Source organism: Tropicibacter sp. Alg240-R139 (genome assembly GCF_900537075.1).
Taxonomy (GTDB): Bacteria; Pseudomonadota; Alphaproteobacteria; order Rhodobacterales; family Rhodobacteraceae; genus Falsiruegeria.
In genome coordinates this window covers 115,344-170,586 of sequence record NZ_UNRA01000002.1, presented here as the reverse complement: position 1 = coordinate 170,586, position 55,243 = coordinate 115,344, and the positions used below count along the sequence as shown (strand labels likewise).

The window sequence follows — 55,243 nt, the reverse complement described above, 5'->3', positions numbered from 1 at the left end:
CCACTCAGAATGACAGTGTCTCCATCGGGGCCCAGTGGCTTAAGGCGGTCCAGTTGTCGGGATCAAAGGCAAACCAATTCCCACCGCCCGATTGATCCAATGTGCGGTCAATGGGTTTGCCCGCCAGATCGCAATAGAGCAACGTGCCCACCCCACCATGGCCACAAAAGATGATCTGGTCGTCCAAGTGGCTGTTTACGGCGCGCCGCACCTCATCCGCGATGCGGGATTGGGCGTCAATGGCACGTTCCCAGCCGCGAATGGACTGATGCGGATTGACGAAAAAGGCGTCTGCCGTGGCTTCGAACTCGGGTCCGGGCAGGTAGCCGGTGGCCGCGCGGTCGTTTTCGTGCATGCCAGGGCGGACGGTGATCGGCGTTCCGAACCGTGCAGCCAAAGGCCAAGCGGTTTCGAGCGCCTTACGTTCGGCGCTGGAAATGACTTGCACAGGGGTTTGACGCAGCTTGGCTGCAAGGGATGCAACCCGCTCTGCGCCAGATGGGGACAAGCACCAGTCTGGAACAGGACTAGTCGGATCTATATTGACCTCCGGGTGGGTGAGGTAGATCGCAAACCGGCCAGCGTGAGTCATTGTGGCATCAGCGCCCAATAGTCGAGATCCAGAAGGACGTCCGGCTTGTACTTGCCAGCCTCGTCTTTCAGCTCAAACGGTTCTCCGCCCTTGGTCGCGACCAGACGCAGGCGGATGGCACCGACGCCGGGTGCGGGCGTGTCGGCTTTATCCAACACCTCGGTCCAGGCTTTCACGGTGGTGCCAGCAAAGCACGGGTTGGCGTGCGCGCCGCCGTTGAGGCCGACGATCATCTGTGCGTTGGCCAGACCGTTGAACGACAGCGCCCGCGCCATCGAAATCACGTGACCGCCATAGATTAGCCGCCCGTCGGGACGGAAGGTCAGGTCGAAGTGTACTTTGGCGGTGTTCTGCCACAGGCGCGTGGCGATCATGTGCTCGGCTTCTTCGATTGTGACACCGTCGACATGGTCGATGGTCTCGCCGACCTCGTAATCGCCCCAACGGTAGGGGTCACCGGCCAGGTCGAAGTTGTAGGTGCTGAAATCCAGCCCCTCGGGGATCACCAGTTGATCAGCGGGGACGACCTTGGTCAGGTCCGGCACAACGGTTTCTGGTGCGGGTGCGTCCAGGTTGTTTTTACGCACCATCACCCAGCGGACGTATTCCATCACGACCTCGTCGCGCTGGTTCAGGCCACAAGTGCGGACATAGACAACCCCGGTTTTGCCGTTGGAGTTCTGCTTGAGGCCGATCACCTCGGATTCCGAGCGCAGCGTGTCACCGGGATAGACCGGCAGCAGCCAGCGGCCTTCGGCGTAGCCGAGGTTGGCAACCGCGTTCAGGGAAACATCCGGCACGGTTTTGCCAAACACCACGTGGAACGCGGCCAGGTCGTCGATGGGGCTGGCAGGCAGACCGCTGGCTTGCGCAAAAGCATCCGAGGAATAGAGCGCGTGGCGCGCCGGATAGAGCGCGTGATACAGAGCACGTTCCCCGCCCGAAACGGTGCGCGGCACCGCGTGGGTCAGGACCTGACCGACGGAATAGTCTTCGAAAAAGCGGCCGGGGTTGGTTTTTGCCATCATTGCTGTCCTAGTTTCATCTCGGGCGCATAGTCGGCCTCGACCTCTTTGGTGACGGCCTGACCGCAGCGCATGACGTTGTTTGCTTGATCAAAGGCGTAGGTGGGATCGCCATACAGCTCCCACCCTTTTGCCAGCGCCTCGCTGACCTTGTGGCAGAAAGCGGATGTGTCTTCCTCGGTCAGGAGACGATAGAGTTTGGTCACGGTGTCAGCTCCTTAGCCGGGGAATGGGGACGGGCCAACAAGCCCGTGGATATAGCCGATGATGGCCAGCAACACGATCGAGGCGACAAAGAACATGGCGTCTTTGGCCAGCGTTCCGGGTTCGCCCGGCGTCCAGTCGGGTTCGGATTTGTTGATCACGATCACCTCGACAACGGCCCATGCGAGCAACCCGCCAAAGAGCACGATGGAGGCCAGATCGCCGTTGACCAGCAGGTGTGCAAGCGCCCAGGCCTTGAACCCTGCCAGCATCGGATGGCGGACCTTGTTGAGCAGCAGTCCCTTTTGGCCTGCGGGGCTCATCATCCAGATCGCGATCAGCACGAGCAGGTTATTGATGTGCACCATGAAGCTGGGCGGGCCCCAGACGTAGATGAAGTCGGTGGCGCGATAGCCGATCACCATCAGCACGATGGAGGCGACCAATACGAGCGAGACAATCCCGCGTCCCGCGTTGCCCATGGCAGCGCGGCGTTCGGGCATGACCCGTTTCAACAGATGCGGTGCCCACCACAGGGCCACACCCAAAATCAACAACCCAAAACCCATTGCTTGCTCTCCCGGCTAGCTCGCGCCCTGTCAGGATGCCAAGGCTGCGATTGCTTCTGCTTTTGCCAGAATTTCACGGGCGGTTGCAACGTGCAGGTTTTCCACAATCTTGCCGTCGACCACGGCGACGCCCTGACCTGCGGCTTCGGTTTCTTCAAAAGCGGTGATCTGACGGCGGGCCAGGTCGATCTCGGCCTCGGACGGGGCGAAGGCCTCGTTTGTCACGTCGACCTGCGCCGGGTGGATCAGGGTTTTGCCGTCAAAACCCATGTCGCGGCCCTGTTCGCATTCAGTCCGCAGGCCTTCGTCGTCTTTGAACGCGTTGTAGACACCGTCGACGATGATCAGACCCTCGGCCTTGGCGGCCAGCAGGCACAGACCCAGCGAAGTTTGCAGCGGCAGGCGGTCGGGGCGGAAACGGGTTTGCAGCTCTTTCGCCAGGTCGTTGGTTCCCATGACAAAGCCCTGCATCTGCGGGTGGGCCGCGATTGAGGGCGCGTTCAGCATCCCGCGTGGGGTTTCCATCATCGCCCAGATCGGCAGATCACCGGTGACAGCGGCCAGCGCGTCCAGATCATCGGTCGAGCCGACCTTGGGCAGCAGCACCACATCGGCGTCCATCTCGGCCACGGCGGCGGCATCGTCACGACCCCAAGGGGTGTCGAACCCGTTGATACGCACGATCTTGACCCGGTCACCATAGCCACCCGCAGCCAAGGCCGCTTTCAGCGTTTCGCGCGCGTTTTCCTTTTCGTCGACTGACACGGCGTCCTCGAGGTCGAAGATGATCGCGTCCACAGGCAGGGTTTTGGCCTTTTCCAAAGCGCGCTCTTTCGAGCCGGGAATGTAGAGAACCGAGCGGTAGGGGCGTTGACGTGCGTCCATGGCGGGAAACCTCGTGCGAAAGAAAGTTGCGCGGACAGGGGCATTTTTAGGCGGAAAGTTCAAGGGGGAATCGCCGCAATGCAGCATAATCACGCAATGTTGGCTCTGAACGCCTTGGGCGAACGGTTCGTTAACCTGTTTTCAGCACAGTTGTCGCAGGATTTCCTGCATTGGATCGGAGACGAAACGCCACAAGATCAGAACACCTGACGACAAGAGCGCCCCCTCCGACACTCGTCTTTTCAAGCCGCCTCACCGTGGCATCGACGGGAGAAGGTCGACTTCGCAGCAAAGGGGAAATGTCATGATGAAGACAATGTTCAAACTCACGATGGGATTGGGTGTTATGGTTCTGGCCGCCCAGTCGGTCAACGCGCAGACCCAGGCAGCAGGGCAAAATTGCGCACCGCGCCCGGCGGTTCTGGAACGGCTGGCCGAGAAATACGGCGAAACCCGGCAGAGCATCGGTTTGGCCGCGCAAGGGTCGGTGGTCGAGGTGTTTGCCTCGCACGAGACCGGCAGTTGGACGATCACGGTGACCATGCCAAGTGGGCTGACGTGCCTGGTGGCATCCGGGCAATCGTTCGAAACACTGGCCGAGGCCCTACCCGCCAAAGGTAACGACGCCTGAAGCCTGTCGAGCAGGATCAGGCCATGGGCCGTTTGCTCTCTCTTTCCCTCGGAGAGCAAGCGGCCTTTTTGTATTGCGGTCAAATCAACGCGTCCCAGATGAGCTTGCAGCCTGTGACCGTCAGCAGGACGTAAGTGACACCAAAGAACAACCGCTCCGAAACCAAGTGGTGCGCCTTAACCCCCAGCCACGCCCCTAACAATGCAAAAGGGGCCAACATCAGGTTGGCCAGCATGGTTTGCATTGTGAAGAGGCCAAGCCAGGCGTAGGGGATGACCTTGGCGATATTGATGACCCAGAAAAGCAACACTGTTGTGGCCTGAAACTGGGTCTTGGTCAGGTGTTGCGACAGCAGGTAGACGGCGGCGGGCGGCCCGCCTGCATGGCTAACAAAGCTCGTGAAGCCCGCCACGATTCCAGCCAGAGCCCCGATAGAAGCGGGCAACCGGTGTGACACTTGAGGGCGATGCACCATTTGCCAAGCAACGAAGGCCAGCGATATCCCCCCGATTAGCAGGCGCAAAATGTCGTCATTTGTGATCTGGAACAGCCAGATTCCCAGAAGTACACCCGGTATACCCCCGATGATCAGCACGCGGGCGTCCGGCCAGCTCCATCGGCGCCAATAGGGGCGCAAGGTCGCCACGTCGATCAGCATCAGAAGGGGCAGCATCAAGGCCAGCGCCTGAGTGGGTGTGAGGATCAGCGCCAGAATCGAAGAGGACGCAAAGGCCACGCCCGAACCAAAGCCGCCCTTGGAAATGCCCGCAAACACCGTTGCCGGGATCGCCACGGCAAAAAACAGAAAATTGAATTCCAGCACGCTCGCGACCCCAATCCCCCTTATTCCGTTGCACGTTAGCGCACCCAAACCGGGTGCGACACCCTGTATGCGATAGCATGCCGCGTCGCAGAACCCTTGCGCGGTGACGCATTAGCGACTAGCAAACGCGCGATTTTCATTCGGATCGGAGAACTTTCCAATGGCCAGACCCAAAATCGCACTTATTGGTGCAGGGAACATCGGCGGCACACTTGCGCATCTCGCAGCAGTCAAGGAATTGGGCGACGTTGTCCTGTTCGACATCGCAGACGGCCTGCCCCAGGGCAAGGCACTGGATATCGCCGAATCCGGCCCGTCCGAAGGCTTTGACGCCGCAATGTCGGGCACCAGCGATTACGCTGACATCGCAGGCGCCGACGTCTGCATCGTGACCGCTGGTGTTGCGCGCAAACCGGGCATGAGCCGCGACGACCTGCTGGGCATCAACCTGAAGGTCATGAAATCGGTCGGCGAAGGCATCGCAGCCCACGCACCCGACGCATTCGTCATCTGCATCACCAACCCGCTGGACGCGATGGTCTGGGCTCTGCGTGAATTTTCGGGCCTGCCCCACCACAAAGTCTGCGGCATGGCCGGCGTTCTGGATTCGGCACGTTTCGCACACTTCCTGTCGGAAGAGTTTGGCGTTTCGATGCGCGACGTCACCGCATTTGTTCTGGGCGGCCATGGCGACACCATGGTGCCATCGGTGCGCTATTCGACCGTTGCCGGTATCCCCCTGCCCGACCTAGTCGACATGGGCTGGACCACGCAGGAAAAACTGGACGCCATCGTACAGCGCACCCGTGATGGCGGCGCCGAGATCGTTGGCCTGCTGAAAACCGGTTCGGCGTTCTACGCGCCTGCGACATCGGCGATCGAAATGGCCGAGGCCTTTCTGAAAGACCAGAAACGCGTTCTGCCCTGCGCCGCCTATTGCGACGGCGAGCTGGGCGTCAAAGGCATGTATGTTGGTGTTCCGACCGTGATCGGTGCCGGTGGCGTCGAGCGTGTTGTCGACATCAAGCTGAACAAGGAAGAGCAAGCTGGGTTCGACAACTCAGTCAACGCCGTCAAAGGCCTGATCGAGGCGTGCAAAGGTATCGACAGCTCGCTGGCCTAATTGGCCCAGACCTGCAGAATTTGAAAGGCCGGGTGATGATCACCCGGCCTTTTTCATGTTTGCGTCAGGCTTTCAGGCTCTGCGTTGCCGGGGTCCGCCTTTTCGACGGATTTGGCCGACCTGCGGCTTAGGCGATACCAGCGTTTGCGCTGATCTGGCAGATCTTCCTGCCAACGCCCCAGTCGGACATCGAAACCTGACACCGACATGTCGATGCGGTTGCTCAACCCCAGTCGGTCAACCGCGCCTAAGGGGTCGATCTGCCCCCGGCAGATCAGGCCCAGCATATCCAGGCGTTCGATGTCATCGGAATGGAGCGTCTTGAGCGTCTGATGCAGGTCGAACAAGGCATCAAACTCTCCCTCTTTTTCGATCACGTAATTCAGTTGCTCGCCACGCGGAGTGCCAAATGAACTTTTTTTCCCGATCCGATCCTTTTGGTTGAAATACAGGCGGCGTAGCTTCATCACCCAATGCAACCCCGTCACACCATCGTAGTGGAAGACATTGACGCTGGCCGCTGCGATGGCGTTTGCACGCCGTTCCATGTCGCGCGACGGACGCGGAGAATGGATACCAGGGACCAGCCCAACGCCGGTGCGCATGATGGATTTGCCAGAACTGTGCGCTGGCAGCCCGCGGCGCAGGTAGGGTGTGACCTCATCCGCAAAGATCAAATCCTGATCAATCCAACCGCGCGGCAAGGGGCATCGCATGATCCCATCGAAAAGGCGCTTTTGCGGCATGGTGCTTTCAAAAACACGCTCGACATTGGGCACCGCGATAAAATCCACTCCTTCAGGCACCGCGCCCAAATATCGAGCCAGTTCGGTGTCGCTTTGTAAAAACTCGTCGGCGTCCACATGCGCCAGCCAGTCGACCTCGGCCCGGAGATAGGCGTTTGTGGCGTTGATGATCTGGCGTTTTTCCGTGGCCCCTGGTTGGGGACCGTTGACCGCGCCTTGCCAATAGGCCTCATCGCAGTCGATGATTTCACAGCCGCGCACATCGGCCAGCACTTCGTGCAATTCCGGGTCGGGTTGATCTAGGAACAGATAGACACGATGTGCGCCCATCTCGAGGTGGTGCGCGACAAAGGCCACTATCAGGGGCGTCGGCTCGGCACAGGTACAAACCACACCCCAACTTGCCTTGTCCATTGGGGGGGATTTGAAAAACACCCGAAAACTCCGCGCATGTGACAGAAGAACCTTGATGGAAGGTTAACTTTGACGCGAACTGGGATCAAGCGAGCCGCAAGGGATGATCTGGCGGTCGGGCTGCGCTGTGACCATATCGGCACTGTCGAAACCCGTCATTAACCGGTCGCATTCGAGCCTGCGCATGGATTGGGACTGCGATTCGCCACCTTGTGATCACACGTCAGATCAGTGTGATCACAAATAGTAAAAATCTTCATCAAATTCCCGTGCCATGTCAAAAAACCCTTTAACATAAGGGGGTACACACCCCTATATCATAGCAATCGTAGTCAGACGGGACAGTTTCAAATGAACATCCACGAATACCAGGCCAAGGCCCTTCTTCGCACGTACGGGGCCCCTGTATCGGACGGCCGCGTTGTGTTGAAGGCCGAAGACGCCAAAACCGCAGCCGGTGAACTGGACGGACCGCTTTGGGTCGTCAAAGCACAGATCCACGCAGGTGGACGCGGCAAGGGCTCTTTCAAAGAGGCCGACGCTGGTGAAAAAGGCGGCGTGCGCCTGACCAAATCGGTCGAAGAAGCGGCTGAGGAAGCCAAGAAGATGCTGGGCCGCACATTGGTCACGCATCAGACCGGTCCGGTCGGCAAGCAGGTCAACCGCATCTACATCGAAGCCGGTTCCGGCATCGAGACAGAGCTGTACTTAGCGCTGCTGGTGGATCGCCAGACCTCGCGCATTTCGTTTGTCTGCTCGACCGAGGGCGGCATGGACATCGAAGAAGTTGCAGCCTCGACCCCGGAAAAGATCCTGAGCTTCAGCGTTGATCCCGCGACCGGCTATCAGGCCTATCACGGCCGCCGCATCGCATTTTCGCTGGGTCTGACCGGTGCACAGGTCAAGCAGTGCGTCAAACTGATGGGCCAGCTTTATACCGCCTTCGTCGAGAAGGACATGGAGATGCTGGAGATCAACCCGCTGATCGTTTCCGATAGCGGCGATCTGAAAGTGCTGGATGCCAAGGTCAGCTTTGACGGCAACGCCATGTACCGCCACGCGGACATCGCCGAGCTGCGCGACGTGACCGAAGAAGACAGCAAAGAGCTGGAAGCGTCGAAATACGACCTGAACTACATCGCGCTGGACGGCGAGATCGGTTGCATGGTGAACGGTGCCGGTCTGGCGATGGCCACCATGGACATCATCAAGCTGTATGGGGCCGAGCCTGCCAACTTCCTCGACGTAGGTGGCGGTGCGACCAAAGAGAAAGTGACCGAAGCGTTCAAAATCATCACCTCGGACCCGCAGGTCAAAGGCATCCTGGTGAACATCTTTGGCGGCATCATGCGTTGTGATGTGATTGCCGAGGGCGTTGTCGCCGCGGTGAAAGAGGTCGGCCTGAAGGTTCCGCTGGTTGTGCGCCTTGAAGGCACCAACGTGGAAGCCGGCAAAGAGATCATCAACACCTCTGGTCTGGACGTGATCGCAGCCGACAACCTGTCGGATGGTGCCGAGAAGATCGTTAAGGCGGTTAAGGGTTAATGAAAACTCTTTGCGGAGCCATCCTAGAACTGAGTGGCGGTAATGTTAGAAACCACCATTTCTACCTCCATGGAATGCCTTGGCTTCCGAACGAGGTTATAGGAGGCTCCAATTCAGCGGAAGTCGCAGCCGAAAGCCTGAACGTAACATTCAGCAATGGCCGCTCAATCGACACTGACATCGCGGGAGACAAAATGATTCTTCGCGATAGATCCGCTGTTCGTGAGTTTTTTGAGGAAATCAACGCGAAAGAAGGAACGAGGATCACTATCGAACAAACTGGTCCTCGTTCAATCTACGTCGCATCTAAATAGGAGAACGCCAAATGGCAGTCCTCATCGACGAAAACACCAAAGTCATCTGTCAGGGCCTGACCGGCTCGCAGGGGACATTCCACTCTGAACAGGCCATCGCCTACGGCACCAAGATGGTTGGCGGCGTGACACCCGGCAAAGGCGGCTCTGAGCACCTTGGCCTGCCCGTCTTCAACTCGGTCCACGAAGCCAAGCACGTGACCGAAGCGAACGCCTCGGTCATCTATGTGCCGCCCCCCTTCGCGGCAGATTCGATCCTGGAAGCGATTGATGCCGAGATGGAGCTGATCGTCTGCATCACCGAAGGCATCCCGGTTCTGGACATGATGAAGGTGCAGCGCGCCCTCGAAGGGTCCGCAAGCCGCCTGATCGGCCCGAACTGCCCCGGTGTCATCACGCCCGACGCCTGCAAGATCGGCATCATGCCCGGCCACATCCACCAGCGCGGCTCGGTCGGCGTTGTGTCGCGTTCGGGCACCCTGACGTATGAGGCTGTGAAACAGACCAGCGACATCGGTCTGGGTCAGTCCACGGCTGTTGGCATCGGCGGCGACCCGATCAAGGGCACCGAGCATATCGACGTGCTGGACATGTTCCTGGACGATGACGAAACCCAATCGATCATCATGATCGGTGAAATCGGTGGCTCGGCAGAAGAAGAAGCCGCCGAATTCCTGGCGGGCGAGCGCAAAAAAGGCCGTTGGAAACCGACCGCTGGTTTCATCGCGGGCCGCACAGCGCCTCCGGGCCGACGCATGGGCCACGCCGGCGCGATTGTTGCCGGTGGCAAAGGTGGTGCCGAGGACAAGATCGAAGCCATGAAATCGGCTGGTATCGTCGTGGCAGACAGCCCCGCCGGTCTGGGCGAGGCCGTGCTGAAGGCCATCGGCTAAAGAAAACTGAGTAAAGCAGCCATGCAAGCCAGTCGCCAAAGTGTACTTCGTTTTTCCGGGCGGGCTTCCCGCTCGGAATATTGGCTTTACGCGGCGCCCATCCTTGGGCTTTTGGTTTGCGCGCTGCTTTATGACCTTCAGGTACTTGGGCCAGTAACTTATCAAAACATCACCACAACCACGAACTTGGTTACCGGTGAAGAAACGACACAGATTTCGAATGTGACGTCCTATGGCCCACGAACAGCAAGTTTGATCGTGGCTGTGTTTGCCGTGTTTCCCTTCAGCTTCATGCTGACACGCCGCGTGCACGATATTGGCTATCCGGGTTGGTATGCATGGCTGGCGATATTTCTTGCCTTTTTTTGTGGCCTCATTCTGTCTGGTTTGGTTGCCCTGATCGCAACAGTTTCCCTGAGCCTAGCTTTAGTACTCGGGTTCTTAACCGGTCTACCGCAGTCTATTCTGTCGATACTGGCCTTTGTCGTGATCATTCTTTGGGGCACCACGCCTTCGGAACCCGGGGACAACGAATATGGACCAGAACCCAAGGGGACCTTGACTTGACCTTCAACCAAGCCTTTAAAACCTGTTTCGCCATGGTGCTGGCCTTTTTGGGTCGGGCTCCTCGTACTGTGGCATGCAGCGGGGCCATCTCGCTTGGACTGATTTCGGGCGGTTCTCATGCCGTAGCGAAATCTCCGCTCGATGACACGTTGTCCATCTGCGTCGACAAAGCCGCTGATTTTGACGCCATACAAGGCAAGCTTCAAACTGCGGGCTGGGTAATTCTTGACCCGGCATCTGCTTCGGACCAAGACGTCGAGAAACTGGCTTGGGCTTATGCCCTCCAATACTTGAGTGGCAATCCTTTAGACGCGGTGTTGGTCGCAACGCTTGAGCGACAAAAAGCGACTGTACGTGGTGCACTCAAGAAACGGGATATTGCAAGTTTTCGCAGCCGCATCCTGAAACGTCCTGTTGGGGCGACTTCGGACTATCTTGTGTTGAACTGGCAGCACCCGAACCACAGCACAGCCACCCTGTTGTGTAATGTCGTGCTGGCAGGGCATGAAGGTGAACATGCAAAGCTTGCTGACACGTTGGCCGCGGTGAAGCAATCGCCAGAATACGCAGACCTGACGGTGGCCCGTTTTCCGAACCTGAAATTGAGCCAGCGCAACGTTCAACTCTTTGTCTTTGACTGGGACGATCTCGAAAAGAGAACCGGCTCCCGCCCGCCCTACGCAGTGTTTTCGACCTACTTGGAAACAGAGGTGAGCCAATGACCTTCAACACCGCCGTCAAAACCTGTTTCGTCAAATTCCTGACATTCTCGGGTCGGGCGTCGCGGCCTGAGTATTGGTTCTTTTTCCTCTTCATCGTGATCTGGAACGTGATCGCCGGTGTCATCGACTGGCAGATGTTCACGCAAGTGATCGAAACCGAAGTGGATGGCGTCAAGACCATCACCGCCACCTCCAGCCAACCGGTGCAGAGCCTGGTTGGTCTTATCGTCTTCCTGCCCCACCTCGCCGTCGCCTGGCGGCGGATGCATGATACCGGTCGCAGCGGGATTTATGCCCTGCTCCCGATCCTGCTGATCGTGGGGGCCTTTGCCGTGCTGTTCTTTGGCATCGGCATCGCGTCTAGTTTTGCGGCGGGCGGCTCTCTTGATCTTCTCTTTACCCGCGCCACGCTATTGGTGCTGGTTCCGACGATGCTTGTGCTCATCGTCTCACCGCTGCTGGTTCTGTGGTGGCTCACCCGCCCCAGCCAGCCCGGCACAAACCAATACGGTCCCAACCCAACAGAGGTACAATCATGACCGAACATACACCCAATGACGTGTTCCACGCCTCAAGCTTTATGCAGGGGCACAATGCCGAGTATCTGGAGCAACTGTATGCTCAATACGCCAATGACCCCAACGCGGTGGATGCCGCCTGGGCCGAGTTCTTTCGTCAGATGGGTGACGCGGACCTGGACGTAAAGGCCGAGGCCACGGGCCCGTCCTGGGCGCGCGCAGATTGGCCGCCGATGCCGGACGGCGAGATCATGGGTGCCCTGACCGGGGAATGGCCCGCAGGTGAGACGCAGGCGGCGGGCAAGAAGATCAAAGACAAGGCTGCAAGCGCGGGCGTCGAGGTGAGCGACGACCAGATCAAGCGCGCGGTGCTGGATTCGATCCGGGCGCTGATGATCATCCGGGCCTACCGGATCCGGGGCCATCTGGTGGCTGATCTGGACCCGCTTGGCATGCGCGCGGGCACCCTGCACCCCGAGCTGGATCCAAAAACATACGGCTTTACCGACGCCGACATGGATCGCCCGATCTTTATCGACAACGTGCTGGGGCTGCAGGTCGCCTCGATGCGCCAGATCGTCGAGATCGTGAAACGGACCTATTGTGGCACATTCGCGCTGCAGTACATGCATATTTCCAACCCCGAAGAGGCCGCTTGGCTGAAAGAGCGGATCGAAGGGTTCGGCAAAGAGATCTCGTTCACGCGCGAGGGGCGCAAGGCGATCCTGAACAAGATGGTCGAGGCTGAAGGGTTCGAAAAGTTCCTGCACGTCAAATACATGGGCACCAAACGTTTTGGTCTGGACGGCGGCGAAAGCCTGATCCCGGCGATGGAACAGATCATCAAACGCGGCGGTGCCTTGGGTCTGCAGGACATCGTGATCGGCATGCCGCACCGTGGGCGTCTGAACATTCTGGCCAATGTGATGGCCAAGCCTTATCGCGCCATCTTCAACGAATTCCAGGGCGGCAGCTTTAAGCCAGAAGATGTCGACGGCTCGGGTGATGTGAAATATCACCTTGGCGCCTCGTCGGATCGCGAGTTTGACGGCAACTCTGTCCACCTGTCGCTGACGGCCAACCCCAGCCACCTTGAGGCGGTGAACCCGGTGGTTCTGGGCAAGGTCCGCGCCAAGCAGGATCAGTTGAACGACACCGACCGCACCAAGGTCATGGCCATTCTGCTGCACGGCGATGCGGCCTTTGCTGGTCAGGGCGTTGTGGCCGAAGGGTTCGGCCTGTCGGGCCTGCGCGGTCACAAGACCGGCGGCACCATGCACATCGTGGTGAACAACCAGATCGGGTTCACGACCGCGCCGCACTTCTCGCGCTCGTCCCCCTACCCCACTGATATCGCTCTGATGGTCGAAGCACCGATTTTCCACGTGAACGGCGACGACCCCGAAGCGGTGGTACACGCGGCCCGAGTTGCAACCGAATTCCGTCAGAAGTTCCACAAGGACGTGGTTCTTGATATCTTCTGCTACCGCCGGTTTGGTCACAACGAGGGCGACGAGCCCATGTTCACCAATCCGATCATGTACAAGAAGATCAAAACCCACAAAACCACCCTGTCGCTATACACCGCGCGGCTGGTCAAAGACGGGCTGATCCCCGAGGGCGAGATCGAAGACATGAAGGCGGCCTTTCAGGCGCATCTGAACGACGAGTTCGAGGCCGGGAAAGACTATAAGCCCAACAAGGCCGATTGGCTGGATGGGCGCTGGTCGCATCTTGACAAGAACAAGGATGAATACGTTCGGGGTGAGACGTCGATCACGCCGGAAACTCTGGCCGAGGTCGGCGCATCGCTGGCCAGCGTCCCCGATGGGTTCCCGATGCACAAGACCGTGGGCCGTTTGCTGGATGCCAAGAAAAAGATGTTCGACAGCGGGACTGGCTTTGACTGGGCAACGGGCGAGGCTTTGGCCTTTGGCTCGCTTCTGACCGAGGGCTACCCGGTGCGCCTGTCGGGGCAGGACGCCACGCGCGGCACCTTCTCGCAGCGCCATTCTGGCATCGTGAACCAGGAAACCGAAGAGCGGTATTTCCCGCTCAACAACATCCGCGCCGGCCAATCGCAATACGATGTGATCGACTCGATGCTGTCGGAATACGCGGTTCTTGGTTTCGAATATGGCTTTTCGTTGGCCGAACCCAACGCGTTGACCCTGTGGGAGGCGCAGTTTGGTGACTTTGCCAACGGCGCGCAGATTATGTTCGACCAGTTCATCAGCTCGGGCGAAAGCAAATGGCTGCGGATGTCTGGTCTGGTCACGTTGCTGCCGCACGGATTTGAGGGGCAAGGCCCCGAACACTCGTCCGCCCGCTTGGAACGCTTCCTGCAGATGTGTGGTCAGGACAATTGGATCGTGGCGAACTGTACGACGCCTGCGAACTATTTCCACATCCTGCGCCGTCAGTTGCACCGCACCTTCCGCAAGCCGCTGATCCTGGTGACGCCCAAGTCGCTGCTGCGCCATAAGCTGGCGATCAGCACCGCCGAGGATTTCACCACCGGTTCAAGCTTTCACCGGGTGCTGTGGGACGACGCGCAAAAGGGCAACTCGGACACCCAGTTGGTGGCGGATGACAAGATCAAGCGAGTCGTTATGTGCTCGGGCAAGGTTTACTATGACCTGTTGGAGGAACGTGATGCGCGTGGCATCGACGACGTCTATATCCTGCGAATCGAGCAGTACTATCCGTTCCCGGCGCACTCGCTGATCAACGAGCTGGACCGCTTCAAGGACGCCGAGGTGATCTGGTGTCAGGAAGAGCCCAAGAACCAGGGTGCCTGGTCCTTTATTGAGCCCAACATCGAGTGGGTGCTGACCCGGATCAAAGCCAAGCACATCCGGCCACGTTACGTCGGCCGCGCCACATCGGCCTCGCCTGCCACAGGTCTGGCCAGCCAACACAAAGCACAACAAGAAGCGCTGGTGAACGAAGCGCTGAGCATCGAAGGAAACTAAAGCATGACAACCGAAGTTCGTGTCCCCACGCTTGGCGAATCCGTAACCGAGGCCACTGTGGCCACCTGGTTCAAGAAACCCGGTGATGCTGTTGCCGTGGACGAGATGCTCTGTGAGCTGGAAACCGACAAGGTCACCGTCGAGGTGCCCGCACCCGCCGCTGGCGTGATGGGTGAAATCGTCGCCGCTGAAGGTGAAACAGTGGGCGTCAACGCGCTGCTGGCCACCATCACTGCAGGTCAAGGCGCGGCCCCCGCACCGGCGGCTGCTCCGGCAGCGGCGCCTGCTGCGTCGGGTGGTGGCAGTGTTGATGTCATGGTGCCCACGCTGGGTGAATCTGTGACCGAGGCCACCGTTTCGACCTGGTTCAAAGCGGTAGGTGACACCGTCGCGCAGGACGAGATGCTGTGTGAATTGGAAACCGACAAGGTGTCAGTCGAAGTCCCTGCCCCTGCTGCGGGTGTTCTGGCCGAGATTACTGCGGCAGAAGGCGCCACCGTGGACGCAACCGCCAAGCTGGGCGTGATTTCATCCTCGGGCGCGGTTGCTGCAGCACCTGCTGCTGTAGCGGCTCCGGCTGCATCGGGTAAAGACGTGGCCAATGCGCCATCGGCTGAAAAGGCAATGGCCGAGGCCGGCATCAGCGCCGCTGCTGTCACCGGTACCGGTCGCGACGGTCGCATCATGAAGGACGACGTGGCGCGTGCCGTTGCTGCGGGGGCTACAGCCCCAGCGCCTGCGGCGGCTGTGCCCACCCCCGCTGCCCAAACACCGCGCGCTCCGGTATCAGCGGACGATGCCTCTCGCGAAGAGCGGGTCAAGATGACCCGCCTGCGCCAGACCATTGCCCGTCGCCTGAAGGACAGCCAGAACACCGCTGCCATGCTGACCACCTATAACGAGGTGGACATGACCGAGGTGATGGCCCTGCGCAACCAGTACAAAGGTGAGTTCGAGAAGAAGCACGGCGTGCGTTTGGGTTTCATGTCTTTCTTTACCAAGGCTTGCTGCCATGCGCTGAAAGAGGTGCCCGAGGTCAACGCCGAGATCGACGGCACCGACATCGTCTACAAGAACTTTGTCCACATGGGCGTGGCCGCTGGCACCCCCACAGGTCTGGTGGTTCCGGTCATTCGCGACGCGGATTCGATGTCCTTTGCCGCCATCGAAAAGGCAATCGGCGAAAAGGGCCGACGTGCTCGTGACGGCAAACTGTCGATGGCCGAGATGCAGGGTGGCACCTTCACCATCTCGAACGGGGGTGTTTATGGCTCGCTGATGTCCTCGCCTATCCTGAACCCGCCACAGTCGGGCATTCTGGGCATGCACAAGATCCAGGACCGCCCCATGGCGATCAACGGTGAAGTGGTGATCCGCCCAATGATGTATCTGGCGCTGAGCTATGACCACCGCATCGTCGACGGTAAAGGCGCCGTGACCTTCCTGGTGCGCGTTAAGGAAGCGCTGGAAGATCCGCGTCGTCTGCTGATGGATCTGTAATACGTGAGTTTGGCTGCAACATTTACAATTCACAAAAAGGGGCGCGCGGCGGATGGCCGCCGCCTTGCCCTCCAATCTGCAATGATCCAAACCGCTCTGACGGCAATAATGACTATACTTGCCTTCGCAAGTACCTTGATGGTTTCCAATCTTTCGACCGCACTTATTTCGACAACTGGATTAGCTTTGACACTGGCGATCTGGGCGTTGGGACTATGGGGAATTATCAGCAGCAGGCTTTGGGCCGCGCTTCCTCTTGTCATCTTTTGCCTTATGGATCTCGCGGCCTCCACTCAAGCATTTCAGCAATCCCTTCTCTTCGCCACATTTTCGGTAGTTAACGGGATTCTGGCCTTCGTCACCTTGTGCGGCTTGATGATTTGGATCGCGAACAGAAAAACTGTGAATTCGTAAAATGACCGTCGAACTCTTCACGCTCACCCTCGCCACCCTGCTTTGGGGCGTGCAGTTCTTTCTGTACCTTGCCTCTGGGCATGGCTCGGTTGATCTGAACGCCGCCATGGGGCCTCGGGATGTGCCGTTTGATCGGCCGCCAACTTGCTCGCGTCTGCATCGGGCGCTGAGCAACCACACCGAAGGCTTGGTGCTCTATGCCATTGCGGCGCTGGTGGTCACCGTCACGAATCAATCCACCGGATTCACTGCCGCCTGCGCTTGGGTTTATCTGGCCGCAAGGGTGCTTTATGTTCCGGCCTATGCCTTTGGCTGGACGCCCGGTCGCACGATCATCTGGATGGCAGGATTCTTTGCCACCATGGCCATGCTTGTGGCGGCCCTACTATGACCCTTCATCTTTTCCCATATACTCCGGGGGAGGCCCAACAGGCCGGGGGCAGCGCCCCCACCCCGACGCAACCAAAGGACCACGTAAATGGCTAACTATGACGTCATCATCATCGGTGCAGGCCCGGGCGGCTATGTGTCGGCAATTCGCTGTGCCCAGCTGGGTCTGAAAACAGCCGTGGTCGAAGGGCGCGAGACCCTGGGCGGCACCTGTCTGAACGTGGGCTGCATCCCGTCCAAGGCGCTGCTGCATGCCACGCACATGCTGCATGAGGCCGAGCACAATTTTGCGGACATGGGCCTGAAGGGTAAAACCCCATCGGTCGATTGGCCGCAGATGAAATCTTACAAATCAGATGTAGTTGGTCAGAACACCGGCGGCATCGAGTTCCTGTTCAAGAAGAACAAGATCGACTGGATCAAGGGCTGGGCGTCGATCCCAGCGGCGGGCAAGGTGCAGGTTGGCGACGACGTGCACGAGGCCAAGAACATCGTGATCGCGTCGGGCTCTGTCCCGTCCTCGCTGCCGGGTGTCGAGATTGACGAAAAGATCGTCGTGACCTCGACCGGCGCATTGGAACTGCCGAAGGTGCCTAAGAAGATGGTCGTAATTGGCGCGGGCGTGATCGGGTTGGAGCTGGGCTCGGTCTATGCGCGTCTGGGGTCTGAGGTCACGGTCGTTGAGTACATGGACGCGGTCTGCCCCGGCATGGACAAGGACGTGCAGCGGACGTTCAAGCGGGTCTTGGAAAAGCAGGGGCTCAAGTTCATCATGGGTGCGGCTGTGCAGGGGGTTGAGACCACCAAATCCAAGGCCAAGGTCAAATACCAGCCCAAGAAGGGTGGCGATGAAGAGATGATCGACGCCGATGTGGTGCTGGTTGCCACCGGTCGCAAGCCATATGCCGACGGGCTGGGGCTGGACGCGCTTGGCGTCAAGATGACCGAGCGCGGCCAGATCGCCACGGACGCGCAGTGGCGCACCAATGTACCCGGTGTTTATGCCATCGGCGACGTGATCGAGGGCCCGATGCTGGCGCACAAGGCCGAGGACGAGGGCATGGCCGTGGCCGAGGTGATCGCGGGCAAGCATGGGCACGTGAACTATGGCGTGATCCCCGGTGTGGTCTACACCACCCCCGAAGTGGCGACCGTGGGCGCCACCGAGGATGCGCTGAAGGCCGAGGGACGCAAGGTCAAGGTCGGCAAGTTTAACTTTATGGGCAACGCGCGCGCCAAGGCGGTGCATCAAGGCGAAGGGTTTGCCAAGATCATCGTAGATGCGGAAACTGACCGCGTGCTGGGCGCCGCCATCATCGGACCCGCAGCAGGCGACATGATCCACGAGATCTGTGTGGCGATGGAGTTCGGCGCATCGGCCGAGGACATCGCGCTGACCTGCCACGCGCACCCGACCTATTCCGAGGCCGTGCGCGAGGCCGCCCTGGCCTGTGGTGACGGCGCGATCCACGCCTAGATTTTGCTAGATTCTGGCGGCCCTTAGGCTGCCGGGGTCAACCACGCTTTCAGGTAAGTTTCGAGCCTGTCTGAAAAGCTTTGCGCGCTGTGCAAGGCGCAATATTTCAATGACATCGATTGAATCGCAAAGGCCTGAACGCCTTCGGCCAGCAGTTCGGGCGTGATGTCCGTACGAGTATCCACGGTTTGCATCCAGGCTTCGACCAGCCGGAAATACCGCTCGAAACAGTATGCGATGGGCCCGATTTCTGCCACTGCTGCCGCACCGGAATAGCGGATTATCAGATCGAACACGTAGCGCTCTGACGTCATGAACTGATGTACCGGTTCCAGCGCTTCGATCAGGTCGGGCACGGTCTTTGGCGTTCCATGGCCCTCGGCCTGGGTCAGACAGGCGTTCAGCTTTTCACCGATCAGGATCTCCATCAGCGCGTCCTTGTCGCGGAAATGCGCAAAGAACGTGCCCTTGGCGACACCGGCGGCCTGAACAACCTCCTCGACCCTCAAGGCCTCATATCCACCCTTGGCGATCACCTCTTCAGACGCGGCAATCAGTTTGGCGCGCGTTTTCAGCGTTCGTTTTTGAATCGTCTTTTGCATAAGGCTGAGTCGCATAATTTGTGACCGCGGTCAAATTTATTATTGACCGCGGTCATTTTAGCATCTATTTACTGACCATGGTCATTTTTGGAGATTCCCGATGCAACTCAAGAAAATTCTTGTCCTTGACGGACACCCCGCCGAAAGCAGCTTGTCGCGCACATTTGCCCAAACCTATGGCGACGCCGCCCGCGACAAGGGGCATGACGTTCGTATCGTTCATCTGAGCGATTTGCAGTTCGACCACGATTTTGGTCAGGGCAACTATCACGATTTCAAACCGCTGGAGCCTGTGCTGGAGCAGGTGTTGCAGGACATCGAATGGAGCGATCATCTGGTCCTGACAACGCCCATGTGGTGGGGTGGGCTACCGGCCAAGCTCAAAGGGTTGATCGACCGGATGTTCATTCCCGGACGCACCTTTGACACCCGGAAGACCACGATGGCGGGCCTGCCAGCACCTATGCTGTCAGGACGCACAGCGCGGGTAATCCTGACCTCGGATACGCCGGGGTGGTTCATGCGGTTGGTGTATCGTCAGGCGCTGATCCGGCAGATGCGGGGTCAGATCCTGGGATTCGTCGGGTTCAAGCCAACCCGGTTCACCTATTTCGCAGGTGCAAGCGCACCGAAACCCGGTCGGGTGGATCGTTGGATTTCACAGGTATCAAGGATCGGCGCAGCGGCGGTATGACCGCTACGCCTACCACATCGTACTGGCGGCTCGCGCACCCCATTCGGCGTCGTATCTTTCACCGCCTTCTTCACCATTGCTGACCTCGGCCAGGATCTGCCCGACGGTCGGCAACCCGGCGCTTTGGTCGCCATCGGTCCAAGTGCCCGCCCGCATCAAGGCACGGGCACATTGGGTATAGATCTCGGCGATTTCGATCACGACAACGGTAGCAGGGTGCTTGCCCCTTTGTTCGAATCGGTGGCGCAGCCCCTCGTCCGCAGTCAGACGCGCCTTTCCGTTCACGCGAACCACAGTATTTGAACCTGGCACGACAAACATCAAAGAAACGCGAGGGTCGCGCACGATGTTGCGCAGGCTGTCCAGCCGGTTGTTGCCCCGCCAGTCGGGCATGGCCAACGTGCCGGGATCCAGTTCCAGCACCGCAGGGCCATCATCACCGCGCGGGCTGCCGTCGGTGCCTTCGGGGCCGACAGTGCTAAGCACGCAGAGTTTCGAGGCCATGATCCATGTGCGATAAAGCGGCGTCATCCGACGTGCCACTTTGCGGGTCGCGGCTGCGCCCGGTTTACCGTAGAGCGCCTCGAGCGCGCTTATGTCGTCAATGTACTGCATCGGGATCAAACCCCACTTCGCGCATCAATTCGTTGGACTTGCTCTCGATCGCTGTTTCCAGACGTGACATGAATGCCTTGCGCGCCACGCCCGGTTCGATCGGGTCAAGGAATTCCACGATCGCCAGACCCGGCTTACGCAGAATCCCGGTGCGGGGCCAGAACACGCCCACATTGGCGGCCACGGGCACGCACGGATCGCCCAACCCCTCGTAAAGGATCGCGGTGCCGACCTTATAGGGTTTCTGCGAACCGGGAGCGACGCGGGTTCCCTGCGGGTAGATAACCAACTGTCCGGGTTCTTCAAATTCGGCTGCGACATCCTTTACCATTTTCGAAATTGCCGCACCTTTTTTGCCTCGGTTGACCGGAATACATCCAAGGCGTTTGGCATAGAGACCGATGACGGGTGTCCACAGCAGCTCGCGCTTCATGATGAACTTGCCGTGGGGAACGGCGTTGAAGATCAGCAAGATGTCAAAGAACGACTGATGCTTGGCCGCAATCAGGACCTGTTCGGTAGGCGGGGTGCCGCGTACTTCGGACCGGATGCCGATCATCCAACGCGCCATCCAAATCGTGGTGCGCGCATAAGTCTTGCACGCGTTCAACGCGCCTCGTTTGGTGACGATAGCATAAGGCAAAAACAGAATGCCCAGAGTCACCATCCAAGCGTAGATCACGATCATGAAGATCAGCGAACGCAGCCATTGAAACGCTGTGGCCATCAGGTCAGCTCCTTGAGGGTTCTATGGGCCGCGGCCCAGGTGGCGGCAAAGGCGACAGCCGCGCCCATGATCGGCACAGCCAGCGGCAACAGCCAGGCTGCACCGCGAAAGCCAAGGCCGGTCAAAAACCCGCCCTCTTGTGAGGCTTCAGGCAACAGCAGCACGCCACCCATCCCCAGCACGACGCCGACGCTGGCGCCAAGCAGGGCACGCAGGGTGAACCGGCGCACAAAGGCCCCTGCAATGAACCGGTCCTTGGCGCCCACAAGGCGCAGAACCTCGATCACCTGGGCATTGGCGGCCAAAGCAGCATTGGCCGCCAGCGTGATCATCGCGGCAGTTGCCCCACCAATCAGCAGGATCGACACCAGCGCCAGACGGCGCAGCGAATTCGCAGCAGCCACCAGCGGTTCGCGCCAGCGGGTGTGGTCGTCCAGAACTGCACCGGGCACTTCGGCGCTTAGGCGCAAGCGCAGGCCAGCCTGATCATAACCTTCGCCGGTTTCCGTCACTTCGATCAACTGTGGCACCGGCAGGGTGTCTATGGGCAGGTTCGGCCCGAACCAGGGCGACAACAGCGCGGTTTGTTCTTCGGCAGTCAAAGCGCGAGCCTCGGCCACGCCGGGTGTTTGACGCAATATCGTGAGGGCCATCATTGTCTGATCGGCCATCTGGTCAGCAGGCGCGTTGATCCGCAGGGTGGCCGAGCGCGCAAGTTCATCCGCCCAGCGGTCGGCCAACCGGCCCGAGGCCAGCGACAGAGCCAGCGCAAAAACCGCCAGAAACGCCATGGCACCGGATACAAACAACGTTAGGCGCGCGGTAAAGCCGGTGGGGGGCACCACCCGGTCGGCCTGTTTGTCGCCCATCAACAGGCTGCGGATGGTTCCAGCGCTCATAGGTCTGCTCCTGCCAGTTGCAGGCGGCGGTTCGAAATGCGCAGCACGCGGGCCTGGACCTGACTTTTGGCCGCGCGGATCAGGGCCAGGTCATGGCTGGCGATCAGAACCGTCTTGCCCATGCGATTAAGTTCGACCAGCAGTTGCAGCAGCCGCTGTGACATTTCCCAATCGACATTGCCGGTGGGCTCATCCGCGATGACCACATCCGGTGACATGATCACGGCGCGGGCCAAGGCAGCGCGTTGACGCTCCCCACCCGACAATTCCTGCGGTACCGCATCGGCGCGGGGGGCCAGCCCGACCCATTTCATGAGCTCGCGCAGATTTTCTTCTTCGCCGTTCAGGTCCTTGCCTGAAACCAGCAACGGCAGCGCAATGTTTTCGCTCAGCGGCAAGTGGTCCAAAAAGCGGCAGTCCTGGTGCACCACGCCGATCCGGCGGCGCATGAGGGCCATCTGATCACGGTCGAGTTTGCGCATGTCCTGATCAAAAACACGCACCTGCCCCGCCGTGGGTTGCAGCGCGCCATAACACAGCTTGAGCAGGGTGGTTTTTCCCGCCCCCGACGGGCCGGTCAGAAAGTGGAACGACCCAGGCGCCAGTTGGACCGAGACATCGCCCAGCAACTCGCCGCCACCATAGCTGTAGCCGACATTATCCAGCTCGATCAAATCTGCCCCCTGACGCTTATGTGCGTTCTTGTGCCCCAGCCCGCAGACAGTTTCAATGCCCCCAACCGAGTCCGCAAGGTGACACTTAACTTGATCTGCGCAGAACGCCCTTTCCGAAAACCACTTAACGACATATGATCGCTTCAAAAATAACGTCTGACCAGCGATGGTCCGGGAGGCAGCATGCGTCTTACATGTCCGAACTGCGGTGCCCAGTATGAGGTGCCCGCCGAGGTGATCCCTGCGGAAGGGCGTGATGTGCAGTGTTCGAATTGCGGGGATACCTGGTTTCAGGCGCACCCCGAAGCCGAAACTGCGCAGGCCGCCGAGCCTGAACCGCAGATTCCCGACCCCGAACCCGATGACCTGCGCGCCGCGCTGACCGGACAGAAACGTCCAGAGCCAGAACCCGAACCCAATTACACCGACGAAGTGTATGACGACGAACAGGACGTTTACGAAGACGACGACAGCGAAGACGTGATGCCCGAGATTACTCAAGAACATGGGCGTGGCGTCGATCCTTCGGTTGCCAGCATCCTCAAAGAAGAGGCTGCGCGCGAGGCGGATTTGCGGGCAGGAGATGGCCTGGAAAGCCAGCCTGATCTGGGCCTGGATGACCTGCCCGGAGACGAATCCACGCGCCGCGCCAAAGAAGCGCAGGATCGAATGGCCGTCATGAAAGGCGAGGATCCGACCAAGACCGATGCCCCGACAGACGGATCGTCACGCCGCGGGTTGCTGCCCGATATCGAAGAGATCAACTCGACCCTGCGCAACGGTGCAGATCAAGCCGATGGGTCAGCCACCGCAACCGCAGTGGCGCCGGGACCAGCCAAGCGCAAACGCAAAGGCGGGTTCATGCGCGGACTGACCGTGGCGATCTTGTTTGGAGCCATGCTGACGTTGATCTACGTAAATGCGCCGCAGATCGCCCAAAGCGTTCCGCAAGCGGATCCGATGCTCAGCGCCTATGTGGCGCTGGTTGATCAGGCCCGCGTCTGGCTGGATGCACAGGTCGCGGGACTGGCAACGCAGCAGTAACCGCCCCTTAGAACCGCTCGAGAAGGCGTTTGAGGTATTCCAGCTCGGCCTCGGGCCGCTCTCCTTCACCTGCACGGCGGCGGATTTCGTCGAGCAATTCGCGGGCGCGGCGATAGACATCTTCGCCTTGTAACAGATTCTCGTCAGTCGAAATTGATCCAGTCGATCCCTGCTGGCGGCCCAAAGGATCGCGATTCTGGGCGCGCATGTCGCCTTCTTCGCTGCCCTGGCCCGGCTGAGACTGGTTCTCTTGCGCCATGGCTTCACCCAGCGAGCGCATGCCCTCGCGCAAGGCCTCCATCGCCTCGGATTGCTTGTCGATCGCTTCGGCCATGTCGTTCTGTCGCAAGGCCTCTTCGGCGTTTTCCATCGCTTCACCTGCCCGGCCCAAAGATTCGCGCGCTGCGTCCCCTTCGGGTGTACCCGCACCGGGTAAACCGTCCTGTTGGCGCCGCAATTCATCGCGCAGCGCCTGTTGGCGGTCCGCCAACGAACCTTGATCTCCGCCCCCGGATTGACCCTGCTGGGCCTCACGGTCACCGCTGCCTTGACCCTGACCCTGCTGGCCTTCGTGGCTTTGTCCACGGCCCTGCCCGCCATTGCGGCCTTCGTTCTGCTGGCTCTGACCCGACTGGCCACCTTGGTTGAACTGTTCCTGCAGATCGCGGAACGCTTGATCACTGAGACCCTGTTGGTTGCGCAGGGTTTCAGCCAGACCCTCCATCGCCTGTTGGCCCTCGGATTGGCCCTGACCCTGCTGACCTTGGGCCATCTGCATGTTTTCCATCATCTCCTGGAATTCACGCAAGGCTTGCTCGGCCTCGGCCATGCGGCCCTGCTCCATCAATTCCTGGATACGATCCATCATCCGCTGCAGGTCATCCTGATTCAGCGTCATTTGGTTTTCAGACTGTTGCTGACCTTCGGGCGATTGCTGGCCATCGTTTTGAGCCTGGCGTTGCAGCTGCTGAAGATAATCCTCGGTTGCTTCGCGCAGCTCTTGCATCAATTCGGCGATCTCTTGATCTGAGGCACCATTTTTCATCGCTTCGGCCAGACGTTCGCGCGCCTGACGCAGACGTTCCAGCGCGTCGCCCAATGTACCGTCTTCGATCATCACCGCCACATCCCACAGCGATTGCGCGATCTCGTCGCGTTGTTCCAAGCGCAGCCCGAATTCGGTGAACGTTTCCAGCCGACGCAGGGTGAAGCGCAGGCGGAGGTATACGGTCTCCGAGCGGAACACATCCTCGGGCCGGTGCGAGATGGCGCGCAACAGCTGCGACACACGTTTGGCGTTGTCCCGGGTCCAGAGAATATCGCGACGCTGTTCGATGATGGCCGCCGCCAGTGGATCAAAGAAACGGCGTCCCGGAAGCGAAGCGCCATAGGGCATCGCTTCGCCAGTGTTTCCCTTGGCGTCCTCGGCGCTCAGCGTGATCGTCACCGGCAGATTGGCCCAGGGATGGCTCGAAAAATCTTCGATGAAATCCTCGGTGAATATGCGGCGGTCACCAGCAATGGGCATCGGCAGGTCTACTACCAGCGCCTCGCGCGGTTCAGGGTCGCGGATCAGGCCATGGCGGCGGTCCGCACCTGCCAGATCCAATTCGATGCGCGCCGTTCCGGCAGTCACGCCGTAGTCGTCGCTTGCCGTGAATGGCAGGCTCATCTGACCGCCCGCTTCGGCCTCGATCACGCCCGCGACCGAGATTTGTGGGGCCTCGTCACGAACCATCTTGACCACCCAGGCTTTGCCACCCGGCCCGTCGATCTGCACCGAACCGGACTGCGCGACAATCAGGTCGTGGGATGTGGCCTTTGTCTCGTCCTCAACCGGTGTGCCGGTGACGGTTTCGGCAAGGTCAAGCGCGCCGACTTCGCCATAGAATCGTAAAGTGATCCGGCTGCCTTCGGGGACTTGCAGCGTTTCTTGGTCCAGATCATTCAAATAGAGCGACGGCAGGCCGGTATAGCGCGGCGGCTCGACCCACCCCTCCCACGAGGGGCCATTGGCCAGGGCGCCGCCACCCGGTGTCAGCTCGGCTACAGATTTCACGTGCCAGATCGAGCCGAAGAGCGCGCCAACGGTCACAAGCAGCAAAGCGGCATAGCGCAAGGCAAAGGGATCACGATCAGCCAGCCTGAGGTTCGGTTGCACCGATTTGGCCTGTGCAGCACGTTCGGACATGCGTTTCTGGTGCGCTCGCCAAAGTGCAACAGAGGCCGGGTCGGAGGCACCAATCGTCTGCGCATCCGTCAATGCTTGGATGGGGCGACCTGGCAGAGATTCATCAAGCCGTGCCAACGCGTCGTGCCGCGAAGGCCAATTGAAACGGCGTGCGCCCCAAATAAGGGCGATGAGTGCGCCTATCAACGCGACAGAGGCGGCTGTCCAGACACCTTCGACCGGGACCATGTCGTGCAATCCCAGCAGCAAAGCCGCCAATGCCGTCATTACGATGGAAAAGAACGGCCAGAACGCGCGCAACATTAGCTCGGCGATCATGCCCACATGCGTTGCCAGCAAGGACAGACGCGGGATGGGAAGATGCACGGGCGACTTGGCGGTCAACTGATCACTCCTAACGGCCCGCGCAGATTTGCGTCAGAGCCACTCGGGTATGGTATCGCGGTTTATGATTTCGTCAAAGGTTGGACGTGGGCGAATAACCGCGAATTGATCACCATTCACCAGAACCTCGGGGATCAGGGGGCGGGTGTTGTATTCGCTGGACATCACCGCGCCGTAGGCACCGGCGCTGCGAAAGGCGATCAGATCGCCGGATTTCAAGCGGGGCATATTGCGCTGTTTGGCAAATGTGTCACCGGATTCGCAGACGGGGCCGACGATGTCATAGGGCTGCATCTCGGTTCCCGGTGCGGGTTCCTTGACCGCGACTATATCGTGATGCGCCTCGTACATGGCGGGGCGGATCAGGTCGTTCATCGCTGCGTCCACGATCAGGAAATCGCGGCCCTCGCCCGATTTCACATAGATCACGTCCGAGATCAGCAAACCGGCATTGCCCGCGATCAGGCGACCCGGTTCGATCTCGATTTCGCAGCCCAGATGACCCAGCGAGTCTTTGATCAGCTGGCCATATTCCACGGGCAGCGGCGGCGCGTCGTTCGAACGGGTATAAGGGATACCCAAACCGCCACCCAGATCGAGACGGCGGATGTTGTGCCCCTCGCTGCGCAGCTGTTCGGTCAGCTCAGCGACTTTTTCGTACGCCAGGCGAAAAGGTTCAAGTTCGGTCAACTGCGAGCCGATGTGGACGTCGATGCCGATAACTTCGAGCCCTGGAAGGGCGGCGGCACGGGCATAAACCTCGGACGCGCGCGAGATTGGGATGCCGAACTTGTTCTCGGACTTGCCGGTGGCGATCTTGGCATGGGTTTTGGCGTCGACATCCGGGTTCACGCGGATGGTGATCGGGGCGACCACACCCAGATCAAGCGCGACTGCGTTGATCACGTCCATCTCGGGCTCGGATTCGACGTTGAACTGGCGGATGCCGTCAGTCAGCGCGGCGCGGATTTCGCGGGCAGTCTTGCCAACACCGGAAAAGACGATCTTTTCGCCCGGCACGCCCGCGGCGCGGGCACGGCGGTATTCCCCCTCGGACACCACATCCATCCCTGCCCCGGCCTGTGCCAGCGTGCGCAGGATCGCCTGATTGCTGGCCGCTTTCATCGCGTAGCAGACAAGGTGATCGGTGCCTGCAAGCGCGTCATCAAACAATTGGAAATGACGCAGCAACGTGGCTGTCGAGTAAACATAGAAAGGGGTTCCGACCGCAGCGGCGATTTCGGCTACGGAAACATCCTCGGCGAAAAGCGCGCCGTCGCGGTAGAGAAAGTGATCCATAGGTTCGCGAGTAGACCAAAACGGGGTTTGTGATCAATTATAAACGTGAGGACTTGTTGCCTCTCAGAGGCTTTGGCACAGTTGAGAACAAATAAGAGCACTCATCCTTACGCCCTTCCTTTATGACGCCATTCGAATTTAGCTGCCGTTGGCACGCTCGAATTGAAAGACCGCTATAAAAAAGCAGGCTCCGAAACTATTGTGGACGAAACTATTCAGTTGAGCAGTTCTTGTTCGAAAGGAAACTTGGCAACAAGTTCGCAACCGGTTTCCGTGATGCGCACCATTTCTTCGAGCTTCACGCCTTCTTTGGCGCCCTTCTCACCTATGTAGCTTTCCACCGACACGGTCATGCCGGGTTGGAACACGCCATCATAACCAGTTTGATCAAACCACTTTAACGGTGCTACCTGCGGGTACTCATTACACATGCCAATTCCGTGAACGATCACACCAACCTCAAATTCCTCAAATCGATCCGGGATTCTCCATGACTTTTCTGCCAATTCGCGGAACCCAAGACCGGGTTTCAAAAGCGCCATGTTGTGGTGCACCTGCTCATGAGAAACCTTATAAACTGTCTTTTGCTCTTCCGTTGGAGCCTTATCCTGACACATCCAGGTTCGTGAAATATCGGTGCTGTATCCGTAGGGTCCGATCATATCTGTATCGAACGCCACAAGCTCGCCCACTTGAACTGGCTTTTCGCTCGCCTCTGAGTACCAAGGATTCGTGCGCTCTCCTGACACCAACAGTCTTGTCTCAACATAGTCACCGCCAAGAGAGGCATTAATCGCACCAAAGGTCGCCCAAAGTTCGTTTTCGGTGATGCCAGGGCGGGTAATCTCTCTCAGACGAGCCAATCCGGTTTCACAGACGAAAGCAGATCGTGATTGAGCCTTCTGCTCCTCAGACGTCTTGATGCAACGCGCATGTTCGATGACATCTTGACCAAAGGATACGGATACCTGTCGTTTCTCCAATTCGGCCCGCGCATCCCCATCAAGTCGGTCGATGGCGATGCGTCGATTGGGGAAACGCTCCGAGATAACATCGGCCACCTCGTCCGCCCACTTTTCCAGGAGCTGCTGCCGGTTACTGCCTGCACTGTGGTAAAACCAAAGTGTTGCTGGCCGGGTCTCTTCGATCGTCTCGATCCCGTCGGACAGGTGCTCGCAATTGACATAGTCGAAGATGGTTGCCTTGCCCTCGCTAGGCACAAGGCAGTAGCGAGCGGAGTTGTGCATGGTCCAAATTTGCATATTCCGGCAATCAGTTGCGTAGCGCACGTTGACGGGATCATAAAGGAGCATGCCACCCAGATCACGCTTTCGAAGCTCAGCTTGAAGTCGCTCCAACCGTTGCTGGCGCAAAAGAGTTTGATCGACCCGGGGCATAGCAGCGAGATGCCGCTTCGCAGAGTCCAGTTGTAGCATATCTACGCTCGCGACTTCAGCTTCGTTCATTTCCAATTTCTCCGAGTTTGAAACACCGCGCGACTATCTGATCGTAGAGGCCACCAGACTTACCATTTGCGGTCAATGCTACGTTCCTAGGAATAGTTAGGAATGTATCGATACGACACGGAAGTTCATGGCCACGACAAAAAGATGACTGCAGCAAACCTTGGTAAGTAGCGAAATTTCTTAGATGAACCACCAATAGCGGACATTTGTGCGTCATGCAGCATCGGTGGCAATGGGCTTGAAACAGGCCTTTGTGCGTTTCAAACCCAATCACATTTCGGCAAGATGTGCCTACTCGTTCAGAACCCCAGATACAGGTTGAACGGCCCCCGGTGCAGCCCGACGCTGCCACCGACGTAAGAACTGCTGCCCCCAACGCCGACATGGGCGTTCAGAGACGGCTGAACGGGTTCGCCGTCCGCACCGCATCCCGCCAGTGCTGCAAGACAGACTAGAACAAGAGAGGTGCGGATCAGGGTCATGACAGGGTCGCTTTCCAACGTTCGATCTGGGCGCGCACCTGCGCAGGTGCGGTGCCGCCATAAGACATGCGCGAGTTTACCGAATTATCGACGCCAAGAACACCAAAGACATCATCGGTGATGTCCCCGTGAACCGATTGCATGTCCGCCAGCGTCAGATCCGGCAGATCGCAGCCCTTGGATTCGGCCATCGCAACCAGCGAGCCGGTGACGTGATGCGCATCGCGGAACGGCAGGCCCAGAACCCGCACCAGCCAGTCGGCCAGATCGGTCGCGGTCGAGAAACCCGAGCCAGCGGCAGCGGCCAGGCTGTCGCGGTTGGCGGTCATGTCCTTGACCATACCCTCCATCGCGGCAAGCGCCAGCATCCAGTTGTCGGCGGCGTCAAAGACCTGTTCCTTGTCTTCCTGCATGTCCTTGGAATAGGCCAGCGGTAGGCCTTTCATCACCATCATCAGAGCCGTGTTGGCCCCATAGATGCGGCCCACTTTGGCGCGGATCAGCTCGGCGGCATCTGGGTTTTTCTTTTGCGGCATGATCGACGAGCCGGTCGAAAAGCGATCCGACAAAGTGACAAAGCGGAACTGGGCCGAGGACCAGATCACTAGCTCTTCGGCAAAGCGGCTGAGGTGCATGGCGCAGATCGAAGCGGTCGAGAGGAATTCGAGCGCGAAATCGCGATCTGACACGGCGTCCAGAGAGTTGGCCGCGGGGCGATCAAAGCCCAGCGCCTCGGCGGTCATATGCCGGTCGATGGGAAAGGATGTGCCAGCCAGCGCCGCAGCGCCTAGAGGCGATTCGTTCATCCGGGCACGCGCATCGCGGACACGGGACAGATCACGGCCAAACATCTCTACATAGGCCATCATGTGATGGCCCCATGTGACGGGCTGCGCGGTTTGCAGGTGGGTAAAGCCCGGCATCACCCATTCCGCACCGGCCTCGGCCTGTGCCAAAAGCGCGCGGATCAGGGCCAGCAGGCCGGATTCTGCCGCGTCCAGTTGATCGCGAACCCAGAGTTTGAAATCAGTCGCAACCTGGTCATTTCGGCTGCGGCCCGTGTGCAAACGGCCCGCAGGCTCGCCAATCACCTCTTTCAGGCGCGCTTCGACGTTCATGTGAATGTCTTCAAGCGCGGTCGAAAATTCAAACGCTCCACCCTCGATCTCTGACAATACGGTGAGGAGTCCTTTTCGAATGGCCTCCGCATCACTATCCGTTATGACACCTGTTGCAGCCAACATCGCTGCATGGGCCCGCGAGCCAGCAATATCTTGGGCCGCCATCCGCTGATCGTACCCGATCGAGGCGTTGATCGCCTCCATGATCGCGTCCGGTCCGGCGGCAAAGCGGCCGCCCCACATCTGGTTCGAGGTCTTATCGGTCATCTGGAAACCCTTCGGAGGGGATATGAAGAAACTGTTGCTGGCCCTCGTCTATACCGCCCTTGTCGCAGGCGCAAATCCAACCGGTGCCATCGCCGCCGACGTGGATATGCAGACTGTCGCCGACCTGCGCGATGGCGACATGAAAAAGCTGATCATTCATTCGGAGCCGCGCCCGGTTTCAACTGCAGCATTTCAACTGGCCGATGATGCAGGTCAGCGGCGGCTGTCAGACTATCAGGGCAAATATGTCCTGCTGAACTTCTGGGCCACTTGGTGTGCGCCCTGCCGCAAAGAGATGCCGCAGATTTCCGAGCTACAGGACGAGTTTGGCGGTGATGATTTTGAGGTGCTGACCCTGGCAACAGGTCGCAATTCCCCCTCAGGCATCAAGAAATTCTTTGCTGAAAACAACATCGACAATCTGCCCCGTCATCAGGACCCCAAACAGGCCGTCGCGCGCGAGATGGCTATCCTGGGGTTGCCGATCACAATTCTGATCAATCCCGAAGGTCAGGAAATCGCCCGTCTGATCGGGGACGCCGAGTGGAATTCGGACAGCGCTAAGGCCATCATCAAGGCGCTTGTGGCTCAGGCACCGTGACACGTTAGCCGTTATCGAATGTGTAGATCTGGAGTGCGAGGTTCTGCCACGCGCTCCGGAATGCTTTCACCAAGAAGAAGAGACGTTCGCGGTCCAGGAATCGTTCTGTGGTATAGTGCGCGAGCCTGCTGAATACGCAGGCGCTGACTTGAAACACAGGAGAATGCCATGAAACCTGTTGTGCTTCTGGTTGGTCGGCTGCCTCAGGTGATCGGCACTGTCGCCCAACAACTGCAACATCTTCCCATCGAATGGCTGGGGGCCCATGATCAGGCCGAAGTCATCCACCAACTTGAAACCGAACCACGGATTTCCTGCGTCGTCATGGGCGCAGGTTTGGACGATTCCATTCGAGGCGCTCTGATAGGTGTAATCGCCAATCGACGCCCGGATGTGCCCATCCATCTCAAGGATCGCAAGTCGGGCCCCGAAGGGTTGGTGCCCTTTGTCGAGCGGGTGGTGCAGCCCATGGTACTGGACCAGCTGCAACCTGGCTGACGCAACGCCACCTTTGACAGAACCGTCCGGCTTGCGCAGATTCTCCTGCAGGAGGGCCCCATGCCACTTGAAATCCTGCTGATCCTTGTGGTCCTCGGCATCGCATCCATTGCGGTCATGCTGCATCTGAGCGGCCGGTCAAAGCGTGCCCGCCTGACTGCGGAAAGCGCGGGTGCGGCGTGGGAGCGTCATTTCCCTGACGATCAGGTTACAGGTGTGATCGCAGCCCAAGATGGGCATGCGGCGTTGGTGACGACCTCGGCAGGGGTAGGACTTGTCTGGGCCTTTGGTGCGGATACAGTGGCGCGTCATTTGGTTGAAGTTGACCTGGATGACACGACCCGCGGCCTACGTTTCCGATTCTCCGATTTCACGGCCCCCAGTGTACGCGTGGCGCTGGCCCCCGAAGAACGCCAGCTGTGGCGCAACACGATTCAGGCGACATGACAGATACACTCTCTTTCCCCGACCCAACCCAACTGGCCGTGCCGTTTTTTGTTGCCGCCATTCTGGCTGAATTCATCTGGATCGCCGTCAAAGGCCGAGGCGGTAGGTATGAAACGCGCGACGCAGTGACTTCGCTGATCATGGGCGCGGGCAGCGTGGCATCGGGATTGCTGCTGGGGTTCCTCGCCTACGGGTTCTTTATGCTCCTTTGGGCGCTGACACCGCTGGATCTGGGCACGTCGGTCGGCGTGTTCATCTTGTGCTTTGTGCTGGACGATCTGCGGTACTATTGGGTGCATCGGTTCGGGCACCGCATCCGCTGGGTCTGGGCCAGCCATGTGAACCATCATTCCAGCCAGCATTACAACCTGACCACCGCCCTGCGACAGACGTGGACTGGTACGTTCACCTTTATGATGATCGTGCGCGCACCGCTGATCCTGTTGGGGTTCCATCCGGCGATTGTCTTGCTCTGCGGCGGGTTGAACCTAATCTATCAATTCTGGATCCACACCGAAGCCATCGGGAAAATGCCCCGCTGGTTCGAGGCGGTGATGAACACGCCCAGCCATCACAGGGTCCACCATGGACGAAACCCCCGTTATCTGGACTGCAACTATGCCGGCGTCTTCATTGTCTGGGATAAAATGTTCGGCACCTTTGTGCCGGAACAGGACAGCGAAAAGGTGGATTATGGTCTGGTCCACAACCTAGGCAGCTTTAACCCGCTGCGGGTCGCATTCCATGAATGGATCGGCATTTTCAGGGATGTCGTGCAGCCCGGCTTGACGGTCCGCCAGCGGCTTAGCTACGCCTTTGGTCCGCCGGGCTATAGCCACGATGGCAGCCGCGATACCTCAGAAACCATCAAGGCCAAACATCTGGTGCGCAATCCGCAGGACCGCGGGTCGCCCGGGTTTACGCAATAGTGGCGACTTGGTGTCAAAGGAATCGTCCGTTTGACGCCAAATTTAATTGAAGTGTCACGATCCTGACTGAATGCACCAGTGCCAACAGGTACGGCAAAGTGCACTCATCTTTCAGAGAATTGTCAAAGCCTTGAATTCCTGTGTGATCTACTCGCCTGTTTTGACGGCGCTTAAACAATTGGGGCGCATTCATCTTTGTCACGCTCACCCCCTACAAATTTCGACAAATCGTCCATTTAACTGATGCTTTACGAATTTGGCGAAGTCTTGTCCCGTTCATCCGCACCCGGCGACAAGGGGACAACAATGCTGCAACGCCGAAAGATGATGGCCAACGCCGACGGACAAGTCGACAACCCACTGGACGCTGCTGTCCGGAAACGGGATCGCTCGGCGGTTCAGATGGCGACCGAGGCCGTCAAACACAGTCAATGCATGCTAGCGTTTCAGCCGGTGATGCAAGCACAACCACCCCATCAGCGTGCCTTTTACGAGGGCTTCATCCGGGTTCTGGACGAAACCGGCAGGGTGATCCCCGCGCGCGAATTCATGCCGGCGGTTGAAAACACCGAAATCGGACGCGAGCTAGATTGCAATGCGCTGCAGATTGGACTGCGTACGCTGGTGCGCAACCCGACGATCCGACTGTCCATCAACATGTCGGCGCGCTCTATCGGGTTCAAGAAATGGACGCAGATCCTGCATCGGTTCCTCAAGAAGGATTCTACACTAGGAGAGCGGCTGATCCTGGAGATCAACGAAACCTCGGTTATGACAGTGCCTGAACTGGTGATCGACTTCATGGACCAGTTGCAAGAACATGGGATCGCCTTTGCGCTGGATGATTTTGGGGCTGGCAACATCGCCATGCGGCTGTTTCGCGAGTTCTTCTTTGATGCCGCAAAGATTGATGGGCAGTTCATCCGTGGCATCGACAAGAACCCTGACAATCAATCTGTGGTGCGCGCCCTGATCGCCATCGCACACGAGTTCGACATGTTCACCATCGCCGAATCGGTCGAAACCGTCGAAGAAGCCGAATTTCTGGTCAGACATGGGGTCGACTGCTTGCAGGGCTTTTTGTTTGGTGCTCCCACTGTGAAACCCACATGGTTACAACCTGAACAAGAAAAATCAACGGCTTGAGTTCGAAAATTGCGCTAACATCCACTCACGCGACACATGAGGCAAGCTGACTGTTGCTGCAATTGCAGCATTCCGCTATGCCAGCTTTTGCGAGAGCGAGAGATGCGAGACATTGTGTAGGGTCGACTTTAGCGACCCGAGTCTTCACATTTCTCGAGAGATATGACGGCAAAGGATTGGATCACATGACCAACGTAGTAATCGCTTCGGCAGCACGGACTGGTGTTGGCAGCTTTGGCGGTTCGTTCGCGAACACACCTGCACATGACCTGGGCGCCGCAGTTCTGGAGGCCGTCGTCGAGCGCGCCGGTATCGAAAAGGGCGAAGTCAGCGAGACCATCCTGGGTCAGGTTCTGACCGCAGCACAAGGTCAAAACCCTGCCCGTCAGGCGCACATCAACGCTGGCCTTCCGCAGGAAAGCGCCGCATGGAGCATTAACCAGGTTTGTGGTTCGGGTCTGCGTGCCGTTGCTTTGGGTGCTCAGCACATCCAGCTGGGCGATGCGGACATCGTCGCTGCCGGTGGTCAGGAAAACATGACACTGTCGCCCCACGCCGCGAACCTGCGCGCCGGGCACAAGATGGGTGACATGAAATACATCGACACCATGATCCGCGACGGCCTTTGGGACGCCTTTAACGGGTATCACATGGGGCAAACCGCCGAGAACGTGGCCGAAAAATGGCAGATCAGCCGTGAGATGCAGGACGAGTTCGCCGTTGCATCGCAGAACAAGGCAGAAGCTGCACAAAAAGCCGGCAAGTTCGCCGACGAGATCGCCGCGTTCACCATCAAGACCCGCAAGGGTGACATCGTGATGGATAAGGATGAATACATCCGCCACGGCGCCACCATGGACGCCATGCAGAAACTGCGCCCGGCTTTCGCCAAGGACGGCTCGGTCACTGCAGCCAACGCATCCGGTCTGAACGACGGTGCAGCCGCGACCCTGCTGATGTCGGCCGACAACGCCGAAAAGCGCGGGATTGAGCCGCTGGCCCGCATCGTATCCTACGCCACAGCCGGACTGGACCCCAAGATCATGGGCGTCGGCCCGATCTATGCCTCGCGCAAAGCACTGGAAAAAGCGGGCTGGAAGGCCGAAGACCTGGACCTGGTCGAAGCCAACGAAGCTTTTGCCGCACAGGCTTGCGCCGTGAACAAGGACATGGGCTGGGATCCGGCGATCGTGAACGTGAACGGCGGTGCCATCGCCATCGGTCACCCGATCGGCGCCTCGGGATGCCGCGTTCTGAACACGCTACTGTTCGAAATGAAGCGCCGGGACGCCAAGAAAGGCCTCGCCACCCTCTGCATTGGTGGCGGCATGGGCGTTGCCCTGTGTGTGGAGCGCGACTAAGCGATGGTCCATACGACATAGATAGGGCGCCCATTGGGCGCCCTTTTCTTTTACCTTCAACCTCTTACCCCGGATGCGACAATTTTTTCTTCCTGTCATGAAAGTTTCATCACGAAAGAATATTGCGCATCTCACGCGTAATGGGTAACAGCATTACAACGCCAAATTCAATTGGAGGATTCCTCAATGGCAAGAACAGCACTCGTCACCGGTGGCTCGCGCGGCATTGGCGCCGCGATTTCCAAGCGCCTGAAGGCCGATGGTTACAACGTCGCAGCCACCTATGCAGGTAACGACGAAGCCGCCGCAAAGTTCACCGAAGAAACCGGCATCGCCACCTACAAGTGGAATGTTGCCAGCTACGAGGAATCGACAGCAGGTATCGCCAAGGTCGAAGCCGAAGTGGGCCCCATCGACATCGTCGTCGCCAACGCAGGCATCACCCGCGACGCCCCGTTCCACAAAATGACGCCCGAGCAGTGGAACCAGGTTATCGACACCAACCTGACCGGCGTGTTCAACACGGTTCACCCGATCTGGCCCGGCATGCGCGAGCGCAAGTTTGGTCGCATCGTGGTCATCAGCTCGATCAACGGCCAGAAAGGCCAGTTCGCTCAGGTGAACTATGCTGCGACCAAGGCGGGCGATCTGGGCATCGTCAAATCGCTGGCACAAGAAGGCGCGCGCGCTGGCATCACCGCCAACGCCATCTGCCCTGGCTACATCGGCACCGACATGGTGATGGCAGTTCCGGAAAAAGTCCGCGAATCGATCATCGCACAGATCCCGGCAGGCCGCCTGGGTGAGCCGGAAGAGATCGCGCGCTGCGTGTCGTTCCTGGTTGCCGATGACGCAGGTTTCGTGAACGGCTCGACCATCTCTGCCAACGGCGCACAATTCTTCGTCTAAGCCATTCGGTCGGACAAACAACAAGGGCCGGTCCACATGGACCGGCCCTTTTCGTATCCCGTAAGAACGCGCGCGCTGCGTTCAGCGGGAACCGAACAGCCAGTTCAGCACCGACTTGATGGCCTTGGATCGCTCTACATGTGCGCGCTGGAATGCACGTTGGGCGGCGGGGTTTGTCGTCATCTCGATCATCTCTTTGCCCTTTCTCAGGTCAGTTCACCTTGACTTGAACCCAATATGTGCGGCCAAATGCAAAGGTGCAAACGAGAGTTTTATGACCCTCAGTTAAGAAATATTGACCTGACTATGAGCGACCGCCTGCCCCCGCTTACTGCCTTGCGCGCTTTTGATGCAGCTGCGCGCCATATGTCTTTTGCTTTGGCCGCCGCAGAGTTAAACGTGACTCCGGCCGCGCTGTCCTTTCAGATCAAGTCGCTGGAAGAACATTTGGAGCAGCCCCTGTTCAAACGCTTGAATCGGGCGGTGGAACTTACCGAGGCAGGTCGAACCTTGGCGCCAGGCGCAGCGGATGGGTTTCAAACCCTTACCGAGGCTTGGCGCGCGACGCGCAAGTTGCAAGACAACACGTCGCTGACGGTGACAGCTGGTCCCGCACTCACGGCCAAGTGGTTGGCGCCGCGTTTGTATGATTTCGCCCGCCAACATCCTGACATCGACCTGAGCTTTTCTGCCACCTTACGTGTCATGGATATGCACCGAGACGACATAGATGTGGCGATCCGGTTCGGTTATGGCCCAGATGTGGGGCTGTATTCCGTTCCGGTGCGCAAGGAATGGTTGACCCCCGTGATGTCACCCGAACTGGCCGAGCAATTCCCGACACCTGAAAGCTTGACACGGGCTCCGCTAATCTTTGACGATTCGATTGCTTTTCTGCGACCGCCCTGTGATTGGGCAACATGGTTTCGTGCCGTAGGCGTTCAGTGTAACCCGGAACACGGCACCCATTTTTCGAATGCCGATCACGCTGTGGATGCGGCCGTTGCGGGGGTTGGCGCTGTTCTTGGGCGTCGTGCGATGATCATCAAGGACCTGCAAGAGGGGCGCCTGGTGGCCCCGTTCAAAATCGCGATCGAAAGCACTGGCCGGTTCCGGTTCCTGTGCCTGCCAGGTGTTGAAGAGCGCCCGCAGGTCAAGGCATTTCGCGATTGGTTCGTGGCCGAAATTGACAAGACCGCGCATATTTCAGAGGAGTTCGATATCATTCCGGTTGAGGACGTCCCCCCAACATGAACAGATCACAAGCCACCGCAGTCAGATTCACCGCGGTCCTTCTGTGGGCGCTTCTGGCGTTGTTGACGGTTGGGGTGAAACATGGGGACATTCAGATGCTCGGAACCGGTTCTTAATGCGGCACCTCTGTTGTCGACCTTTGTGTAGGTGGTGACCGGGATCGCCGCGCCTATGTGGGCTTTGGCGATCGCGGCCTTGTTGATCACGGGCGGTGCAGTGATTGCGGCCCGTAGCAGCATGTCAGATTAGATAGACAGGCGCTCAATTTCTTCTTTTAGTTTGAGTTTTTGTTTTTTCAGATTTGCCAGGTGTAGCCCATCTATGCTGGGTGACCGCTGCGCTTGTTCCACTTCAAGACTGAGATGCTCGTGCTTTTTTTTCAGCTCCGTCAGGTGCGAGCTCAGGCTCATGGCAATCCTCCTTCTCAATTGTATGCCCGACAAGTTGAACACAAGAAAATCACTCTGTCACGCTGCAGGTGCGTGAAACTGTCATCATTCTGACATATGCGCCGATATTCGCTTACCTTAGGGCAGGCCAATTCAGGATCGCCCCGTCGCGCAAAACCGCCCGGATTTCCGGGACATAGCTTTCGACGTCGGCCGTATGGTGGTCGCCATGGTGCAGGATTTGGGGTGCATGCAGTCGAAACGGCGATTTTCCTTCTTTCCGCGCACGGAGAATCATCAAGGCAGGCGCGCGGCCCGGACGCGCCGCCAGCGGTAGCACCTCAAGCGAACCCAAACGCCCCGTGCACGCCGAAATTAGATCAGGCAGGCGGTCAATGCGCTGGATGACGTGCAGGTACCCCTTGGGGAGCAACCGACGCGCGGCGACCTCGACCCATGTGGCAAGCGGGGTGGCCCCTCCCAGGGCGACACTGCGCCCAATGTCTCGCGCCGGACTGTGGGCGCCGCTGCGATAGTACGGTGGGTTGGCGATGACGTGATTAAACCGTTGCTGTCGCACCTCATCCGGCAGCGCACTAAGATCGGCGCATGTGACATCGAGCAGCAATTTATTCTGAGCCGCATTCCGACGCGCCAGATCGGCATATTCCGGCTGTAACTCGACCCCGTGGCCCCGTACGCCCCCGACCCGCGTCAGCAGCGACAAAACAGCCGCCCCTGCCCCACAGCCCAGCTCCAGCACCGACTGACCCGCGCGCGCGGGCACGGCCGAGGCAAGCAGGACCGGATCAACGCCTGCACGATAGCCGTCACGGGGTTGGAACAGCGTCAAACGCCCACCTAGAAAGGCATTCTGCGTCAGTTGATCGTCGGCAAACACCGGCTTACTTGCCCAATGGAATTTCGTTGTCGCGCATCACCCGAACCGCGTTATCATAGTCCTCTTCCCGCACCATCATGCGACGGGGGAAGATTCCGATGCCTCCTTCGAGGATGCTCATATTTACGTCCATCTGAAAGCAGTCTATATCCTCGCCCTCAAGAAGGGCGGAGGCAAAGGCCATGATGGTCGGATCGGTGCTGCGCAATAGTTCCTTCATGACGTCGGATGTAAGGGCAAGGTGGGGCATATGTCGAGCCTTGTAGCAGGAGTGTGATGAATATCAGCACCGTCTCGAAACCTCATGAGCAATTGGCCACGACGCTGGCTGATGAAATGGCTGCGGTCAACGAGTTGATCCAAACCCGAATGGTGTCGGAGCACGCCCCCCGTATCCCCGAAGTGACCGCGCATCTGGTCAGTGCAGGCGGCAAACGGTTGCGCCCGATGCTGACGCTGGCAGCTGCGCGTCTGTGCGGCTATCAGGGCGATCATCACCTGCGCCTGGCCGCGACGGTTGAATTCATCCACACCGCCACACTGCTGCATGACGATGTGGTGGACGAAAGCGCAAAGCGTCGCGGACGCCCCACTGCCAACCTGCTGTGGGACAACAAGTCGAGCGTTCTGGTGGGGGACTACCTGTTTTCGCGCAGCTTCCAACTGATGGTGGAAACCGGGTCGCTTCAGGTTCTGGACATTCTCGCCAACGCCTCGGCCACGATCGCCGAGGGCGAAGTATTGCAGATGACTGCAGCCACAGACCTGAAGACGGATGAGAGCATCTATCTGCAAGTTGTACGCGGCAAGACAGCAGCACTGTTTTCGGCTGCGACGCAGGTGGGTGGTGTGATAGCAGAGGCGTCCGAGCAGCAGGTGCAAGCGCTTTACGACTATGGCGACGCGCTTGGCATTGCGTTCCAGATCGCAGACGATCTGCTGGATTATCAGGGCGACAGCAAGGCCACCGGCAAGGACGTGGGCGACGATTTCCGCGAGCGCAAGCTGACCCTGCCTGTGATCAAGGCCGTGGCGCAGGCCACCCCTGACGAACGTGCCTTTTGGGAACGCACCATCGAGAAGGGCCGTCAGGACGACGGCGACCTGGAACACGCGATGGCGCTGATGGCCAAGTATCGCACATTGGACGCCACGCGCGATGATGCCAACGGATGGGCGGCCAAGGCCAAGGCAGCGCTGGATGTGTTGCCCGACCAAGAAATTCGCACCATGCTGCGCGATCTGGCCGACTATGTGGTGTCGAGGCTCAACTAAGTTCGGTTGCGACGCACCACCAATCAGGATGTTCCGCACCGATGATGTAGGCCGCGAAATGCGCGGCCTTCATTGTGGGATAGAGCGCCACGCAGGTTGACCCAGACCCCGACATCCGCGCCATCAGAACGTTGCGCGTGCTGCGCAAATCCGCCAGCACACGCTCGATTACGGACGCGACTTGAACCGCCGGCAATTCCAGATCGTTACGTTGACCCGACAGCCAATCCGCACAGCCTTCAACACCAGAAAAGTTTGGGATGTGGTCAGGCATTGGATCATTATCGCGGCTTTCAAGGCCCGAAAATACCGCGCCCGTAGGCACGGCGACACCCGGATTAACCAGCAGCGCCGGAAGCCTGGGCAAGTTCAGTGGCTTGACCTGCTCGCCTATTCCCTGCATCCGCGCCGCGCGCGCATGCATGCAAACGGGCACATCCGCGCCTAGCGACAAAGGCAGGCCATCAGGGATGGTCGAACCCAGATCGGCCAGCAACCGCAATGCCATAGCCGCGTCCGACGAACCGCCACCGATCCCGGCCCCATGTGGAAGTGCCTTGTACAGATCGACCGATCCAAACCACCCTGCCCCTTCAAGCGCTTGCCAGACCAGATTGCGATCGTCCGCCGGCACACCGGGTGCAAACGGCCCGTCAACCGTCATGGACAACGTATCACCCGGCGTCAGCCGCAGCCGATCACCAAAATCGGCGAATACAACAATCGAATCCAGCAAGTGATAGCCGTCATCGCGACGACCCGTTACGTGAAGGGATAGATTGACCTTGGCCGGCGCCAGCGCCTCAGCCGTCATTGGCCACCTGAAGCGGCGCGGCGCCTTCTTCGGCCAAAACCTCGTCCAGGCCCACGTCAAGCTTGCGGCGGATACGATCGGGATCGGCCTCGCTGTCGGCGTCTTCGGGGTCGATGAATGACAGCGCTCGGCTCCACTGGAATTCCGCCTCGCGGGTGCGGCCGACGGCCCAGTACACATCGCCCAGATGATCATTGACGACCGGGTCGATCGGCATCAGTTCGACAGCGCGCTCCATGTGATCCACCGCCTCGACGTAGCGACCCAGACGGAACAGGACCCAGCCCAGGCTGTCGACGATATAGCCACTGTCGGGGCGCGCTGCGACGGCGCGCTCGATCATCGACAGCGCCTCGTCCAGCTTTTCCTGCTTTTCAACCAGCGAATAGCCCAAGTAGTTGAGCACCTGCGGCTGATCCGGTTCCAGCTCCAGCGCAGTACGGAAATCGGCTTCGGCCTCGGGCCATTGCTTCAGGCGCTCGTGACTGATCCCACGGGCGTAAAGGATGAACCATCGGTTGGCAGCCTTTTCATCGGTGAATTCAAGCGCCTTGTCATAGGCAATGACCGCAGGGGCGTATTCCTCTTGCTGGCGCAGCAGATCACCAAGCGCAGAATGCACCGCGGGAAGTTCGGGATATTCCCGGGTAAGCTGCTCGAGCACCTCGATTGCGGCATCAGGTTTGGCAGAACGGCGCAGCGCCTCGGCCCGCCCCAGTTCAGCGGCAAAATGGTCGGGATTGTCTTCGGGGATGCTTTTATAGGTATCGACCGACAACTCGTACTGGCCCAGGTTTTCCAAGAGACTTGCACTGAGCAACAGCGCATCATTGTGGTCGGGTCGCAAGTAGCCTGCCATACGGGAATAGATCAGCGCATAGTCGTCGGATGCCTCCCCACTCAGGGCAGCACCGATGGAAAAGAACACCTCGGCCATGCCGTCACGCACGCTGCGCACTTGGCTGAAAGGCAGAGTTTCGCCCTTGGTCAATTGGTCGGTAACTTTGGTCAGGCCAGGGTCAAGCCGACCCGCAAATACGTCGCTCAACATCTCGAGCGCCTCGTCGTTGCGCCCCAGTTGAGACAGAATCTCGACATTGGCCAGAACCGCACGCCGCGTCAGAGTGGCCTGCTGGCCATCTTCGCCCGTGAATATCGCATTGGCCCCTTCGAAATCCCCGACCGAGGCCAACGCCATCGCCTTGTGATAAAGCGCGAAGCCGCGCAAGCCTGCCTCGTCCCCAAGCTTGTCGAACTGCGCCAACGCTTTGCCAACCGAGCCTGCGCCCATGTGGGCCCAACCGACGAGCAGCCCATCGACCAACATGCTCACGGCCTGCTCACCCTCGATGCGACTGAGCAACGCGTCATAGGCCTCGTCCGTGATCAAGTTCGCGACAACGGCCATCGAGGCCATCTGACTGCCCAACCCCAACGCCTCAAGGCTCTGCGCCACGGGCAGGGCACGCTCAACCTGGCCCAAAGCCAACTGCGACAGAATCACGTTTTCCATCAAGCCAGGGTTCTTGGGATCTCGTATCAGGGCTTGGGTATAGTACCGTGCCGAGGCTGCAAAATCGCTGTCATAAATGGCTTGCCGCCCCGCCAGATAAGATCCGGCCCCGGTGTCCGACTGGACGACGGTCGGGAGTGTCAGCGATACAGCCAAAGCGACGGCTGCCGCGGTACGAATGATGGGAAACACCAAAAGCCTGCCTTTTTCTCATGAGCTCGGGCTAAAGCTAGGCCGTCCCGCGGTCATAGGCAATGCTGCTCCGCTTCACATGGTAGACTGCTACAGATTTTTGCCCATCCCGGGGCCATTGTGGCGCAAAGCATCGGCGCACCGCCAGTTAATGGCCCAACTCGGGATGCTCCCGCGCCCGAACGATCCCAACTTCGTCGGCAACGTCAGCGGCCTTGGGCCGGGCACTGCGCTGTGCGCAGTGCCCAGCCCAACGGGAGGAGGTGTTTCGTTTGAAACATCGACGACGGGCGGGAGCGCTTCCGGTAGGTGACCCGCCAGGGCAAATGCTTTACCTCGCCCGCCAGACCGCATGGCTCTGCACTCCGAAATCCGGGTCGGGTTCGTCAGGTAAAATGGCGAGCATCTCAATCGAATGCCCGTCTGGGTCTTTGAAGTATAGTGAAAGCGCAGGCATCCAGCCGATCACGATGGGTTCGCGCACCGGTTCACCATGAAAGCCCAAAGGTTGAATGCCTTGGGCCTCCAACTGCTCGCAGCCAGACATCACGGTCTCCACGCCGCACCGAAATGCAAAGTGCAGGGCCATGCTCAACGGCCCCGAGCCCGATTGCCAAAGCCCCAGCATACCCAGTTCTTTGCCACCTACCCAGAAAAACGCGACCTGCCGGTCTGGCAGCACCTTGGCCACCTCCAACCCGAGTTTGTAACGATAAAACGCCACCGAGCGCTCAAGGTCGCGCACGGGAAGGTGCGTTTCATAAATTCCTAGCGTTTCCACTGTCACGGTTCATGCTCCTGTCATCTTTCACGCCAATCAAGGGGCAGGATGCAGGCTCAACTTAGGTTGAGGTCAAGAACTGAAAGCACCGAGCAACAGAACTCCGATCACGAAGGCCCATAGCCAAATCAAAGAGGGCTTTTTCTGAATTGTATGTTTGGGATAGACATACTGCCAAGCGCCCGTGTTTACCGCCGCAACAAGCTGATAAATCGTAATCGGAACATATGGGATTAAATGCCCGTTCGCATCTAGCGGCCAGATGCGTCGATAGTTCGGCGGCTCGTCAGCGTTATAATGAAATTCCCAACGTATTTCGGACAAATCCACCTCTAAATGCGTTGAAAAGGGTTCGAGGAATTCATTCGCATCATCCCCTTCCATACCAAAAGCACCGAGGAAATCGCTCTCCTCGGTGCCATTTGAATGTCCGCCGCTCATCGAGGTTGCAAGAGCAATGATTTCCTCTCGCACCCCTATGGCAGATCACATATTGGGATAGTTCGGGCCGTCGCCGCCCTGTGGCGTGACCCAGGTGATGTTCTGGCTGGGATCCTTGATGTCGCAGGTTTTACAGTGGACGCAGTTCTGGAAGTTCACCACAAACTCCGGCTTGCCGTCCTTTTCGACCACTTCATACACACCCGCCGGGCAATAGCGCTGCGCCGGTTCATCGAACTGGGGCAGGTTCACGTTGATTGGCAGGTTGGGGTCGGCCAAACGCAGATGGCAGGGCTGGCTTTCCTCGTGGTTTGTGGCTGCAAAGGACACGTTGGTCAGGCGGTCAAACGACAGTATTCCGTCTGGTTTGGGATAGTCGATCGGCTGGTAATCCGACGCCTTACCAGTCGCATCCGCATCGTTTTTGCCGTGTTTGACCGTGCCAAACAGCGAGAAGCCAAGGGTGTTGGTCCACATGTCCAGACCACCCAGCATCAGCGATGCGGTCAGACCCCATTTGGACCAGATCGGCTTGACGTTGCGGACCTTTTTCAGGTCGCTGCCGATCGGGCCGGTGCGCACTTCGACTTCGTAATCGGACAACTCATCGCCAGAACGGTCCGCCTTGATCGCGTCAAACGCTGCCTCGGCCGCGGCCTTGCCCGACAACATCGCGTTGTGGTTGCCCTTGATGCGCGGCACGTTGACCATGCCGACCGAGCAGCCCAGCAAGGCCACACCGGGTGCAACCATCTTGGGCATCGATTGATAACCGCCTTCGGTGATCGCACGGGCACCGTAAGCCACGCGCTTGCCGCCTTTTAGAAGGTCAGCCACAACAGGGTGATGCTTGAAGCGCTGGAATTCCATGTAAGGGAACAGGTGCGGGTTTTTGTAGTTCAGGTGCACCACGAAGCCGACGTAAACTTGGTTATTGTCCAGGTGATAGATGAACGAACCGCCACCAGCGTTCGAACCCAAAGGCCAGCCCATGGTGTGGGTCACAGTGCCTTCTTTGTGCTTGGCTGGGTCGACTTCCCAGATCTCTTTCATGCCGACGCCAAATTTCTGCGGCTCTTTTCCGGCCTGCAGGTCGTATTTGGCGATGACTTCCTTGGCCAGCGAGCCGCGGACACCTTCGGACAGGAAGACGTATTTGCCGTGCAGCTCCATCCCCGGCTCGGTGTTGGGACCGTAAGAGCCGTCCTGCTCCAGACCAAAGACACCGGCCACAACACCTTTGACCTCGCCATTGTCACCGTACACCAGCTCGGAACAGGCCATGCCGGGGAAGATTTCGACACCCAGCTCTTCGGCTTGCTCGGCCATCCAGCGGCAGACGTTGCCCATCGACACGATATAGTTGCCGTGGTTGTTCATCAGCGGCGGCATCGGGAAGTTGGGTATGCGGATCTGACCCGCCTCACCCAGCATATAGAAGTTGTCTTCTTTCACCGGAACGGTCAGGGGCGCGCCCTTTTCTTTCCAGTCGGGGATCAGAGCGTCCAGGCCACACGGGTCAAGAACCGCGCCTGACAGGATGTGCGCACCAACTTCCGAGCCCTTTTCCAGAACGACCACGTTCAGGTCTGCGTCCAGCTGTTTCAGACGAATGGCCGCAGACAGACCCGCCGGGCCTGCACCGACGATCACAACGTCATATTCCATCGCTTCGCGTTCAATCTCGGCCATTGGTGGCGCTCCTTGGCTATCTTTTCGCTAGTGGCCCCTTTGGGCGCAACTTTGTTTCGTGGGTGATTACCCTTTGGCGCCCCCCAAGGTCAAATAAAACTGAGCGTAACATGCTGCATCGCGGCAATCACGTGTCGGGTGTGTCGCCCATGAGGTACCTTGGGCCGCTTCCACGCTTTTTTGCCCGGTCTTCGGGGTTGTAGAGCCTGCAATTCGGCAGGCTGAGGCATCCGCACCCAATACATCCGTCCAAATTGTCGCGTAATTGCAGCAAAGTGTTGATTCGTGCGTCAAGATGCTGACGCAGGTCTTTGCTGATCCGGTTCCAGTCCGCCTTGGTCGGGGTTCGATTACCGGGCAGTCCGCTCAGAACCTCACGAATTTCCGGTAGGGACAAGCCGAACTGTTGTGCGATCATCACAAAACTCAGCCGCCGGATGTCCGCCCGCTGATACCTGCGCTGCCCGCCCGAGTTGCGCCAGGGCGAGATCAGGCCCTGATCTTCGTAGTACCGGATGGCCGACACCGCCAGTCCGGTTCGATCCGCCAAAGCCCCGATGGGCAGTCCGTCAGAAATGGGCATGACACCTCATAAAAATAGCTTGACCTAAAGTTAAGTTTAGAAATTACGATACCTCAATACCAAATCAACTGCAAAGGAATAGAAGCAGATGACAGCCACATTGGAACACACGAACTTCACCGTCGCCGACCCCCGCGCCACTGCGGCGTGGATGCATAGGGTATTTGGTTGGAAAACCCGGTGGGAGGGTGAGGCGTTGGCGGGCGGATACACCGTACATGTCGGATCGGACGCCAGTTATCTTGCGCTCTATGCGCCCAAAGCCCCTCAAACATCACAAGAAAGCAGCTATGACATGATCGGCGGGCTCAACCACGTGGGTGTCCTGGTCGATGACATAAAAGCGGCCGAGGAACTGGTGCGTTACGCGGGGTTTGAGCCACACAACCATGCTGACTATGAACCGGGGAACAGGTTCTACTTTGATGATGACAATGGCATCGAGTTTGAGGTCGTGTCTTACAAATAGGCACTCAACAGCGCGGCAGCGCGCTTGCCTCTTGCAATCTACCCCCTGTTTGGGTCAGGTATCCTTTAACCCAAACAGTCGCCCCGGCGTTTTTCACGCGCCGGGGCGACAGATATTTAAGTGGACCGGTTGCAGATGGAAAAGATCCCAATGACCCCGCCGGGGCTCGCAGCACTCGAAGCCGAGTTGAAGAACCTGAAATCCGTTGAACGCCCCGCCATCATCGAGGCCATCGCCACAGCGCGCGAATTGGGCGACCTGAAAGAAAACGCCGAATACCATTCGGCCCGTGAAAAGCAGGGATTCATCGAAGGGCGCATCAAAGAGCTTGAGGCCGTCGTGTCGCTGGCCGAGGTCATTGATCCAGCCAAGCTGAACGGTACTATCAAGTTCGGCGCCAAAGTTACGTTGGTGGACGAAGACACGGACGAGGAAAAGACCTGGATGATCGTTGGTGAACACGAAGCCAACATCGAAAAGGGCCTTTTGAACATAAAATCGCCGATTGCGCGTGCGTTGATCGGCAAGGACGAAGGCGACAGCGTTGAGGTTCGCACCCCAGGTGGTGTACGATCCTACGAGGTTTTAAGTATTAAGTTCTCCTAACGGATTGACGCCCATGTCCGGCCCTTCGCCCGACCCAAATTCTGCACAGCCCACGCCGCTTGGCATTTATGACAAGCCCAGGCAATCGGCCATCACGGGAATTGAAATCGCAGCCATTGCCCTGAGCGTGTTATGGCTGGGTGGTGCAATTGCGTTCTTTACAATGGGCCCGCCTATTGGCGAGCAATTGGGCGGCATTGGCTATCTGGTGGCGATGCTGGCGGTGTTCATGCCCGTGGCAATGATCTGGGTTGCGGCTACGGCAGCACGGTCGAGCCGCGTTATGCGTGAAGAGAGCCAGCGCCTGCAGGCAGCCATTGACGCGATTCGCCACGCATATGTGACTCAGCAACAGCGCGCTTCGGTCGGTCAGGAGCCGTCGGTGGCCAAGAAGCTGGACGAGATCGCGGAAACCGCGCGTAAAACGGAAACAGCTTTGGCAACGTTTTCCACCAAACGCCACGACGGTGTTCGGCCCATGCCCGCAGACTCTCAAGTCGCTGTCACTGACGTGACCGATCAAGGCTCGCTGGAGCTTGGCACCCCGGCTGAAGCCCTGTCCCCTCCCTTACCTCAGGATGATTTCATTCGCGCGCTCAACTTCCCAGAAACGGCCGAAGATACCGAAGGGTTTGCGGCCCTGCGCCGCGCACTCAAGGACCGCAAGGCAGCCCAGCTGATCCAGGCAGCTCAGGACGTGCTGACACTGCTGTCGCAGGACGGCATCTATATGGACGATCTACGCCCCGACATGGCCCGTCCCGAAGTGTGGCGCCAATTCGCCCATGGCGCGCGCGGTCGCGCGGTTGCAGTGTTGGGCGGTGTGCGAGACCGGTCATCGTTGGCGCTAACAGCGGGCCGCATGAAACAAGACCCGATCTTTCGCGACGCAGCGCATCATTTCCTGCGAAAGTTCGATCAGATGTTTACGGAATTCGAAGCTGTCGCAGACGATGCCGAAATTTCAGCGCTAAGCGAAACCCGTACGGCCCGCGCCTTTATGCTGCTGGGTCGGGTCGCTGGAACATTTGACTAACGCTCCACTCACGATCTCCATGTCTGCCCAGGCGATTTGTCTCGATCTGGATGAACCAATCCCGTCACAACATGACTCGTAACGCTCCCGCACCCGAGCGATCCCGACTTCGTCGGCACCGCTAGCGGCTTTGGGCCGGGCATTGCGCAACGCGCAATGCCCGGCCCAACGGGAGGAGATGTCCCCTCAGGATCATCGACAACGGGCGGGAGCAGCCCCTCTACCGAAATCACCTTCTCGGATCATTCGCTTCGTCATGCGGCAAGCAGCCTCAAATTCCAAAGAATACTGCAAAGGACCCAATGCTTCGTGTTTCGTCACGATGAATTCCACTCGCGCGGACAGGGCTTGCGCCCGTGGGGTGGCCTCAATCACATCCAAGTGAAACACCTCCTGCTGCACGTCTCGTTCGAGTCGCGCCAACAGCAGACCATCCATCGGCCTGCGCCACAACCGACATCCCTGCGCCAACCAATCCACCACGTGCCGTCTTGAACCTGGTCAGGTGATCGCTCTCTATCTCTTGAAAACCATGCCCGACCCACACAGCCATGGATTACAGCCCAAAGCTGGAAAACGGAATAAACCTCACGGGATCGCCAGGCTGGATATGACGGGCGCCGTCTTGGATTTCAATCAGGCCCTCGGCCCAGCTGAGGCCACTGATTCGGCCCGAACCTTCGGACTTAAAGGCCTCGACCCGGCCCTCACGAATACGACCTCGTAGGTATTCCCGCCGTCCCGGCTTCTTGCGCTTTTCGAACGCTGCCGGGAGTAGGAAGCCCTGAGGGTCATCCCAACCCGCTCCTGCCAAAAGCGCCATCGCGGGTCGCGCGAAAACCAAAGTGCAGACCATCGCCGCAACGGGATTTCCGGGCAGTCCAAAAACCGGTGCGCCCTGCCACATACCCAAGGCCAAAGGGCGCCCAGGCTTTACAGCGATACGCCATTCCTGCATCGCACCTGCTTCGGTCAACAAAGCCGAGACATGATCCTCGTCCCCCGCCGAAGCCCCACCGCTGGTCAGGATGACATCCGCCTGTTCAGCTGCACTGTCTAGGGCTGCACGCAACGCGGCGCGATCGTCAGCAATCCGCCCCATATCAATGGTGACTGCCCCAAACCGGCGCGCCATCGCAAGAAGCATGGGGCGGTTTGCGTCAAATATTTGTCCCACCCCTGCAGGCTGGCCGGGCTCGACCAGCTCATCCCCGGTCGAAATGACCGCAACACGCAGCGGCTTGCGCACCTGCACACGAGATACTCCGACCGCCGACAGCAGAGCCAAGTCGGCAGGCGTCAGGACACGCCCCAATGTCAGAACGATTTTTCCCGCCACTACATCCTCGCCTGCCTTGCGCGCGTTGGCGCCTTGTTTCAGCGGGCCGTTAAAAGCAATTTGGCCGTCTTGGGCGTTCACGTCCTCTTCAAGGATCACAGTGTCAACGCCGTTGGGTAGAGCCGCGCCCGTCAGAATCCGTATCGCAGCCCCAGAAGGCACAACACCGGCATAGGGTACTCCGGCCGCCGCGCGTCCCTGCAACAATGGCAAGACATGAGTGCCTTCGGAGATAGCCCCTGCAAAACCATAACCGTCCACCGCAGAATTGGCCTGTGGCGGGTTGGATCGCAGCGCGGCAACGTCCTGGGCCAGAATACGGCCCAAAGCGTTGCCGATCGCCACCTCTTCGACTGCAGTCACAGGGGCCAACCGATCACGCAACAACACCAAAGCCTCGTCCACCGGCGTCCAGTTCACACCTGCGGGTAACGCGAAACAGTCATTCCGCAGGGGCGGAGGGTTCAGGTCAGTCATCTAATGCAGCGCCAGTTCATTCAAACGGTCCGTATGGCCGATTCCAAAAATCCAAGCCTCTTCTTTGGCCACCTTAGGAACCTGCGCCATCAATGTGCCGAACTCTTTGATCTCAAGCAAGGAGATCGCCCGGCTGAGCAATCGAACCTGAACCCGGTCGCGGATTTCTTCCTTCGATGTGTCTTGCATCGCCTGCTTGACCGCAGGTTCGATCAGACCCGGCCAAACCTCGGCCATCACGATACCAGCGTCATCATGGTTTTCGAACGGCCAGACAGCGACATCTCCGCGCCTGCGCAGGCGCGTCAGAACCGGCAGGCCCATCAGGATCTGGCTGCCCACGGTGGGATTGTAGAACAGTTGAAAACAGCTCGACGCCGCCTTGGCCGCCAGATCGGCCGAGCGGCGCTCGGCCACCTGATCAAAGGGGATGCCCTGTTTAACATAAGGGACATCCGGCCATCGGTCTTTGTGCGGCTTGCCCCAGAACGGCCCCGGCCCATCAAACAGCTGGTTCATCTGTGCGGCAACCTCGAAGCGATTATTAATACCCTTTTCATCGTCTTCGATCCCCTCTTCGAGCCAATCCCACAACACAAAGGGATCGTCCGATCCGGTGATATGGCGCGCGAACCCTTTTGGATAGCCAAAGGGAAAATCAAAGCCTGCGAACACACGGCGACCTGCGGCTGTTTCTGCATCAAAGACATCAACCAACCACGCCTCTGCCTCTTGCCGGTTGCGGCAGTATACTGGCTCTTCTGACCGCCCCGCCCGCGCGATGCCAATCCAGATTGCGTCTTTAGTGGGTTTCACCGGGCGGCGTTGCCCGGCTGACCAATCAACCATCAGAACCGTGTCGAACGGCCTCACAGTCCGATCTCTTGCGCGATAAAATCGGCAATCGCAGCGGTGTCGTCCAGATCAAAGACAGGACGGTTCAAATCCAGCGGCATATCACTGGCCACCGCCCGGATTGTTGGATCATCCGGCGCGATCAAGTCGTTGCCCGAGGCAGCGCGAAACGCCTCGACCTTGGGATGCGCCTCGCGTTTGTAGCCCTCGATCAACACGAGTTCGACCGGATTGAGCCGCCCCAGCAACTCGGCCAGGGGCGGTTCGGACGCACCGCGCAGTTCTTGCATGATCGCCACCCTCAAAGAAGAAGCCAGCACCACCTCTTGCGCGCCAGCCTGCCGGTGCCGGTGGCTGTCGGTGCCAGGGTGATCCACATCCGCGCTGTGATGCGAATGCTTGATGGTTGAAACGCTCAGCCCGCGCGCGGTGAACTCGGTCACCAACCGCTCCACCAACCCGGTTTTGCCGGAGTTCTTCCAGCCCGTGACACCATAGATCTTCATAGCATCGTCTCGGCCTTCGCCAGGTCTTCGGGCGTGTTGATATTGAAAAAGGCGTTGTCATCAAAAGGGGCCGAGGCCGCGCCATGTTTATCAGTCCAGAGCACCACCTTGCGCAGCCCGTCCTCAAGAGCAGCTCGCAAGTCGGCGCGCAGATTAACCGGCCAAAGGCCAAAGGTCGGGTGCCGGTTCATTCGCCCGTCTTCATGCGTGGCGGCCAGCGCAATCGGGGTATTGGCCCTGTCTGCGGCGCGGGTCAGACGTTCGGCCAGGTCTTCTGGGAAAAAGGGCGTGTCGGCGGCGGCGGTGATGATGTGGGTAAAGTCTTGGTCAGCAGCGTAGTCCATCCCCGCCAGCACACCTGCGAGCGGGCCGGGGTAATCCGGCAGGCTGTCCGAGATCACCGGCAGGCCGTATTCCATGAACCGCGCCGCATCGCCATTGGCGTTGAGCACAAGACGATCCACCTGCGGCCCCAATCGGTCAATCACCCGATCCAGCAGGCTGCGCCCGCCCAGGATCAACGCGCCCTTGTCGCCCCCCCCCATCCGACGGGCTTGGCCGCCGGCCAAGATCACTCCGAGAGGTTTGGTCATTTGTTTGCCTCTGACTTCCAGGACCAAGGGCGCAGAGCAATAATAGCAAGCGCCGTGCTCAGCACAAAAATAACGATCGGTATGAAACCAAATTGCATAGCGAGAGCGCCCAGCGTTGAAATCCAAGCGCAAGCTGAAACCGACAACGCAACAAAGGCTAGCCCAAACGCAGATCTCCACCGCTGCAACACGTCCAAAGCCATTTGTGAATGATCAAGCCCGTTTGGCACGCCCCAAAAAAGCAGCCGCAGCACCAAGCGATTTCGTGCTCGGTTTCGCTTCATGCGTGAGAGTGAAAACAGCTTGTCCTTGCCTTGGTCACCTGCCCATCCAAATCGCTCTAGCTCTAACTTAGAACACTCTTTCATCAACGCGAACAAGACGCGTTGCAATTCAGCGGCACGTCCTAGGCTATAAAATGCAAACAAAAATGCGCCCAGAGCAATTACATGAATAAGCGTTTCGATAATCAGGTTTGTCATCGTTCAAACCCCCCGCGATCTTTGGTCAAGGTCGATCTGAATGGGTTGGTCATTTGTTTGCCTCCGCCACATCAAAGGGCCGCGCCATCAAAAAATTGAGGCCGAGTAATACACCGAAAAACACAACCGCCCCAAGGCCCATAAAAAACGCCGCAATCAGCATCATCAGCCCAATCAGCCCAGCATAAGTCCCTCGGATTCTCTGAAGCTGTGCGACCTGCTCGGACTCGGCGTTGACGACACCGGCAAAGAGCACTCTACACATTAAACCCCGGCTCCATGGCGCTGCACTGAGTTCACGCAAAAACGGATGCAGATAGCGGAGAGTGAACCAAAGACCCAAGGCGCCCAAAGATAAGGTTGGCGCAAAGAATGCCAACGCCAGAATGTACACATCACTCATGAATGCTTCGCACTCTTGCGACGATGCTTCTTGTCCTCAACCGGGACGCTGGATGGATCGATGTCACGAACCAAACGATCTTCGCCGGACAGGCACACAAACCGCTGGCCACGCATCCGGCCGATCAGGGTCAGCCCAACCTCGCGGGCGATCTCGACGCCCCAGGCGGTAAACCCGGATCGCGAGGCCAGCACGGGGATGCCCATCATCGCAGTTTTGATCACCATTTCGGAGGTCAGCCGCCCGGTGGTGTAGAGGATCTTGTCCTCAGCCTCCTCATCGGTTGACAGCATCCACCCCGCGATTTTGTCGACCGCGTTGTGGCGCCCAACGTCTTCCATGTAGACCAGCGGATGGTTTTCTCGACACAGCACCGTGCCATGGATGGCCCCGGCTTCCAGGTACAGCGACGGGGTGCGATTGATTTTCGCGGACAGGTCATAGAGCCACGATGTGCGCACAGACACGGCGGGCAAGCGCACGTCCTCTAACCCCTCCATCATGTCGCCGAACACCGTCCCAACGGCGCAGCCAGAAGTACGGGTCTTTTTCTTGAGCTTTTCCTCGTAAGACGTCTCGCGTTCAGTTCGGACAACGACGGTTTCCAATTCATCGTCATAGTCGGTGCCAGTGATCACATCGTCGGGTAGCAACATGCCTTGATTGCGCAAAAACCCAAGAGCAAGGTATTCGGGGTAATCGCCTATGGTCATCGCCGTGACGATTTCCTGACTGTTAAGGAAAATCGTCAGCGGCCGCTCCTCGACCACGGAGATCTGCGTGGCCTGCCCGTTTTGGTCGAACCCTTCGACCGCGCGGGTCAGCCGCGCCGCGCCCGGGTCGGGGGCGATGATATAGTCCGACAAATCGTCCCGAATAGCCAATTGCAACCCTTCCCCAAGCCCGTTACCTGTTTCGCGCTTAACTTAGGATTTCCGCATGGCATTCACCACATCGAATTCCTTTTACTGGAAAGGCTTTCGCGACGGCTCGCCCTTTGTGCTGGTGGCGATCCCCTTTGGCACCCTGTTTGGCGTGCTGGCGACCGAGGCGGGGCTGAACATCGTGCAGACCATGACCTTCACTGCCACGGTGTTTGCTGGCGCTGCGCAGTTCACAGCGCTTCAGCTGTTGCAAGAAGAGACACCGACCCTGATCGTGTTGGCATCGGCTTTGGCTGTGAACTTGCGGGTGGCGATGTATTCGGCGGCGTTAACTCCCTACCTGGGTGGTGCGCCCCTATGGCAACGATCAGTGGCGGCCTATTTCGTAGTGGATCAATCCTATGCCTGCTCGACCGTGCAGTTCGAGAAAGAGCCGGACATGACGGTGCCGCAAAGGATGGCCTATTTCTTTGGCTCGATCTCTCCGATCGCGCCGCTTTGGTATCTGTGCACTTATCTGGGTGCGGTGCTCGGCACGCAAATCCCGGACAGCTGGGCGTTGGATTTTGCGCTGCCAGTTACGTTTCTGGCGATGCTGGGGCCGATGCTGCGCACTCTGCCCCATATGATCGCGGCTTTGGTAGCCATTGTTGTGGCGCTTTTGACCACGGTGGTGCCCTATAATCTAGGGCTGCTGATCGCCGGGTGTATCGGCATGATGGCGGGCGCGCAGGCCGAGGTGATGTTGGACCGCAGAAAGGCGCAGGCATGAACAGCATCGACCCCACCACCATGTGGATTGTGATCGTTGGCATGGCGGTCGGCAGTTTCGTGCTGCGCTTCGTTTTCATCGGGTTTGTTGGTGATCGTCCGCTGCCACCCTGGCTGCTGCGCCATCTGCGCTATACGGCTGTCGCCATCCTACCGGCACTTATCGCGCCGCTCGTGGTTTGGCCCGCCGCAACCGGAGGTCAACCTGATCTTCCGCGCACCAGTGCGGCCACCGTAGCGTTGGTGGTGGGGCTGCTTACAAAGAATGTGATTGCCGCGATCTTTTCCGGCGCGGCGACGTTGT

Annotated in this window: 62 protein-coding genes and 1 pseudogene (1 of these 63 running past the window's edge); 30 read left to right on the top strand and 33 right to left on the bottom strand. The window is 58.8% G+C overall.

Annotated elements, in window-relative coordinates; all coding sequences use genetic code 11:
- Positions 1–4 precede the first annotated feature (4 nt).
- The 5 genes from G6R15_RS08500 to G6R15_RS08480 are packed head-to-tail and all read right to left on the bottom strand — an operon-like array spanning position 5 to position 3,275.
- Positions 5–592, bottom strand: a complete 588-nt coding sequence (locus tag G6R15_RS08500) for a histidine phosphatase family protein (RefSeq protein ID WP_164659440.1) — start codon at positions 590–592, stop codon at positions 5–7.
- Positions 589–1,617 carry a MaoC family dehydratase gene (locus G6R15_RS08495; RefSeq protein ID WP_164659439.1) on the bottom strand — a complete coding sequence of 343 codons (1,029 nt, stop codon included), beginning with the start codon at positions 1,615–1,617 and terminating at the stop codon, positions 589–591. The genes G6R15_RS08500 and G6R15_RS08495 overlap by 4 nt, the downstream gene beginning before the upstream one ends.
- On the bottom strand, positions 1,617–1,823 hold the full coding sequence (locus G6R15_RS08490) for a DUF1737 domain-containing protein (RefSeq protein ID WP_164659438.1): 207 nt from the start codon (positions 1,821–1,823) through the stop codon (positions 1,617–1,619). The genes G6R15_RS08495 and G6R15_RS08490 overlap by 1 nt, the downstream gene beginning before the upstream one ends.
- Positions 1,824–1,835: 12 nt before the next feature.
- Entirely contained in the window at positions 1,836–2,390 is a 555-nt protein-coding gene (locus G6R15_RS08485) for an NnrU family protein (RefSeq protein WP_164659437.1), read from the bottom strand.
- A 30-nt stretch (positions 2,391–2,420) separates the two neighbouring features.
- Entirely contained in the window at positions 2,421–3,275 is an 855-nt protein-coding gene (locus tag G6R15_RS08480) for a CoA ester lyase (protein ID WP_164659436.1), read from the bottom strand.
- A gap of 78 nt (positions 3,276–3,353) precedes the next feature.
- Between G6R15_RS08480 and G6R15_RS23015 the strand changes: the two genes are divergently transcribed.
- Together G6R15_RS23015 and G6R15_RS08475 are read left to right on the top strand one after the other, a co-directional pair.
- Entirely contained in the window at positions 3,354–3,485 is a 132-nt protein-coding gene (locus G6R15_RS23015) for a hypothetical protein (protein WP_255456159.1), read from the top strand.
- A 94-nt stretch (positions 3,486–3,579) separates the two neighbouring features.
- The gene (locus G6R15_RS08475) at positions 3,580–3,906 is read left to right on the top strand and encodes a hypothetical protein (protein WP_164659435.1); all 327 of its coding nucleotides are present in this window, start codon (positions 3,580–3,582) and stop codon (positions 3,904–3,906) included.
- A gap of 79 nt (positions 3,907–3,985) precedes the next feature.
- Here the strand turns inward: G6R15_RS08475 and G6R15_RS08470 are convergent, their stop codons facing one another.
- Positions 3,986–4,729 carry a sulfite exporter TauE/SafE family protein gene (locus G6R15_RS08470; RefSeq protein WP_164659434.1) on the bottom strand — a complete coding sequence of 248 codons (744 nt, stop codon included), beginning with the start codon at positions 4,727–4,729 and terminating at the stop codon, positions 3,986–3,988.
- Between the two features lie 160 nt (positions 4,730–4,889).
- On the opposite strand from G6R15_RS08470, the gene mdh reads away from it, so the two are divergent.
- Entirely contained in the window at positions 4,890–5,852 is a 963-nt protein-coding gene (gene mdh, locus G6R15_RS08465; protein ID WP_164659433.1) for a malate dehydrogenase, read from the top strand.
- Between the two features lie 53 nt (positions 5,853–5,905).
- Here the strand turns inward: mdh and G6R15_RS08460 are convergent, their stop codons facing one another.
- The gene (locus G6R15_RS08460) at positions 5,906–7,012 is read right to left on the bottom strand and encodes a glycosyltransferase family 2 protein (RefSeq protein ID WP_164659432.1); all 1,107 of its coding nucleotides are present in this window, start codon (positions 7,010–7,012) and stop codon (positions 5,906–5,908) included.
- A 351-nt stretch (positions 7,013–7,363) separates the two neighbouring features.
- Between G6R15_RS08460 and sucC the strand changes: the two genes are divergently transcribed.
- From sucC to lpdA, 10 genes are all read left to right on the top strand, one after another.
- On the top strand, positions 7,364–8,557 hold the full coding sequence (gene sucC, locus G6R15_RS08455) for an ADP-forming succinate--CoA ligase subunit beta (protein WP_164659431.1): 1,194 nt from the start codon (positions 7,364–7,366) through the stop codon (positions 8,555–8,557).
- 325 nt (positions 8,558–8,882) lie between these two features.
- The gene (gene sucD / locus G6R15_RS08450; RefSeq protein WP_085797403.1) at positions 8,883–9,764 is read left to right on the top strand and encodes a succinate--CoA ligase subunit alpha; all 882 of its coding nucleotides are present in this window, start codon (positions 8,883–8,885) and stop codon (positions 9,762–9,764) included.
- A 21-nt stretch (positions 9,765–9,785) separates the two neighbouring features.
- On the top strand, positions 9,786–10,331 hold the full coding sequence (locus tag G6R15_RS08445) for a DUF805 domain-containing protein (protein WP_164659430.1): 546 nt from the start codon (positions 9,786–9,788) through the stop codon (positions 10,329–10,331).
- Positions 10,328–11,053 (top strand): hypothetical protein, encoded by a 726-nt coding sequence (locus G6R15_RS08440; protein WP_164659429.1) that lies wholly within the window; start codon positions 10,328–10,330, stop codon positions 11,051–11,053. The genes G6R15_RS08445 and G6R15_RS08440 overlap by 4 nt, the downstream gene beginning before the upstream one ends.
- The gene (locus G6R15_RS08435; RefSeq protein WP_164659428.1) at positions 11,050–11,592 is read left to right on the top strand and encodes a DUF805 domain-containing protein; all 543 of its coding nucleotides are present in this window, start codon (positions 11,050–11,052) and stop codon (positions 11,590–11,592) included. The genes G6R15_RS08440 and G6R15_RS08435 overlap by 4 nt, the downstream gene beginning before the upstream one ends.
- A complete protein-coding gene (locus G6R15_RS08430) occupies positions 11,589–14,546 on the top strand; it encodes a 2-oxoglutarate dehydrogenase E1 component (protein ID WP_164659427.1) in 2,958 nt (985 codons plus the stop codon). The genes G6R15_RS08435 and G6R15_RS08430 overlap by 4 nt, the downstream gene beginning before the upstream one ends.
- 3 nt (positions 14,547–14,549) lie before the next feature.
- Positions 14,550–16,046 (top strand): 2-oxoglutarate dehydrogenase complex dihydrolipoyllysine-residue succinyltransferase, encoded by a 1,497-nt coding sequence (odhB, locus tag G6R15_RS08425; RefSeq protein WP_164659426.1) that lies wholly within the window; start codon positions 14,550–14,552, stop codon positions 16,044–16,046.
- Positions 16,047–16,049: 3 nt separating this feature from the next.
- On the top strand, positions 16,050–16,460 hold the full coding sequence (locus G6R15_RS08420; protein ID WP_164659425.1) for a hypothetical protein: 411 nt from the start codon (positions 16,050–16,052) through the stop codon (positions 16,458–16,460).
- 1 nt (position 16,461) lies between these two features.
- On the top strand, positions 16,462–16,851 hold the full coding sequence (locus tag G6R15_RS08415; RefSeq protein ID WP_164659424.1) for an MAPEG family protein: 390 nt from the start codon (positions 16,462–16,464) through the stop codon (positions 16,849–16,851).
- Between the two features lie 87 nt (positions 16,852–16,938).
- Complete coding sequence (gene lpdA, locus G6R15_RS08410) at positions 16,939–18,327, top strand: dihydrolipoyl dehydrogenase (RefSeq protein WP_164659423.1); 1,389 nt, start codon at positions 16,939–16,941, stop codon at positions 18,325–18,327.
- A 23-nt stretch (positions 18,328–18,350) separates the two neighbouring features.
- On the opposite strand, the gene G6R15_RS08405 is transcribed toward lpdA, so the two are convergent.
- The gene (locus G6R15_RS08405) at positions 18,351–18,929 is read right to left on the bottom strand and encodes a TetR/AcrR family transcriptional regulator (protein WP_164659422.1); all 579 of its coding nucleotides are present in this window, start codon (positions 18,927–18,929) and stop codon (positions 18,351–18,353) included.
- A gap of 100 nt (positions 18,930–19,029) precedes the next feature.
- Between G6R15_RS08405 and G6R15_RS08400 the strand changes: the two genes are divergently transcribed.
- Positions 19,030–19,623, top strand: a complete 594-nt coding sequence (locus tag G6R15_RS08400; protein WP_164659421.1) for an NAD(P)H-dependent oxidoreductase — start codon at positions 19,030–19,032, stop codon at positions 19,621–19,623.
- Between the two features lie 9 nt (positions 19,624–19,632).
- Here G6R15_RS08400 and G6R15_RS08395 read toward each other — a convergent pair whose 3' ends face one another.
- From G6R15_RS08395 to G6R15_RS08380, 4 genes are read right to left on the bottom strand one after another with little or no spacing between them, the layout of a single operon-like run.
- Positions 19,633–20,238, bottom strand: a complete 606-nt coding sequence (locus tag G6R15_RS08395; protein ID WP_164659420.1) for a pyridoxamine 5'-phosphate oxidase family protein — start codon at positions 20,236–20,238, stop codon at positions 19,633–19,635.
- Positions 20,225–20,965, bottom strand: coding sequence for a 1-acyl-sn-glycerol-3-phosphate acyltransferase (locus G6R15_RS08390; RefSeq protein ID WP_164659419.1), 741 nt, complete (start codon positions 20,963–20,965; stop codon positions 20,225–20,227). The genes G6R15_RS08395 and G6R15_RS08390 overlap by 14 nt, the downstream gene beginning before the upstream one ends.
- Positions 20,965–21,864 carry an ABC transporter permease gene (locus G6R15_RS08385; protein WP_164659418.1) on the bottom strand — a complete coding sequence of 300 codons (900 nt, stop codon included), beginning with the start codon at positions 21,862–21,864 and terminating at the stop codon, positions 20,965–20,967. The genes G6R15_RS08390 and G6R15_RS08385 overlap by 1 nt, the downstream gene beginning before the upstream one ends.
- A complete protein-coding gene (locus tag G6R15_RS08380) occupies positions 21,861–22,538 on the bottom strand; it encodes a cell division ATP-binding protein FtsE (RefSeq protein ID WP_164659417.1) in 678 nt (225 codons plus the stop codon). Before G6R15_RS08380 ends, G6R15_RS08385 begins: the two co-directional genes overlap by 4 nt.
- A 183-nt stretch (positions 22,539–22,721) precedes the next feature.
- Here G6R15_RS08380 and G6R15_RS08375 point away from each other — a divergent pair, with 183 nt between their 5' ends.
- The gene (locus tag G6R15_RS08375) at positions 22,722–23,582 is read left to right on the top strand and encodes a zinc-ribbon domain-containing protein (protein ID WP_164659416.1); all 861 of its coding nucleotides are present in this window, start codon (positions 22,722–22,724) and stop codon (positions 23,580–23,582) included.
- Between the two features lie 7 nt (positions 23,583–23,589).
- On the opposite strand, the gene G6R15_RS08370 is transcribed toward G6R15_RS08375, so the two are convergent.
- The 5 genes from G6R15_RS08370 to argH all read right to left on the bottom strand — a co-directional run bounded on the left by G6R15_RS08370 (position 23,590) and on the right by argH (position 30,792).
- On the bottom strand, positions 23,590–26,157 hold the full coding sequence (locus G6R15_RS08370; RefSeq protein ID WP_306432343.1) for a TIGR02302 family protein: 2,568 nt from the start codon (positions 26,155–26,157) through the stop codon (positions 23,590–23,592).
- Between the two features lie 33 nt (positions 26,158–26,190).
- Positions 26,191–27,456 carry a diaminopimelate decarboxylase gene (lysA, locus tag G6R15_RS08365; protein WP_164659415.1) on the bottom strand — a complete coding sequence of 422 codons (1,266 nt, stop codon included), beginning with the start codon at positions 27,454–27,456 and terminating at the stop codon, positions 26,191–26,193.
- A gap of 215 nt (positions 27,457–27,671) precedes the next feature.
- Positions 27,672–28,922 (bottom strand): Xaa-Pro peptidase family protein, encoded by a 1,251-nt coding sequence (locus G6R15_RS08360; protein ID WP_164659414.1) that lies wholly within the window; start codon positions 28,920–28,922, stop codon positions 27,672–27,674.
- A 299-nt stretch (positions 28,923–29,221) separates the two neighbouring features.
- Positions 29,222–29,404 carry a hypothetical protein gene (locus tag G6R15_RS08355; protein WP_164659292.1) on the bottom strand — a complete coding sequence of 61 codons (183 nt, stop codon included), beginning with the start codon at positions 29,402–29,404 and terminating at the stop codon, positions 29,222–29,224.
- Complete coding sequence (gene argH / locus G6R15_RS08350; protein WP_164659413.1) at positions 29,401–30,792, bottom strand: argininosuccinate lyase; 1,392 nt, start codon at positions 30,790–30,792, stop codon at positions 29,401–29,403. The genes G6R15_RS08355 and argH overlap by 4 nt, the downstream gene beginning before the upstream one ends.
- Positions 30,793–30,814: 22 nt before the next feature.
- Between argH and G6R15_RS08345 the strand changes: the two genes are divergently transcribed.
- The 9 genes and pseudogenes from G6R15_RS08345 to G6R15_RS22860 form a co-directional block, all read left to right on the top strand.
- Positions 30,815–31,393: a TlpA disulfide reductase family protein gene (locus G6R15_RS08345; protein ID WP_164659412.1), complete on the top strand. Its 579-nt coding sequence runs from the start codon at positions 30,815–30,817 to the stop codon at positions 31,391–31,393.
- Positions 31,394–31,561: 168 nt separating this feature from the next.
- Complete coding sequence (locus tag G6R15_RS08340) at positions 31,562–31,891, top strand: hypothetical protein (RefSeq protein ID WP_164659411.1); 330 nt, start codon at positions 31,562–31,564, stop codon at positions 31,889–31,891.
- Positions 31,892–31,951: 60 nt separating this feature from the next.
- Positions 31,952–32,338, top strand: a complete 387-nt coding sequence (locus G6R15_RS08335) for a hypothetical protein (protein ID WP_164659410.1) — start codon at positions 31,952–31,954, stop codon at positions 32,336–32,338.
- Positions 32,335–33,267, top strand: a complete 933-nt coding sequence (locus G6R15_RS08330; RefSeq protein WP_164659409.1) for a sterol desaturase family protein — start codon at positions 32,335–32,337, stop codon at positions 33,265–33,267. The genes G6R15_RS08335 and G6R15_RS08330 overlap by 4 nt, the downstream gene beginning before the upstream one ends.
- A gap of 306 nt (positions 33,268–33,573) precedes the next feature.
- Positions 33,574–34,413, top strand: coding sequence for an EAL domain-containing protein (locus G6R15_RS08325; RefSeq protein ID WP_164660246.1), 840 nt, complete (start codon positions 33,574–33,576; stop codon positions 34,411–34,413).
- Positions 34,414–34,598: 185 nt separating this feature from the next.
- Positions 34,599–35,774: an acetyl-CoA C-acetyltransferase gene (locus G6R15_RS08320; protein WP_164659408.1), complete on the top strand. Its 1,176-nt coding sequence runs from the start codon at positions 34,599–34,601 to the stop codon at positions 35,772–35,774.
- Between the two features lie 186 nt (positions 35,775–35,960).
- Entirely contained in the window at positions 35,961–36,683 is a 723-nt protein-coding gene (phbB, locus tag G6R15_RS08315) for an acetoacetyl-CoA reductase (protein WP_164659407.1), read from the top strand.
- A 306-nt stretch (positions 36,684–36,989) separates the two neighbouring features.
- Positions 36,990–37,937 carry a transcriptional regulator GcvA gene (locus G6R15_RS08310; protein ID WP_164659406.1) on the top strand — a complete coding sequence of 316 codons (948 nt, stop codon included), beginning with the start codon at positions 36,990–36,992 and terminating at the stop codon, positions 37,935–37,937.
- 68 nt (positions 37,938–38,005) lie between these two features.
- Positions 38,006–38,186 (top strand): annotated as a pseudogene (locus G6R15_RS22860) (EamA family transporter); the annotation flags it as partial.
- On the opposite strand, the gene G6R15_RS08300 reads toward G6R15_RS22860, so the two are convergent.
- From G6R15_RS08300 to G6R15_RS08290, 3 genes are all read right to left on the bottom strand, one after another.
- On the bottom strand, positions 38,183–38,347 hold the full coding sequence (locus G6R15_RS08300) for a YdcH family protein (protein WP_164659404.1): 165 nt from the start codon (positions 38,345–38,347) through the stop codon (positions 38,183–38,185). The pseudogene G6R15_RS22860 and the gene G6R15_RS08300 overlap by 4 nt on opposite strands.
- A gap of 112 nt (positions 38,348–38,459) precedes the next feature.
- Positions 38,460–39,227: a tRNA1(Val) (adenine(37)-N6)-methyltransferase gene (locus tag G6R15_RS08295; protein ID WP_164659403.1), complete on the bottom strand. Its 768-nt coding sequence runs from the start codon at positions 39,225–39,227 to the stop codon at positions 38,460–38,462.
- Positions 39,228–39,231: 4 nt separating this feature from the next.
- Positions 39,232–39,447, bottom strand: a complete 216-nt coding sequence (locus tag G6R15_RS08290; RefSeq protein WP_164659402.1) for a DUF2007 domain-containing protein — start codon at positions 39,445–39,447, stop codon at positions 39,232–39,234.
- Positions 39,448–39,503: 56 nt separating this feature from the next.
- Between G6R15_RS08290 and G6R15_RS08285 the strand changes: the two genes are divergently transcribed.
- Positions 39,504–40,502 carry a polyprenyl synthetase family protein gene (locus tag G6R15_RS08285; protein WP_164659401.1) on the top strand — a complete coding sequence of 333 codons (999 nt, stop codon included), beginning with the start codon at positions 39,504–39,506 and terminating at the stop codon, positions 40,500–40,502.
- Here the strand turns inward: G6R15_RS08285 and G6R15_RS08280 are convergent.
- The 6 genes from G6R15_RS08280 to soxR all read right to left on the bottom strand — a co-directional run bounded on the left by G6R15_RS08280 (position 40,495) and on the right by soxR (position 46,518).
- On the bottom strand, positions 40,495–41,316 hold the full coding sequence (locus G6R15_RS08280; protein ID WP_164659400.1) for a 4-(cytidine 5'-diphospho)-2-C-methyl-D-erythritol kinase: 822 nt from the start codon (positions 41,314–41,316) through the stop codon (positions 40,495–40,497). The genes G6R15_RS08285 and G6R15_RS08280 overlap by 8 nt on opposite strands.
- A complete protein-coding gene (locus tag G6R15_RS08275) occupies positions 41,306–43,024 on the bottom strand; it encodes a tetratricopeptide repeat protein (RefSeq protein ID WP_164659399.1) in 1,719 nt (572 codons plus the stop codon). Before G6R15_RS08275 ends, G6R15_RS08280 begins: the two co-directional genes overlap by 11 nt.
- A gap of 328 nt (positions 43,025–43,352) precedes the next feature.
- Complete coding sequence (locus G6R15_RS08270) at positions 43,353–43,808, bottom strand: VOC family protein (RefSeq protein ID WP_164659398.1); 456 nt, start codon at positions 43,806–43,808, stop codon at positions 43,353–43,355.
- 66 nt (positions 43,809–43,874) lie between these two features.
- The gene (locus tag G6R15_RS08265; RefSeq protein WP_240336706.1) at positions 43,875–44,276 is read right to left on the bottom strand and encodes a DUF1493 family protein; all 402 of its coding nucleotides are present in this window, start codon (positions 44,274–44,276) and stop codon (positions 43,875–43,877) included.
- A 12-nt stretch (positions 44,277–44,288) separates the two neighbouring features.
- Positions 44,289–45,935 (bottom strand): electron transfer flavoprotein-ubiquinone oxidoreductase, encoded by a 1,647-nt coding sequence (locus G6R15_RS08260; RefSeq protein ID WP_164659397.1) that lies wholly within the window; start codon positions 45,933–45,935, stop codon positions 44,289–44,291.
- 127 nt (positions 45,936–46,062) lie between these two features.
- The gene (gene soxR / locus G6R15_RS08255; RefSeq protein ID WP_164659396.1) at positions 46,063–46,518 is read right to left on the bottom strand and encodes a redox-sensitive transcriptional activator SoxR; all 456 of its coding nucleotides are present in this window, start codon (positions 46,516–46,518) and stop codon (positions 46,063–46,065) included.
- An 88-nt stretch (positions 46,519–46,606) separates the two neighbouring features.
- Here soxR and G6R15_RS08250 point away from each other — a divergent pair, with 88 nt between their 5' ends.
- The 3 genes from G6R15_RS08250 (at position 46,607) to G6R15_RS08240 (ending at position 48,629) form a co-directional block, all read left to right on the top strand.
- On the top strand, positions 46,607–46,987 hold the full coding sequence (locus tag G6R15_RS08250; RefSeq protein WP_164659395.1) for a VOC family protein: 381 nt from the start codon (positions 46,607–46,609) through the stop codon (positions 46,985–46,987).
- Between the two features lie 135 nt (positions 46,988–47,122).
- The gene (greA, locus tag G6R15_RS08245; RefSeq protein ID WP_164659394.1) at positions 47,123–47,593 is read left to right on the top strand and encodes a transcription elongation factor GreA; all 471 of its coding nucleotides are present in this window, start codon (positions 47,123–47,125) and stop codon (positions 47,591–47,593) included.
- 13 nt (positions 47,594–47,606) lie between these two features.
- Positions 47,607–48,629 (top strand): hypothetical protein, encoded by a 1,023-nt coding sequence (locus G6R15_RS08240; RefSeq protein ID WP_164659393.1) that lies wholly within the window; start codon positions 47,607–47,609, stop codon positions 48,627–48,629.
- Between the two features lie 556 nt (positions 48,630–49,185).
- Here G6R15_RS08240 and glp read toward each other — a convergent pair.
- The 7 genes from glp to G6R15_RS08205 are packed head-to-tail and all read right to left on the bottom strand — an operon-like array spanning position 49,186 to position 54,174.
- Positions 49,186–50,445, bottom strand: coding sequence for a gephyrin-like molybdotransferase Glp (gene glp / locus G6R15_RS08235; RefSeq protein ID WP_164659392.1), 1,260 nt, complete (start codon positions 50,443–50,445; stop codon positions 49,186–49,188).
- The gene (locus tag G6R15_RS08230) at positions 50,446–51,318 is read right to left on the bottom strand and encodes a hypothetical protein (RefSeq protein WP_164659391.1); all 873 of its coding nucleotides are present in this window, start codon (positions 51,316–51,318) and stop codon (positions 50,446–50,448) included.
- The gene (mobB, locus tag G6R15_RS08225) at positions 51,315–51,806 is read right to left on the bottom strand and encodes a molybdopterin-guanine dinucleotide biosynthesis protein B (RefSeq protein WP_164659390.1); all 492 of its coding nucleotides are present in this window, start codon (positions 51,804–51,806) and stop codon (positions 51,315–51,317) included. Before mobB ends, G6R15_RS08230 begins: the two co-directional genes overlap by 4 nt.
- A complete protein-coding gene (gene mobA, locus G6R15_RS08220; RefSeq protein WP_164659389.1) occupies positions 51,803–52,399 on the bottom strand; it encodes a molybdenum cofactor guanylyltransferase MobA in 597 nt (198 codons plus the stop codon). Before mobA ends, mobB begins: the two co-directional genes overlap by 4 nt.
- Positions 52,396–52,881: a hypothetical protein gene (locus G6R15_RS08215; protein WP_164659388.1), complete on the bottom strand. Its 486-nt coding sequence runs from the start codon at positions 52,879–52,881 to the stop codon at positions 52,396–52,398. The genes mobA and G6R15_RS08215 overlap by 4 nt, the downstream gene beginning before the upstream one ends.
- Before the next feature lie 49 nt (positions 52,882–52,930).
- Positions 52,931–53,275 (bottom strand): hypothetical protein, encoded by a 345-nt coding sequence (locus G6R15_RS08210; protein ID WP_205520496.1) that lies wholly within the window; start codon positions 53,273–53,275, stop codon positions 52,931–52,933.
- A gap of 5 nt (positions 53,276–53,280) precedes the next feature.
- Positions 53,281–54,174 (bottom strand): formate dehydrogenase accessory sulfurtransferase FdhD, encoded by an 894-nt coding sequence (locus G6R15_RS08205; protein ID WP_164659386.1) that lies wholly within the window; start codon positions 54,172–54,174, stop codon positions 53,281–53,283.
- Positions 54,175–54,223: 49 nt separating this feature from the next.
- On the opposite strand from G6R15_RS08205, the gene G6R15_RS08200 reads away from it, so the two are divergent.
- Both G6R15_RS08200 and G6R15_RS08195 read left to right on the top strand, forming a co-directional pair.
- Positions 54,224–54,940, top strand: coding sequence for an AzlC family ABC transporter permease (locus tag G6R15_RS08200; RefSeq protein ID WP_164659385.1), 717 nt, complete (start codon positions 54,224–54,226; stop codon positions 54,938–54,940).
- On the top strand, positions 54,937–55,243 hold the 5' portion of the coding sequence (locus G6R15_RS08195) for an AzlD domain-containing protein (RefSeq protein ID WP_164659384.1). Its footprint extends 26 nt past the window's final position; 307 of the gene's 333 nt are visible here — the first part of the coding sequence; its start codon is at positions 54,937–54,939; the stop codon falls past the right edge of the window. The genes G6R15_RS08200 and G6R15_RS08195 overlap by 4 nt, the downstream gene beginning before the upstream one ends.

Bases quoted from the DNA above. Each gene is read 5' to 3' on its own strand.
- G6R15_RS08500 (WP_164659440.1), bottom strand. From the start codon at position 592: ATGACTCACGCTGGCCGGTTTGCGATCTACCTCACCCACCCGGAGGTC.
- G6R15_RS08495 (WP_164659439.1), bottom strand. From the start codon at position 1,617: ATGGCAAAAACCAACCCCGGCCGCTTTTTCGAAGACTATTCCGTCGGT.
- G6R15_RS08485 (WP_164659437.1), bottom strand. From the start codon at position 2,390: ATGGGTTTTGGGTTGTTGATTTTGGGTGTGGCCCTGTGGTGGGCACCG.
- G6R15_RS08480 (WP_164659436.1), bottom strand. From the start codon at position 3,275: ATGGACGCACGTCAACGCCCCTACCGCTCGGTTCTCTACATTCCCGGC.
- G6R15_RS23015 (WP_255456159.1), top strand. From the start codon at position 3,354: ATGCAGCATAATCACGCAATGTTGGCTCTGAACGCCTTGGGCGAACGG.
- G6R15_RS08475 (WP_164659435.1), top strand. From the start codon at position 3,580: ATGATGAAGACAATGTTCAAACTCACGATGGGATTGGGTGTTATGGTT.
- mdh (WP_164659433.1), top strand. From the start codon at position 4,890: ATGGCCAGACCCAAAATCGCACTTATTGGTGCAGGGAACATCGGCGGC.
- G6R15_RS08460 (WP_164659432.1), bottom strand. From the start codon at position 7,012: ATGGACAAGGCAAGTTGGGGTGTGGTTTGTACCTGTGCCGAGCCGACG.
- sucC (WP_164659431.1), top strand. From the start codon at position 7,364: ATGAACATCCACGAATACCAGGCCAAGGCCCTTCTTCGCACGTACGGG.
- sucD (WP_085797403.1), top strand. From the start codon at position 8,883: ATGGCAGTCCTCATCGACGAAAACACCAAAGTCATCTGTCAGGGCCTG.
- G6R15_RS08445 (WP_164659430.1), top strand. From the start codon at position 9,786: ATGCAAGCCAGTCGCCAAAGTGTACTTCGTTTTTCCGGGCGGGCTTCC.
- G6R15_RS08435 (WP_164659428.1), top strand. From the start codon at position 11,050: ATGACCTTCAACACCGCCGTCAAAACCTGTTTCGTCAAATTCCTGACA.
- G6R15_RS08430 (WP_164659427.1), top strand. From the start codon at position 11,589: ATGACCGAACATACACCCAATGACGTGTTCCACGCCTCAAGCTTTATG.
- odhB (WP_164659426.1), top strand. From the start codon at position 14,550: ATGACAACCGAAGTTCGTGTCCCCACGCTTGGCGAATCCGTAACCGAG.
- G6R15_RS08415 (WP_164659424.1), top strand. From the start codon at position 16,462: ATGACCGTCGAACTCTTCACGCTCACCCTCGCCACCCTGCTTTGGGGC.
- lpdA (WP_164659423.1), top strand. From the start codon at position 16,939: ATGGCTAACTATGACGTCATCATCATCGGTGCAGGCCCGGGCGGCTAT.
- G6R15_RS08405 (WP_164659422.1), bottom strand. From the start codon at position 18,929: ATGCAAAAGACGATTCAAAAACGAACGCTGAAAACGCGCGCCAAACTG.
- G6R15_RS08400 (WP_164659421.1), top strand. From the start codon at position 19,030: ATGCAACTCAAGAAAATTCTTGTCCTTGACGGACACCCCGCCGAAAGC.
- G6R15_RS08395 (WP_164659420.1), bottom strand. From the start codon at position 20,238: ATGCAGTACATTGACGACATAAGCGCGCTCGAGGCGCTCTACGGTAAA.
- G6R15_RS08390 (WP_164659419.1), bottom strand. From the start codon at position 20,965: ATGGCCACAGCGTTTCAATGGCTGCGTTCGCTGATCTTCATGATCGTG.
- G6R15_RS08385 (WP_164659418.1), bottom strand. From the start codon at position 21,864: ATGAGCGCTGGAACCATCCGCAGCCTGTTGATGGGCGACAAACAGGCC.
- G6R15_RS08375 (WP_164659416.1), top strand. From the start codon at position 22,722: ATGCGTCTTACATGTCCGAACTGCGGTGCCCAGTATGAGGTGCCCGCC.
- lysA (WP_164659415.1), bottom strand. From the start codon at position 27,456: ATGGATCACTTTCTCTACCGCGACGGCGCGCTTTTCGCCGAGGATGTT.
- G6R15_RS08360 (WP_164659414.1), bottom strand. From the start codon at position 28,922: ATGAACGAAGCTGAAGTCGCGAGCGTAGATATGCTACAACTGGACTCT.
- G6R15_RS08355 (WP_164659292.1), bottom strand. From the start codon at position 29,404: ATGACCCTGATCCGCACCTCTCTTGTTCTAGTCTGTCTTGCAGCACTG.
- argH (WP_164659413.1), bottom strand. From the start codon at position 30,792: ATGACCGATAAGACCTCGAACCAGATGTGGGGCGGCCGCTTTGCCGCC.
- G6R15_RS08345 (WP_164659412.1), top strand. From the start codon at position 30,815: ATGAAGAAACTGTTGCTGGCCCTCGTCTATACCGCCCTTGTCGCAGGC.
- G6R15_RS08340 (WP_164659411.1), top strand. From the start codon at position 31,562: ATGAAACCTGTTGTGCTTCTGGTTGGTCGGCTGCCTCAGGTGATCGGC.
- G6R15_RS08335 (WP_164659410.1), top strand. From the start codon at position 31,952: ATGCCACTTGAAATCCTGCTGATCCTTGTGGTCCTCGGCATCGCATCC.
- G6R15_RS08330 (WP_164659409.1), top strand. From the start codon at position 32,335: ATGACAGATACACTCTCTTTCCCCGACCCAACCCAACTGGCCGTGCCG.
- G6R15_RS08325 (WP_164660246.1), top strand. From the start codon at position 33,574: ATGCTGCAACGCCGAAAGATGATGGCCAACGCCGACGGACAAGTCGAC.
- G6R15_RS08320 (WP_164659408.1), top strand. From the start codon at position 34,599: ATGACCAACGTAGTAATCGCTTCGGCAGCACGGACTGGTGTTGGCAGC.
- phbB (WP_164659407.1), top strand. From the start codon at position 35,961: ATGGCAAGAACAGCACTCGTCACCGGTGGCTCGCGCGGCATTGGCGCC.
- G6R15_RS08310 (WP_164659406.1), top strand. From the start codon at position 36,990: ATGAGCGACCGCCTGCCCCCGCTTACTGCCTTGCGCGCTTTTGATGCA.
- G6R15_RS08300 (WP_164659404.1), bottom strand. From the start codon at position 38,347: ATGAGCCTGAGCTCGCACCTGACGGAGCTGAAAAAAAAGCACGAGCAT.
- G6R15_RS08290 (WP_164659402.1), bottom strand. From the start codon at position 39,447: ATGAAGGAACTATTGCGCAGCACCGATCCGACCATCATGGCCTTTGCC.
- G6R15_RS08285 (WP_164659401.1), top strand. From the start codon at position 39,504: ATGAATATCAGCACCGTCTCGAAACCTCATGAGCAATTGGCCACGACG.
- G6R15_RS08280 (WP_164659400.1), bottom strand. From the start codon at position 41,316: ATGACGGCTGAGGCGCTGGCGCCGGCCAAGGTCAATCTATCCCTTCAC.
- G6R15_RS08260 (WP_164659397.1), bottom strand. From the start codon at position 45,935: ATGGCCGAGATTGAACGCGAAGCGATGGAATATGACGTTGTGATCGTC.
- soxR (WP_164659396.1), bottom strand. From the start codon at position 46,518: ATGCCCATTTCTGACGGACTGCCCATCGGGGCTTTGGCGGATCGAACC.
- G6R15_RS08250 (WP_164659395.1), top strand. From the start codon at position 46,607: ATGACAGCCACATTGGAACACACGAACTTCACCGTCGCCGACCCCCGC.
- greA (WP_164659394.1), top strand. From the start codon at position 47,123: ATGGAAAAGATCCCAATGACCCCGCCGGGGCTCGCAGCACTCGAAGCC.
- G6R15_RS08240 (WP_164659393.1), top strand. From the start codon at position 47,607: ATGTCCGGCCCTTCGCCCGACCCAAATTCTGCACAGCCCACGCCGCTT.
- glp (WP_164659392.1), bottom strand. From the start codon at position 50,445: ATGACTGACCTGAACCCTCCGCCCCTGCGGAATGACTGTTTCGCGTTA.
- mobB (WP_164659390.1), bottom strand. From the start codon at position 51,806: ATGAAGATCTATGGTGTCACGGGCTGGAAGAACTCCGGCAAAACCGGG.
- mobA (WP_164659389.1), bottom strand. From the start codon at position 52,399: ATGACCAAACCTCTCGGAGTGATCTTGGCCGGCGGCCAAGCCCGTCGG.
- G6R15_RS08215 (WP_164659388.1), bottom strand. From the start codon at position 52,881: ATGACAAACCTGATTATCGAAACGCTTATTCATGTAATTGCTCTGGGC.
- G6R15_RS08200 (WP_164659385.1), top strand. From the start codon at position 54,224: ATGGCATTCACCACATCGAATTCCTTTTACTGGAAAGGCTTTCGCGAC.